This is a genomic window from Rhodococcus qingshengii JCM 15477 (assembly GCF_023221595.1).
In the GTDB taxonomy this organism is placed as follows: domain Bacteria; phylum Actinomycetota; class Actinomycetes; order Mycobacteriales; family Mycobacteriaceae; genus Rhodococcus_F; species Rhodococcus_F qingshengii.
In genome coordinates this window covers 1,005,811-1,063,481 of record NZ_CP096563.1, presented here as the reverse complement: position 1 = coordinate 1,063,481, position 57,671 = coordinate 1,005,811, and the positions used below count along the sequence as shown (strand labels likewise).

Annotated in this window: 41 protein-coding genes, 1 tRNA gene, 1 pseudogene and 1 riboswitch (2 of these 44 only partly in view); of the genes and pseudogenes, 17 read left to right on the top strand and 26 right to left on the bottom strand. The window is 63.0% G+C overall.

Features of this window, described 5'->3' with window-relative positions; all coding sequences use genetic code 11:
- Window positions 1-581: the 5' portion of a bifunctional glycosyltransferase family 2/GtrA family protein gene (locus tag M0639_RS04845; protein WP_007734387.1), read on the bottom strand. Its footprint begins 661 nt before the window's first position; the window shows 581 of its 1,242 coding nt (coding positions 1-581); it begins with the start codon at window positions 579-581; its stop codon lies beyond the left edge, outside the window.
- Between the two features lie 87 nt (window positions 582-668).
- Here M0639_RS04845 and M0639_RS04840 point away from each other — a divergent pair, with 87 nt between their 5' ends.
- The 3 genes from M0639_RS04840 (at window position 669) to M0639_RS04830 (ending at window position 3,024) form a co-directional block, all read left to right on the top strand.
- A complete protein-coding gene (locus M0639_RS04840) occupies window positions 669-1,097 on the top strand; it encodes an HIT family protein (RefSeq protein ID WP_064074148.1) in 429 nt (142 codons plus the stop codon).
- Window positions 1,098-1,335: 238 nt separating this feature from the next.
- Complete coding sequence (locus M0639_RS04835; protein ID WP_064074149.1) at window positions 1,336-1,971, top strand: ScbR family autoregulator-binding transcription factor; 636 nt, start codon at window positions 1,336-1,338, stop codon at window positions 1,969-1,971.
- A 156-nt stretch (window positions 1,972-2,127) separates the two neighbouring features.
- Window positions 2,128-3,024: a serine hydrolase gene (locus M0639_RS04830; protein ID WP_007734380.1), complete on the top strand. Its 897-nt coding sequence runs from the start codon at window positions 2,128-2,130 to the stop codon at window positions 3,022-3,024.
- Window positions 3,025-3,095: 71 nt separating this feature from the next.
- Here the strand turns inward: M0639_RS04830 and M0639_RS04825 are convergent, their stop codons facing one another.
- The 7 genes from M0639_RS04825 to M0639_RS04795 form a co-directional block, all read right to left on the bottom strand.
- Window positions 3,096-4,715, bottom strand: a complete 1,620-nt coding sequence (locus M0639_RS04825) for a PucR family transcriptional regulator (protein ID WP_003945928.1) — start codon at window positions 4,713-4,715, stop codon at window positions 3,096-3,098.
- Window positions 4,716-4,762: 47 nt separating this feature from the next.
- Entirely contained in the window at window positions 4,763-5,842 is a 1,080-nt protein-coding gene (menC, locus tag M0639_RS04820) for an o-succinylbenzoate synthase (protein WP_064074150.1), read from the bottom strand.
- Between the two features lie 16 nt (window positions 5,843-5,858).
- Window positions 5,859-6,812 (bottom strand): GNAT family N-acetyltransferase, encoded by a 954-nt coding sequence (locus M0639_RS04815; RefSeq protein ID WP_231914998.1) that lies wholly within the window; start codon window positions 6,810-6,812, stop codon window positions 5,859-5,861.
- Between the two features lie 2 nt (window positions 6,813-6,814).
- A complete protein-coding gene (locus M0639_RS04810; RefSeq protein WP_003945833.1) occupies window positions 6,815-7,909 on the bottom strand; it encodes a M20 family metallopeptidase in 1,095 nt (364 codons plus the stop codon).
- 143 nt (window positions 7,910-8,052) lie between these two features.
- Window positions 8,053-8,910: a tryptophan 2,3-dioxygenase gene (locus tag M0639_RS04805; RefSeq protein ID WP_003945883.1), complete on the bottom strand. Its 858-nt coding sequence runs from the start codon at window positions 8,908-8,910 to the stop codon at window positions 8,053-8,055.
- Between the two features lie 14 nt (window positions 8,911-8,924).
- Window positions 8,925-10,205, bottom strand: a complete 1,281-nt coding sequence (locus tag M0639_RS04800; protein WP_037132270.1) for an MFS transporter — start codon at window positions 10,203-10,205, stop codon at window positions 8,925-8,927.
- Window positions 10,206-10,413: 208 nt separating this feature from the next.
- The gene (locus M0639_RS04795) at window positions 10,414-11,259 is read right to left on the bottom strand and encodes a M55 family metallopeptidase (protein WP_007734371.1); all 846 of its coding nucleotides are present in this window, start codon (window positions 11,257-11,259) and stop codon (window positions 10,414-10,416) included.
- A 203-nt stretch (window positions 11,260-11,462) separates the two neighbouring features.
- Between M0639_RS04795 and M0639_RS04790 the strand changes: the two genes are divergently transcribed.
- Both M0639_RS04790 and M0639_RS04785 read left to right on the top strand, forming a co-directional pair.
- Window positions 11,463-12,938 carry an amidohydrolase family protein gene (locus M0639_RS04790; RefSeq protein ID WP_064074152.1) on the top strand — a complete coding sequence of 492 codons (1,476 nt, stop codon included), beginning with the start codon at window positions 11,463-11,465 and terminating at the stop codon, window positions 12,936-12,938.
- A 47-nt stretch (window positions 12,939-12,985) separates the two neighbouring features.
- On the top strand, window positions 12,986-14,296 hold the full coding sequence (locus tag M0639_RS04785; protein WP_064074153.1) for an alanine racemase: 1,311 nt from the start codon (window positions 12,986-12,988) through the stop codon (window positions 14,294-14,296).
- 25 nt (window positions 14,297-14,321) lie between these two features.
- On the opposite strand, the gene M0639_RS04780 is transcribed toward M0639_RS04785, so the two are convergent.
- On the bottom strand, window positions 14,322-15,773 hold the full coding sequence (locus M0639_RS04780) for a sensor histidine kinase (protein ID WP_003945873.1): 1,452 nt from the start codon (window positions 15,771-15,773) through the stop codon (window positions 14,322-14,324).
- A complete protein-coding gene (locus M0639_RS04775) occupies window positions 15,770-16,486 on the bottom strand; it encodes a response regulator transcription factor (RefSeq protein WP_007734368.1) in 717 nt (238 codons plus the stop codon). Before M0639_RS04775 ends, M0639_RS04780 begins: the two co-directional genes overlap by 4 nt.
- Window positions 16,487-16,535: 49 nt before the next feature.
- On the opposite strand from M0639_RS04775, the gene M0639_RS04770 reads away from it, so the two are divergent.
- From M0639_RS04770 to M0639_RS04750, 5 genes are all read left to right on the top strand, one after another.
- Window positions 16,536-16,778, top strand: coding sequence for a hypothetical protein (locus M0639_RS04770; RefSeq protein ID WP_230691619.1), 243 nt, complete (start codon window positions 16,536-16,538; stop codon window positions 16,776-16,778).
- Window positions 16,762-18,036, top strand: coding sequence for a hypothetical protein (locus M0639_RS04765; protein ID WP_231914997.1), 1,275 nt, complete (start codon window positions 16,762-16,764; stop codon window positions 18,034-18,036). The genes M0639_RS04770 and M0639_RS04765 overlap by 17 nt, the downstream gene beginning before the upstream one ends.
- 43 nt (window positions 18,037-18,079) lie before the next feature.
- A riboswitch (guanidine-III (ykkC-III) riboswitch) is annotated at window positions 18,080-18,145 on the top strand.
- 14 nt (window positions 18,146-18,159) lie between these two features.
- Entirely contained in the window at window positions 18,160-18,474 is a 315-nt protein-coding gene (locus tag M0639_RS04760) for a DMT family transporter (protein WP_007734365.1), read from the top strand.
- Window positions 18,475-18,521: 47 nt separating this feature from the next.
- Entirely contained in the window at window positions 18,522-19,337 is an 816-nt protein-coding gene (locus M0639_RS04755) for a hypothetical protein (protein ID WP_003945831.1), read from the top strand.
- A gap of 478 nt (window positions 19,338-19,815) precedes the next feature.
- Entirely contained in the window at window positions 19,816-20,613 is a 798-nt protein-coding gene (locus M0639_RS04750; protein WP_003945473.1) for a GAF and ANTAR domain-containing protein, read from the top strand.
- A 70-nt stretch (window positions 20,614-20,683) separates the two neighbouring features.
- Here M0639_RS04750 and M0639_RS04745 read toward each other — a convergent pair.
- Window positions 20,684-20,755: transfer RNA gene (locus M0639_RS04745), tRNA-Thr, on the bottom strand.
- 122 nt (window positions 20,756-20,877) lie between these two features.
- On the opposite strand from M0639_RS04745, the gene M0639_RS04740 reads away from it, so the two are divergent.
- The gene (locus M0639_RS04740) at window positions 20,878-22,305 is read left to right on the top strand and encodes a threonine/serine exporter family protein (RefSeq protein ID WP_007734361.1); all 1,428 of its coding nucleotides are present in this window, start codon (window positions 20,878-20,880) and stop codon (window positions 22,303-22,305) included.
- Between the two features lie 91 nt (window positions 22,306-22,396).
- On the opposite strand, the gene M0639_RS04735 is transcribed toward M0639_RS04740, so the two are convergent.
- The 4 genes from M0639_RS04735 to M0639_RS04720 all read right to left on the bottom strand — a co-directional run bounded on the left by M0639_RS04735 (window position 22,397) and on the right by M0639_RS04720 (window position 41,518).
- Window positions 22,397-22,645, bottom strand: coding sequence for an MbtH family protein (locus M0639_RS04735; RefSeq protein ID WP_003945538.1), 249 nt, complete (start codon window positions 22,643-22,645; stop codon window positions 22,397-22,399).
- Window positions 22,642-23,988 (bottom strand): lysine N(6)-hydroxylase/L-ornithine N(5)-oxygenase family protein, encoded by a 1,347-nt coding sequence (locus M0639_RS04730; protein WP_007734359.1) that lies wholly within the window; start codon window positions 23,986-23,988, stop codon window positions 22,642-22,644. The genes M0639_RS04735 and M0639_RS04730 overlap by 4 nt, the downstream gene beginning before the upstream one ends.
- Before the next feature lie 150 nt (window positions 23,989-24,138).
- A complete protein-coding gene (locus tag M0639_RS04725; RefSeq protein ID WP_064074154.1) occupies window positions 24,139-40,848 on the bottom strand; it encodes a non-ribosomal peptide synthetase in 16,710 nt (5,569 codons plus the stop codon).
- An 85-nt stretch (window positions 40,849-40,933) separates the two neighbouring features.
- Window positions 40,934-41,518 (bottom strand): class I SAM-dependent methyltransferase, encoded by a 585-nt coding sequence (locus M0639_RS04720; protein WP_064074155.1) that lies wholly within the window; start codon window positions 41,516-41,518, stop codon window positions 40,934-40,936.
- 143 nt (window positions 41,519-41,661) lie between these two features.
- Between M0639_RS04720 and M0639_RS04715 the strand changes: the two genes are divergently transcribed.
- From M0639_RS04715 to M0639_RS04705, 3 genes are all read left to right on the top strand, one after another.
- The gene (locus tag M0639_RS04715; protein WP_082893156.1) at window positions 41,662-43,809 is read left to right on the top strand and encodes an MMPL family transporter; all 2,148 of its coding nucleotides are present in this window, start codon (window positions 41,662-41,664) and stop codon (window positions 43,807-43,809) included.
- A 103-nt stretch (window positions 43,810-43,912) separates the two neighbouring features.
- Complete coding sequence (locus M0639_RS04710; RefSeq protein WP_003945447.1) at window positions 43,913-44,323, top strand: DUF302 domain-containing protein; 411 nt, start codon at window positions 43,913-43,915, stop codon at window positions 44,321-44,323.
- Between the two features lie 90 nt (window positions 44,324-44,413).
- Entirely contained in the window at window positions 44,414-44,683 is a 270-nt protein-coding gene (locus M0639_RS04705; RefSeq protein ID WP_007734349.1) for a metal-sensitive transcriptional regulator, read from the top strand.
- Window positions 44,684-44,749: 66 nt separating this feature from the next.
- Here M0639_RS04705 and M0639_RS04700 read toward each other — a convergent pair whose 3' ends face one another.
- The 4 genes and pseudogenes from M0639_RS04700 to M0639_RS04685 form a co-directional block, all read right to left on the bottom strand.
- Window positions 44,750-45,604 carry an IS3 family transposase gene (locus M0639_RS04700; protein ID WP_054802612.1) on the bottom strand — a complete coding sequence of 285 codons (855 nt, stop codon included), beginning with the start codon at window positions 45,602-45,604 and terminating at the stop codon, window positions 44,750-44,752.
- On the bottom strand, window positions 45,601-45,912 hold the full coding sequence (locus M0639_RS04695) for a helix-turn-helix domain-containing protein (RefSeq protein WP_231915251.1): 312 nt from the start codon (window positions 45,910-45,912) through the stop codon (window positions 45,601-45,603). Before M0639_RS04695 ends, M0639_RS04700 begins: the two co-directional genes overlap by 4 nt.
- Window positions 45,913-45,978: 66 nt before the next feature.
- A pseudogene (locus M0639_RS04690) lies at window positions 45,979-46,080 on the bottom strand (hypothetical protein); the annotation flags it as partial.
- A 95-nt stretch (window positions 46,081-46,175) separates the two neighbouring features.
- Window positions 46,176-46,979: an alpha/beta fold hydrolase gene (locus M0639_RS04685; RefSeq protein WP_064073828.1), complete on the bottom strand. Its 804-nt coding sequence runs from the start codon at window positions 46,977-46,979 to the stop codon at window positions 46,176-46,178.
- A gap of 110 nt (window positions 46,980-47,089) precedes the next feature.
- Here M0639_RS04685 and M0639_RS04680 point away from each other — a divergent pair, with 110 nt between their 5' ends.
- Window positions 47,090-48,025: a methionyl-tRNA formyltransferase gene (locus M0639_RS04680; RefSeq protein ID WP_007734348.1), complete on the top strand. Its 936-nt coding sequence runs from the start codon at window positions 47,090-47,092 to the stop codon at window positions 48,023-48,025.
- Between the two features lie 44 nt (window positions 48,026-48,069).
- Here the strand turns inward: M0639_RS04680 and M0639_RS04675 are convergent, their stop codons facing one another.
- Together M0639_RS04675 and M0639_RS04670 are read right to left on the bottom strand one after the other, a co-directional pair.
- Entirely contained in the window at window positions 48,070-49,845 is a 1,776-nt protein-coding gene (locus M0639_RS04675; protein WP_042920544.1) for an ABC transporter ATP-binding protein, read from the bottom strand.
- 23 nt (window positions 49,846-49,868) lie between these two features.
- Window positions 49,869-51,623, bottom strand: coding sequence for an ABC transporter ATP-binding protein (locus M0639_RS04670; protein ID WP_082239007.1), 1,755 nt, complete (start codon window positions 51,621-51,623; stop codon window positions 49,869-49,871).
- 156 nt (window positions 51,624-51,779) lie between these two features.
- Here M0639_RS04670 and M0639_RS04665 point away from each other — a divergent pair, with 156 nt between their 5' ends.
- Together M0639_RS04665 and M0639_RS04660 are read left to right on the top strand one after the other, a co-directional pair.
- Window positions 51,780-51,953: a hypothetical protein gene (locus M0639_RS04665; protein ID WP_164490548.1), complete on the top strand. Its 174-nt coding sequence runs from the start codon at window positions 51,780-51,782 to the stop codon at window positions 51,951-51,953.
- A 103-nt stretch (window positions 51,954-52,056) separates the two neighbouring features.
- Window positions 52,057-53,520 carry an alpha,alpha-trehalose-phosphate synthase (UDP-forming) gene (locus M0639_RS04660; RefSeq protein WP_085989962.1) on the top strand — a complete coding sequence of 488 codons (1,464 nt, stop codon included), beginning with the start codon at window positions 52,057-52,059 and terminating at the stop codon, window positions 53,518-53,520.
- A gap of 88 nt (window positions 53,521-53,608) precedes the next feature.
- On the opposite strand, the gene M0639_RS04655 is transcribed toward M0639_RS04660, so the two are convergent.
- The 5 genes in view from M0639_RS04655 to M0639_RS04635 are tightly spaced (each overlapping or abutting the next) and all read right to left on the bottom strand, a layout consistent with a single transcriptional unit that may run on beyond the window.
- Entirely contained in the window at window positions 53,609-54,157 is a 549-nt protein-coding gene (locus tag M0639_RS04655) for a hypothetical protein (protein WP_007734345.1), read from the bottom strand.
- On the bottom strand, window positions 54,154-54,957 hold the full coding sequence (locus tag M0639_RS04650) for a hypothetical protein (protein ID WP_082893128.1): 804 nt from the start codon (window positions 54,955-54,957) through the stop codon (window positions 54,154-54,156). The genes M0639_RS04655 and M0639_RS04650 overlap by 4 nt, the downstream gene beginning before the upstream one ends.
- On the bottom strand, window positions 54,957-56,351 hold the full coding sequence (locus M0639_RS04645) for an MCE family protein (RefSeq protein WP_064073830.1): 1,395 nt from the start codon (window positions 56,349-56,351) through the stop codon (window positions 54,957-54,959). The genes M0639_RS04650 and M0639_RS04645 overlap by 1 nt, the downstream gene beginning before the upstream one ends.
- Window positions 56,348-57,595, bottom strand: a complete 1,248-nt coding sequence (locus tag M0639_RS04640) for an MCE family protein (RefSeq protein WP_042920418.1) — start codon at window positions 57,593-57,595, stop codon at window positions 56,348-56,350. Before M0639_RS04640 ends, M0639_RS04645 begins: the two co-directional genes overlap by 4 nt.
- A protein-coding gene (locus tag M0639_RS04635; protein ID WP_007734341.1) for an MCE family protein crosses the window boundary here: on the bottom strand, window positions 57,595-57,671 show its final stretch. It continues 1,228 nt past the right edge of the window; only the last 77 of its 1,305 coding nucleotides appear in the window; its start codon lies beyond the right edge, outside the window; it ends in the stop codon at window positions 57,595-57,597. Before M0639_RS04635 ends, M0639_RS04640 begins: the two co-directional genes overlap by 1 nt.

Sequence of the window (57,671 nt, the reverse complement as noted above, 5' to 3'; positions counted from 1 at the left end):
GGAAGTAGTTGCCGTGCAACATCGACGCGCATGGCTTTGAATCCGCACTGGGCGTCGGAGAAGCGAGCATGCAGTGCGCTTCGGAGGATGAGGTTGTAGCTACGTGAGATGAACTCACGCTTGGGGCCGCGCACCACGCGGGACGATCGTGCCAGCCGGGAACCGATGGCGATGTCCGAGTGTCCGGAGAGCAACGGAGCAATCAACGGCATCAGGGCGTTGAGGTCGGTCGAGAGGTCGACGTCCATGTACGCGACCACGTCGGCATCGGAGTCGCTCCATACCTGCCGCAGTGCTCGACCACGACCCTTCGCATCCAGGTGGACGACCCGGACGTCGTCGAATTCTTCGGCGAGGGAACGTGCGAGTGCCAACGTGCCGTCGACACTGGCGTTGTCCGCGATGGTAATTCGTGCAGAGAATGGCACCTGCGTGCGTAAATGCCGGCGCAGGCGCCGCACGCACGTCTCGAGGCCTGCCTCTTCGTTGTATACCGGGACGACCACGTCCAGCACTACAGTCGTCGCGGAGACCTCCTCTGCGTCCGTGCTGCCCGCGGTCTGCATGGCTTCTGTCGTCATGCGTCCTAGATTTGTCGGGCCGGCTCCGACGAACCTGCGTCCAGCCTGGGAGTTTCCTGGCAACCGGACGCGGGCTAATCTCGGGGTATGCCTTCAGTCTTCAGTGCCATCATCAACGGGGATCTACCAGGACGTTTCGTGTGGGAGGACGAGGACGTCGTCGCGTTCTTGACCATCGCGCCGGTAACGCAGGGCCACGTGCTTGTGGTTCCGCGAGCCGAGGTCGATCAGTGGCAGGACGTGGATCCTGAACTCTTTGCCAAGGTCACCGCTGTTGCCCGCAACCTCGGCCAAGCCGTGCGGAAGGCGTTCGACGCGCCTCGGGCGGGTCTCCTCATCGCAGGTCTGGAAGTTCCGCATCTTCACGTTCATGTTTTCCCCGCATACGACATGGGGAACTTCGACATCAGTGGCGCCGACACCTCGCCGTCACCCGAATCTCTCGACGAGGCACAGACCAAACTCAAGTCGGCGCTACGCGACCTCGGCTTCGAGGCAACTGTCTCGACTCGTTGATCGCATACCTTCGACCGAATTTCGCTGGCCGATAACTGGACTCCCCGCCGCAGCCTCCAACGGAGGTTGCGGCGGTCGCATTTGTCGCTCCTACCGACCGTGACCTGCGATTGCACACCGAACAGTCCGTTTCGCGCTGTCGCGCGAGCACGAGATTCGCTGCTACCGTGGGTCGCTGGTCCGGGACCTAGGGCCCTAAAACTGGTTCACGTGTTAACAGTCGGAGGACAAGGGAGCAATGCAGGAACGTGCCAAGATCAGTCGCCGACAGATTCTTCAAGGTGCTGCTGATCGGTTCGAAGTCACGGGGTACGGCAGCACGAGCATGAATGACATCGTGTCCGCGGCGCAGATGACCAAGGGCGCGGTCTATTTTCACTTCTCGTCCAAAGACGAACTGGCTCAGGCGGTGATCGAAGAACAGCACCAGATCTCGATCAGTGCCTTCACCGCAGTTGCAGCCACAGGCGCACCGGCACTGGAACAGCTCGTCATGGTGTGCCACGAGATGGGCCGCCAACTCGTCGCAGAACCTATTGTTCGTGCGGGAATCCGACTTACCCTCGAGTTGGCCTCTGCCGACGGTTCGCAAGGCCCGTACGTCGCGTGGATCCGCGAGCTTCGAAAACTGGCCGAGGCCGCGAAGCTCGAAGGCGACATCCGCGACGATGTGGAGCCGGAATCGGTGGGTCGCGTAGTGATCTCGGCATTCACCGGCGTTCAACTGGTTTCGAACGTGCTCACCAGACGAAGCGATTTGAACGACCGTATCGACGAATTGTTCACCCTCCTGTTGGCAGGCGTGGTCTCCGACAAGCGACGCAGCGACGTCGCCGAACTGGTCGGATGTCGCCTCGAAACTTATGCGTCCTGATCCGGAGAACACCCCGACGCCCGGATGATTCGGCGTATCAGCACCGAACCGTGCGCCAACCTTCGTCGATTCGTACAAGACCCCCCGTCGTCGACTCACTATCGTCAGATCCACGAATAACCCAGATACATGGATACCGACGAAAGGGCTTCTCGAATGACCGAAACCGCCACGTACGTTGAGAGCGCACAGCAGGAGATCGCTGCTGTACTCGCCGAAGCGAAGACCGATGCCTACGTCCACGCACGCGACATCGATTCCGGCGAAGAGTTCGGCTACGGCGCGGACGAAGGTGTCATCCTCGCCTCCGTTTTCAAGATTCCTGTTGTGCTTCAGTACGCCCGTGAAGTAGCGGCAGGCACCCTTGATCCGACCGAGCACGCCACGGTGACCGCCGAGTTCCGCTCCGGCGGCATCGGTATCGGCGGCTGCGCCGACGACGTGACTGCAAGCTGGCGAGACCTCGCTCTGCTCATGATGAGCTTCAGCGACAACGCCGCCACGGATTTCTTGTACGAGCGTCTCGGACTCGACAACATCGTCGCAACGCTGCGCGGGCTCGGTTTGGAGAAGACCAACTTGGTCCGTGACTGCCGAGGCCTCTTCAAGACGGTCTACGACGACCTCGGCGTCGACAAGGGCACCTTGCTGGAAATGCCCCCCATCGAAATTCTTCGGACAATTTCCGTCATGGATCCCGCCCGCTCCAATTCCAGTACTCCTCGTGAGATCACAATGTTGCTGGCTGCAATCTGGAGGGATGAAGCCGGCCCCGCATCGGCTTGTGAAGAGGTCCGAACCATCATGAGCAAGCAGGTCTGGCCGCACCGCCTTTCGTCCGGTTTCCCCGACGAGGTCACTGTCGCCGCCAAGACCGGAACGCTGGGACTGGTACGAAACGAAGCCGGCGTCGTGGCGTACCCGGACGGCAAGCGTTACGCCGTCGGTGTCTTCACCAAGTCCCACGAGCTCACCCACCGCGCCCCGAAGATCGACGCCTCCATCGGAACCGTCGGCCGCATCGCTGTCGAAGCACTTCGCAACAACAGCTGATCCGAACCCACTGACAAAGAATGCGGGTCGCGCTGAGAAATCAGTGCGACCCGCATTTTTCGGCTTTCGAGCTAGCGTGGACCGCGCAGACGAAGATGCACCATCAACCGGAAGCGGACGTTGGGGTCGTCGAGATCCAACGCGGCCATACCCTTCAACTTGCTGAGACGATACCGAAAGGTGTTGGGGTGCACGTGCAATGACGCCGCGGCGTCACCGACATCACCGAACGCGTTGAGCCACGCATCGAGAGTGTCGACGAACGAGGTCGCATGAGCGGCGTCGTGGCTGGCGATCGCCTCGATCGGTCCGAGGTCCGAGAACCCTTCGGCTGCAGCTTCCGACGCGATCTCCAACAGGATGGCATCGACGTGGACGCTACTGAAGGTGGCGACGCTGCCCGACGCTCGTCCCGCCAACAACACTTCGAGGGCATGTTCGGCGTCGCGCTTCGATCGGCTCAGCTGCGCCGGTCTGGTCACGACCCGGCCGATCCCGATGATCGTGTCGCCGGACGCTCCGGTGCGGTCCAGGAAGTCCGAGGCCACACGGAACGCCTGCAACTCGGCTTCGGCCGGGGAATGCCCTCGTACAGACAGCACCGCGTAGCCGGTTCCGTTGACCAAGGCTGCCGCCGACTGCGAGTGGACGGCGCCGAGGTGCATGGCCAGAGCGTCGGTCAGTCGCACCACGTGGGCGGCATCGTCCGGCTTCGACGATCCCTCGAAAGACCTACGACCCAAAGCCATCACGAGTGCGGGGCCGGTCCCGAGACCGAGGCGATTCATCGCGTCGACCGCACCTGACCCACCGTCGAGAAGGGTTGCGATCAGGTCTGCGCGCAGTCGGCGCTCGGCGTCGGCACCGCCGCGCAACCGCAACATCTGCAGCGCGATCAACCCGGCAGAATCGCGCAGAGCACGCATCCGGTCGTCGGACATCGGCTCACCGGTTGCCACCCACATGGAGCCGAGGAACTCGTCGCCGGCTCTGATGGACACGGCGATACGACCCATTTTGGTACCGAGGGTCTCGGCCGAGACCCACACCGGATCGTCGCTGCGATAGAGCCGGTCGAAGACCCCGGCCTCTTCGAGCACTCGAATGTACTGGTCAGGAACTTGCCGCTCCAGAACGGTCGCGATACGTGGACCGTCTCCTTCTTCCTGGCGGCCGGAGAAGGCGATGACCCGTGAGCTGCGGTCCTCGATCGTGATCGGCGCATCGAGAAGTGCGCTGACAGCGTTGGCGAAGGCGAACAGATCGCCGGCCGGGCCGCCTCCGCGTGAGTGGATGTGCCCGACTTCGTTTCGGGCCGAGAGCACCGAATGAAGCAGGCTTGTCAGCTGAACCCACGAGACGCCACGCGCCAAGGCCAACAGCACGACGCCCGAGGCGATGACGGATTCGCGGTCCGCATCGCTGACCTCGGTGGTCACTCGCGCGACCACCACGCGTACTCCGCGCTCGGCCAGGCCGGCCACGGACTCGGCGATACGTTCGCCTCCGGTGACGCCGACGAGCAGCACCATGGAGTCCGGTGTCGAGGGTGAGTCGTCGTCGGGGTCGTGAATGACCACCGAGGCGATCTCCTGGACCGCCTCCGGGTCGCCGACAACCGGATTCAGCACCGTAGTTCCCACGTCTTCGAGAAGCCGCACCAAACTGATGCGAGGTCGTACGGTGCCCACGTCTATCACTCCTTCGTCCGGTGAACGAAGTGTGTCATAGTGATTCGTCAAAGCCGATCCATGCCGATCCATTCGACCGACGTGGTAATTGCTTCGAGCAGGTCGGGGATCGGTTCGACGCCGATACCCGGTCCTTCCGGAACCTTCACGTAACCGTTGTCGAGTACGAACGGCTCGGTGATGTCTTCGGCGAAGTACCGGTCGGAAGCCGATGTATCGCCTGGTAGGACAAATCCGGGGAGCGCGGCAAGCGCGACGTTGGCGGCCCTGCCGATTCCGGTCTCGAGCATTCCGCCGCACCACACGGCAATTCCGTTGGCCTTGCAGACGTCGTGGATACGACGCGATTCCAGATAACCGCCCACACGTCCCGGTTTGATGTTCACCACGCTGCACGCACCGATTGCCAGCGCGTCGGCGGTGACCTTCGCGGAGGTGATCGACTCGTCGAGGCAGACCGGCGTCCGCATCATCTCGGCCAGCCTGGCGTGGCCGCGCAGTTCCTCTTCGGGAAGCGGCTGCTCGATCAGCAGGAGGTCGAAGTCGTCGAGCCGCTGGAGATGGCGGGCGTCAGCCAGGGTGTACGCGGTGTTCGCGTCGACCTGGAGGAGTACGTCGTCGCCGAACCTCTCGCGGACTGCGCGAACCGGCTCGATGTCCCAGCCCGGTTCGATCTTCAGTTTGATGCGCAGGTATCCGGCATCGAGGAACCCGCCTACCTCCTCTAGCAGCTCATCGATCGAATTCTTGATACCCACCGAGACACCCGCGGGTACGCGATCGACCACCGCGCCCAGGTACGAAGACATGCTCGTCCCGGCAGCCCGTAACTCGGCGTCGAGAAATGCGGTTTCCAGTGCCGCTTTGGCCATGGGGTGCCCGGCGAACTGTTCCATCGTCGCGCTCAGTGCGTGCACGTCGGGATCGGTGAGTTGACCCAGAGACGGAATCAGGAACTTACGAAGGACTTCGGCGGCGCCGTCCGTGTATTCGGAGCAGTAGCGAGGCTCGGACATCGCCACGCACTCGCCCCAGCCCTCCGACTCCGAGGTGACTACCTTGACGAACAACACGTCCTTGGTGGTCTCGGTGCCGAACGAGGTACGGAACGGCGCTTTCAACGGCATTGCCGCCCGGCGTAATTCAACTCCGTCGATTTTCCGATGTAACCTCCGCTGTTGTCCTGCCTGCCTGTGTTCCCGGCGCACGGTCCAGCACGTACTTTCCGGTTCTGGTAACTGCGAGAACCACTCCGTTCTCGGCGAGCACACCACCGAGAGTCTCGCGGACTGCCAGGCGCCAGTCGTTCGCCGCCGCCGGGTCCGACTTACGCAGTGTGTACACGTCATTCGGTGTAGCCACCGTGACGAATCGATTCTTGGTCGACTTCAACACGGGCAGGCCGGCTTCGGAGATCGACAACAGTTCGCTCGCCCCCAAGGACTCGGGAGTCGGGACTTCTCCCGAACCGGCGACGACGTCGGCAACCTTGCTACTACCGATTTCCCAGTCGATCAGCAATCGGTCGCTGTCTGCGCCGCCGTTGAGACTGTCGTTCATCGGCGCGTAGAAACGCGGCAGATACTGGATCGGGAACGCACCGAGTTTCGAGACGTTGAAGTAGGCATTGCGTGCGACGAGCGGGTCGAAAGTCCACCGCACGTGGAGAATTCCCCGTTCCAGTGCCCACGCTCGCTGGAACAGTTTCAACGCGAGGCCGATGTGCCCGTTCTGCACGTTCGGGAGGATCCCCGTGATGTGTGAATGCAAAGAACGATGTTGCGGTTCCTCGAAGAATGCAACCGAGCCGCCGATCAAGTCTCCACCACGAAACGCGCCGGCGACGTAGTTACCGGAGTGTGCGAGCGCTTTCATCATGTCCCGATGGACGGGAGGGTTACCGCTCTCCGGCTGCCATACCTTCTCGAACAGACCGAATACCTGTTCCAACTCGGCATGCCCGGTGACGGTTTCGATAGTCACACATGCAAGCAGGGCGGCCTGCTCGGCCTGGCTGATTGCTTGCCGCATCCGTGAAGGCGATACACCTCCGAATGGTTGAACGGTCTTGCGTTGGACATTGTTCGGCGACGTCATCGTCACAGTCCTCCCTCCAGGATTCGAGTCACCAGACCGGCCAACAAGGTGGCGCGCGGGATCATCTGATCTATCTCTACGTGTTCTGTCGCTGCGTGGGCGCCACCGCCGACGGCACCGAGGCCGTCCAACGTGGGAGTTCCTACTGCGGCAGTGAAATTTCCGTCCGATGCACCGCCGACGGCGCAGTCGCGCAGCATCCCCAAACCGCTCTCACTGCTGACCTGGTGAGCGAGAAAGTACAGCTTCTCCGAAGACACTGATTCCAGTGGTCCACGGTTGGGGCCTCCGGACACCGAAATTCGACTTTCGGCCAGCGCCGGTGTCAGTGCACGGATCGAACGGTCGATGCGTTCCTGTTCCTTCGCCGACCACATGCGAACGTCACACCACAGTTGCGCTTGCGCTGCAACAGTATTGGTGGTCGTGCCGCCACTGATCACGGACGGAACCACCGACGTTCCCGCCGCCGGGTCCGCGAGCTCCACCACGGCCTGAATCTGGTGTGCGAGCTCCACTACAGCGTTCACACCTCGTTCCGGTTCCAGTCCGGCGTGTGCAGCGCGTCCCTCGATGTCGACGCAGTACAGCGACATACCCTTGCGCGCGGTCTTCACTGCGCCGTCGGCTGCGGCTTCGAGGACCAGCACCGCGTCGACCTGACGTGCTTGCTCCTCGATCAGTGCGCGCGAGGTCGGGGAGCCGATTTCCTCGTCGGAATTGAGGAGCACGACCACCCCGTCGAGCGACGGAAGCGATGCGAGCGCGTGGAAGAGCTGGACGATGCCGGCCTTCATGTCGAAGACTCCGGGTCCGGTGGCGATGTTGTCGGTGACAGACCAGGGCAACTCCGCGAGCGTTCCGAGCGGCCAGACGGTGTCGAAATGGCCCAGGAGCATCACCTTCGGCTCCGCGCCGAACGACCAACGCAAGTGCTGGCGCCCGTCTATGCGGATACGTTCGGGGGTGCTTCCGAGGTGGCGTTCGCCGATTTCGGCCACCACGTCCGCACATGCATCGACTGCGCCGAGATCGGAACTGGGCGACTCGGCGGTTACCAACGCCGCCAGGTCTGCCACCATTGATTTCTTGTCCACTCCGACGCTCTCCTGTCACCGACTTGCAACTTCGCAGTCAAGCTTGGTCGAAGCGACCCTGTCGGATCTTGTCCAAGACTCCTGTCCTTCGGGCTCGGATTCGTCGTGTGTCACGAACAGCTGGGTGTCATCAAGCAGGTGTGTCAGGTACCGATCTCTGTTCGGGCGGCAAACAGCTCGGGAAAGAAGCTCAACTCCAGCGCACGTTGCAGGAAGCCGGCACCACCACTCGAACCGCCGGTCCCCTTCTTCATGCCGATCACCCGCAGCACGGTCCGAAGGTGCCGGAACCGCCACAGCTGAAAGCTCTCCTCGAGGTCGACCAACTCCTCGAACGCCTCGTACGCCGTCCAGTGCTGTTCGACGTTCTCGTAGATTGCTTTGACCAGCGGAATCAGTTCGTCGTTTCGCACGTAGGGCGCGCTGACGTCTCGTTCGAGAGCCGACGCCGGAACGTCGTACCCCTGCCTGGACAGGTACCGCCAGAACTCGTCGTACAGTGTCGGCTCCCCGAGCAGGGTCTCCAACAATCGATGGGCGGACGGATCCGATTCGAACACCTTCAGCATGCCCGCGTTCTTGTTTCCGAGCACGAATTCCACGGCGCGGTACTGGTACGACTGGAACCCCGATGAGTTGCCGAGAACGCCCCTGAACTCCGCATACTCCGCCGGCGTCAGTGTCGCCAACACCGACCACTGCTCGGTCAAGGTGGCCTGAATGTGTTTGACACGTGCGATCCGCTTGAACGCAACCCGAATGTCGTCGGCAGCGATCGCTGCTCTGGCCGCCCGAATCTCGTGGAGAAACAGCTTGAGCCACAACTCGCTGGTCTGGTGCTGAATGATGAACAAGAGTTCGTCGTGGTGTTCCGGCTCGCTCACCGGGTGCTGCGAATCCAGGAGGGTATCGAGTCCGAGGTAGGCCCCGTAACTCATCTTCCCGGAAAAATCGGTGACGACGTCGTCTTCGATCTTTCGTGTGCCGTCCGTTGCCGACATCTTCGGTCTCCTTGTCAGAATTTCGCCGGGGTCTGAGGAACGATCATGGCCACCAATGCGGCAGCGCTCGTCGCTCCGACCAGGACTCCGAATGCAGCCATGTACGAGAACTGGTCCACCATCCATCCCATCACGAGCGGGGTGATGAAACCGGCGAACTGACCACAACCGTTGATCAAACCCATTCCGGAACCGAGGAATTCGGCCGGAAGTGCCCGCAACGGCATCGCGAAGATCGACATCGAACACAGACCGCTGATGCCTAGAGCCAACGTCTCGTAGAACGTGAACATCGCGACGGTGTCAGCGGTGGTCATCAGGAACAACAGGACTGCCGACGTGGCCATACACGGAACCAGAAGGATCCTGGCCCGGTCGTGGAAGTACTTGTCCACCAACCGCCCGCCCACAATCGTGGCCAGCGCCGTGACGATGAAGGGGATTGCGGCAAAGATTCCCGTGTCGATCAGCGAGAGTCCCTTGTCGTTGAGCAGATAACTCGGCACCCAGGTCATCAGCCCGTACGCGGACATGTTGGCCAGGCAGAACAGAATCGCGAACTTCCACACCGACGCGGACTTGAACACGGCGGCGCGAGAGTGCTCGCTCGCCAGAGGTTGCAAGGCTGCCTCGGGATCTTCCGAGATTTCCGTGTCCAACGGTGCGGGCAGCACCAACCACACCACCGTGCCGATCACTGCGCCGACGATCGCCACCAGCCAGAACGCGTCACGCCACCCCACGGCCATGAGGACCGGCGCGATGATCAGCGGTGCGATGCCGGGGCCGAGGTTGTTGGCGCCGAGCATGAAACCCATCGCGGTCGCCCTGGTTTTCGGACGCGTCCGCTCAGCCAAAGCCTTGAACGACGCCGCTGGAAAGAGCCCCTGGCTGATGCCGAACATCGCACGCATGACCATCAGCGAGACGAGACCCCACGCGAACCCTGTCAACGCTGTGAACACCGACCACAGGATCAAAGCAACGATCAACAGGGGCCTGGGTCCGAAGCGGTCGGCCAACATTCCGCCGGGGACCTGCCCGAGCATGTAGAAGATCGCGAATACCGAGACCACGCCACCCAACTGCGTACTGCTGAGCGAGAATTCGTCGCCGATCATCGGAAGCGCAAGCCCGATCATGACGCGATCCACCATGTCGATCAACCAGATGGTACTGAGCAGCCCCACCGTAACGGTGGTCGTACGACGAATCGACCTGTTGTCCATCATATTTCGAACCGGACCGTCGCTCGCCCGCGACGGTCCTTCCACTGTGACGCGTTCCGCCTTCATCAAGCCTCCCGAATTGTCTTGTGCCGCATGGACTGGAACATTGAAAAGACTGATGAAGTGTGACAGCGAACACGTCTACCGCATTGGTCCGTTTCACCAATAGCCGAAGCAACGTTTGGTCGGTCGGAACATGTTCTGCCCCAAGAGATGACAAATGCCGCCGGCGCACACGGCGTCGGCGGCATTTCGCGATGGAGTCGCTACTTCACTACGTGCGATTGGCGACTGCCACGATCGTCGAGACGCCTGCGGCTGCAAGCCGGGCATTGACAGTGATCAGACCGAGAATGTCGTCGACGCTGCCGAGTGTGTGCGAAATCGTACGATCCGAAATCCGTCGCGAGCCGGGAACAGCCTCGGCGAGTTCAGCTCCTGTGGTGGTGGGGTGAACGATCTCGAGGGTCCATTCGTCACGCAGCTCGACCGGCTTCAGTGTGTCGGCCTTACGCACTGCGCGCTCGGCTCCTGCTCGGATCTGCTCGCACGCCAGCGACGGCGGCAGCGAATTGGTTGCCGACCATCCATGTGCCTTCTTGACCTCGACGGTCTCGGTTGTCGGCGAGGCCGCGTCGACCAAGCCGCAGATGATGTCGTCACCCGTCACCAGGCCGACGGGAACGCCCTGGGTGGCAGCGTAGAGGGTGTTGACGTCGGTCTCCGAGACGGACTTGCCGTCGAGGCGGACGTCGGCGAACAAGCTCGAGAACGTGTGCGCCAGGACGCCGGGCCCACCGGCTGGTGCGTGATAGCCGACAAACAGAGCGACGTCGTGATCGGACGTCAGTCCCTCCGCCATGCACTGCATCTTCGGTGTTCCGAAGATCAGACGCGCCCGTGGATCCAGGTCGGCGTGAAGCAGATTGTCCATCGTTCCGTGGCTGTCGTTGACCAGGACGCTCGTCGCACCGGCGTCGAACGCACCGGCGATCGCGGCATTGGTCTCGGCGGTCATGAGCATCTGCGCACGGTGGTAGCCGCCACCGCCGCGGATCGTCTGATCGAGCGTCGCGATACCCGCGATACCCTCCATGTCCACCGAAATATAGACGTGCATTCCTGTCCTCCATCGATCTCAATCGGCTGAATTGATAACTTCGCTTTCACCTTCACACTCGAGCGCATCCGTTTCTTGTCCGCTCGAACGGTGAGTCGGCCTCCATTTGGGACGTTCACACCAGAATCCGATACCCGAGCCGTGAAACCATCGGGACATTCGCCGGGCCAGGCGGTTCGACCAACGACAGGAGTGCAGCGCTGATGCAGGTCCACGACATCGTGTTCACCGGCGGCCGTGTCGTCGATCCCGCATCGGGGACCGACGAGGTTCGGGGCATCGCGATCACCGACGGCAAGGTCTCGGCGTGGGGTCGCGACGCGATCGAAGCCCGGCAGACGATCGACGTGACCGGTCAGGTCATCTGCCCCGGATTCATCGACCTGCACAGCCACGGACAGGAAATCGCCGAGCAGCGACTTCAGGCATTGGACGGAGTCACGACGGCCCTCGAACTGGAAGCCGGCGTCATTCCTGTTGCAAAGGCATATGCCCGGGCCGGCGCCGAGGGCCGCCCGATCAACTACGGCTACGCGACGTCGTGGGCGCACGCCCGAATGATCGAACTCTCAGGGGCCGATCCCGACGGCGACATCAGAACGCTCCTGCACCATCTCGGTTCCCCGAGCTGGCAGGGCGAGCCCACCGCCTCTCAGCGCGCCCACATTCTCGAAATCCTCGAAAACGATCTGGCCGCAGGCGCTCTCGGCATCGGCGTGGTGGTCGGGTACGCGCCGAAATCCGATCCGGTGGAGTACCTACAGGTGGCGGATCTCGCGGCGCGAGCCGGTGTTCCCACCTATACCCATGCGCGCCCTCTCATCTCGGCCGATCCGTCGAGCCCGGTGGATGGTGCCGTCGAAATCGCCCGTGCAGCAGCCGAAACCGGCGCACACATGCACTACTGCCACGTCAACAGCACCTCGGGAATGCACGTCGACCACGCGCTGTCGGTGGTGGCGCAGGTTCAGGCAGCCGGATCGCGCGTCACGACGGAGGCGTATCCGTACGGTTCCGGGTCGACGGCCGTCGGAGCTGCGTTTCTCGATCCCGACAAGCTGCACCTGATGAATCTGACACCACGGTCGCTGACATTCGTACCCACCGGTGAACGTATCGCGGACCGCAAGCAGCTGGAACATCTTCGGGCCACCGACCCCGGTGGGTTGGTGCTGGTGGAGTTCCTCGACGAGAACGACACCGTGCAGCGCGAATTCCTCGAACGGGCGATGACTTTCGATCGCGCCGCCATCGCGAGCGACGCGATGCCACTGACCTGGCCCGGCCGTTCGCCTGCCGACTCATTGCAGTGGCCACTGCCGAAGAAGGCACTCGGCCACCCCCGCGGCGCCGGCACCTACGCACGTGCGATTCGTACGCTGTACCGCGAGCGTCGGCTGCTGTCGCTGTCGGAGATAATCGCGCGCTGCTCGTTGATCCCTGCGCAGATTCTGGAGGAGTCGGTTCCCTCGATGGCGACGAAAGGTCGGATCAGCCCCGGTAGCGACGCGGACATCCTCGTTTTCGACCCCGAGCGAATCACCGACAACGCCACGTACATCGACGGCACCCGCCCCTCCACCGGTATCAGCCGCGTGCTGGTCGGCGGAGTACCCGTCGTCGAAGACGGTGTCGTGGTCCAGGACGCGTTGCCTGGTCGCCCGGTACGCCGCTCGTAGCCGGATCTCATTCTGACCTGCATAGTTCTGACAGAAAGTCACCACACATGAACACATCGTCTGCAATCAACGGCACAATCGATGCCATGACGGATTTCGCGAACCCCCCGATCGGTTGGCAGCACAAGGCCTTCGGCACCGACCTCGAAGGTCGCGACGGTTCCGACCTCGAGCCGCTGGGGATCTCGGCACTCGACGGCAACCTCCTGCTACCCGTGATGACACTCAACCGTGCAGCGATCGCGCACAATGTCGACCTCATGGCGCAGTTCTGCTCCGACCACGATGTGGATCTGGCGCCTCACGCGAAGACCACGATGAGCCCCGAACTGGTTCGACGGCAACTCGACGCCGGGGCTTGGGCGATGACAGCCGCAACCGTTGCGCAGGCACGCATTCTGCGTGAGTTCGGTGTGGACACCATCATCATCGCCAGCCAGGTTCTCGATCCCGCCGGTATTCGGTGGATCTGCGACGCCCAGGCCACCGACCCCGATTTCTTCGTCACCACCCTCGTGGACTCGGTCGAGAGCGTCCGCCTGATGGAACAGTTGATCGCGAAAGTCTCACCGGCCAGCCGTATCCGGGTTCTCGTCGAACTCGGCTACGACAGCGGACGCGCGGGCGCTCGCACTGTCGAGCAAGCACTCGACGTCGCACGCGCAGCATCGCAGGCACCTTCGCTGATTCTCACCGGAGTCGAGGGGTTCGAGGGCATGATGCCCGGAGCCTCGGTAGCAGCCCGCCGTATCTCCGTCGATTCGTATCTCAAATCCGCGCGGGTTTTCACGGAAATCTGTATTGCCGAGAACCTGTTCGAGAACAACTCCGCGAAGGCTCCCAGGCCACTGGTCACTTTCGGCGGCAGTGCGTTTCACGATCTGGTTGTACGCGAGCTGGCCGGCCGGTGGGCACTCGACAACGGTGTACGCATCGTGCTGCGCAGCGGTTGCTATATCACCCATGATCACGGTCTCTATGCCGAAACTTCGCCGTGGGCTGACGGTCCGCGAACTCTGCAGGGAGCCGCAGAGGTCTGGGGTGTAGTGCTCTCCATACCTGAACCCGGACGGGTGATCCTGGGCTTCGGCCGCCGCGATGTCGGTTCCGACGCAGGCTTTCCCATAGTCCTGTGGCGCCGACGCGACGGATCCAACCGATCAGCGCGAGAGCTGACGATCACCGCACTCAACGACCAGCACGCGTACGTCGACGTTCCGGCTGACTTCGACGTGAAGGTCGGCGATCTGCTCGGTTGCGGAATCTCGCATCCCTGCACCACATTCGACAAGTGGTCACTGATTCCCGAGGTCGATTCGGATTACCGCGTCGTCGGCACGGTGCACACCTACTTCTGAGGGGACCGGTTGCGGCAATCCGGCGTCAGTCGTCCTTCGGGTCACGCGGCAATTCGACGCGGAACGTCGTCCCCTGCCCGAGGGAGGTCTCGACGCTGACGGTTCCGTCGTGCGCTGCAACCAAAGCCGAAACGATGGACAGGCCGAGACCGGCGCCCCCGGTCTCACGGGTGCGAGAGGTGTCGGCGCGGTAGAAACGCTCGAAGATCCGCGCGGCATCCTCGTCACTCAAACCCTGACCGGTATCCGAAACCTCGACCACCGCGGAGTTCTCGGTCGTACCGACACGAACGGTGACCTGCGCATCCGGCGGAGTGTGTTTGATCGCGTTGCCCACCAGATTGGCAACTACCTGACGCAGCCTGGCCTCGTCACCATGCACTTCGGGCAGGCCTGGGCCGCCGGTCATCTGAAGTTCGACAGTTCGATCCGGTGCGATCGCTCGTGCCGCCTGTACCGAATCCGCCGCAACTGCAAGCAGATCCACAGGCTTGTTCTCGAGTGGACGCTGTTCGTCGAGTCGTGCCAGCATGAGCAGATCTTCGACCAGAAGTCCCATCCTCGACGCCTCGCCCTCGATCCGGTTCATCAGCGTTTCCGTATCAGTCATGGCGCCTTGGCGATACAACTCGGCGAACCCACGAATAGTCGTCAAGGGTGTGCGCAACTCGTGGCTCGCGTCGCCGACAAACCTACGCATCTTCTCCTCGGAACGCCGGGCCGATTCCTCCGAAGCCTCGGTCGCGGCAAATGCGTGCTGAATCTGCGCGAGCATTCCGTTGAGCGCCACGGACAGTCGACCGACCTCGGTGCGGTCATCGCGCTCCGGAACACGTCGATGAAGGTCGCCGGCGGCAATGGCAGCGGCAGTTTCCTCCACCTCGACAAGCGGACGGAGGCTCCGACGAACCACGAAATACGCTGCGCCGCCGAGGATCAGCAGGACAACCAGGCCGATGCCGAGTTGCAGGCCGACCAAGTCGTCGACGGTCTGCTCGTTATCCGTCAGTCGCACACCGATAGTCGTGGTCGTGCCGTCGCGGACCGTCGTGAGAACCCGCCAGTTCACGTCCGAACCGTCGCTCGATCCGACGGTGATCGGGCCGTTGGTGGAATCTTTCGACAGGTCGGGTTCGGTCGTCGTCGACTTGTCGTTCAGGATGATCACCCGTCCGTCCGGTGTCACGGTCCGAACGAAGAAGGGGCTGGGTGGGCGGGTGCCCGGGCCGACGTCACTGGGCGGCTGCAGATCTCTGCTGTGCGGCTTTGCCCAACCGTCGACCGCTTCGTACAGCGTTTTGTCGGTTCGCTGGGTCAGTGAGTTCTCGAGAGCAGAAGTGACCGCTACACCCGACGCCAACAGACCCAGCGCGGCCAACACCAGCAAGGCCGCAACCAGGGTGAAGCGCAGCGGCAGTGAATGGAGACGGAAACGACCCCGCTTCGGAAGCTGATCGTTTTCCGCGGCGGCGATCATTGCCGCGGTTCACGCATCACGTAGCCGACCCCACGCAATGTGTGAATCAGCGGTGTCTCCCCCGTGTCCACCTTGCGCCGCAGGTAGGAAACGTAGGACTCGACAACTCCGACCTCCCCACCGAAGTCGTAATTCCAGACGTGGTCGAGAATCCGCGGTTTGCTGAGAACCGTCCCGGCGTTGACCATGAAGTATCGGAGCAGTGTGAACTCGGTGGGCGAGAGTGCAACCAACTCGCCCTTCTTCCAGACCTCGCGGGTGTCGTCGTCGAGTTCGATGTCGGCGAACTTCACCCGCGGCGACTGCTCCGGCGCGACACCGCGACCGGCGCGGCGCAGGATGACCCGCAACCGCGTCACGACTTCTTCGAGGCTGAACGGCTTGGTCACGTAGTCGTCCGCGCCGAGGGTCAGGCCGCTGATCTTGTCGTCGAGCGAATCCTTCGCCGTCAGAAACAGGACCGGCGCGTCCACACCGTCGGCGCGCAGGCGTCGAAGCAGACCGAAGCCGTCCATCCCGGGCATCATGACGTCGAGAACGATCGCGTCGGGACGGAATGTCCGTGCGACGTCCAGGCCTTGGGCGCCGCTCGAAGCAGTTGCCACCTCGAAACCCTGGAATCGGAGGCTCACGGAGAGCAACTCCACGATGGTGGGTTCGTCGTCGACAACGAGGATGCGGGCTTCGGGGGTCTTGTCGGTCACGAGAACCATCTTCTCCCCTGCCACTGGATTCCCGCTGTATGTTCCCTGGGAGCTTCCTGTGAACGGCTGGGTGCAGGTGCAAAGCTGGGCGCATGCCCACGAACCGGAAAGATGCGGCATGTCACTATCTCCACTGTGGAACGTGGAATGCTTAACCTGGCGTATTCCTCTGTTCACCAACAACTCCGATCTCGGCGAGGATCCCGGCTTCGCGCCACCGGAGATGGATCCGCACGGCGACGTGACGGTCAGGGGCATCGGAGAGTTATGCGAAAATGCGACGAATGATGCAGCAACGTAGCCGGGATCAATGGGTGCGGTTTTACGGCCCCGTGGCGTCTGCGCTGGTCGGCGGTGCGGTGGCTGCGTATGCGGTGGCCGAGTCCCGAGTTGACGACTTCTCCTTCTCCGACGCCGGCGTTATCTCGGTGGTGATCACGCCGCAGTGGGCGGGAGCAACTGCCGCGGTGGTTGCGGCCGTCGGCGTAGCGCTACTGCATCGCTGGGGACGTGGCGGTCTCGCGAGTGTCTTCGCTGTAGTCGGCGCCCTCGCCATCGCGCTACCTGCATTCGTCCCCGTCTCCGCCCAGATTTCGGTGACTCTGAACGCAGTCGGAGCAGGCGCTTTCCTCGCGGCAGCGGCATTTCCGACGAAGGGTCACCGCGGAGCACAAACCGCTCTCGGACTCGGCGTAACCACGACGACCCTGTACTTCGGCGCAGCGGACTTGTGGCGCGATCGCGTCCCCAGGTGGTCGCTCACACTTCCGGGCGATTCCTACCCCGTGCCGTCCACGGTTCCCGTCTGGATTCTGCTCGCCGCAACTCTTCTCGTGGGTGGAGTCGCCGCACTCGCACGACCGAATCAGGAGCCGGGCGACATCGACGCACGCCTGGTGAAGCTGGGAGTTGTTCTGCCCCTGGTATTCACGGCCCTCTATGTGTGGTTGGGCTCGACGACATCACCTGGGTCATGGGTGATCGCGGTGCTATTGGCGGTTGCCGTTACCGTCGCACTGGCTTGGCGGTTGCCGCCACACGACGGTCGTTTCGTACTCGTCGGACTGGCAGTCAGTGCGGTTTCGGTCAGCTCGATTTCCTTTCCATCCGACTGGACCTGGGCGATGCCCGCGGGAGCTGCTGCCCTGGCGTTGGGCGTCGTCGTCGGCTGGAGAAGACCGATGCCGCAACTCGGGCTGGGACTCCTTGCCGTGACTGCACTCTCGGGATTGCTGGATGCCGCCCCGACCACGGTTGCCTACGTCCTCGTCCTCCCGCTTGCGCTGGGACTGGCCGTCACGTCATGCATGCCTGTTGCCGTCGAAGCAGTCTCGAGCGGGGCGATGCTGCCCGTCGCTTTCACGTTGTTCTCGGTTTCACCGACCTTATTGGACCCGGGCTCGCGGGAATTCGGGTGGTCTACCGGTCCGCTCGTCGAACACGGACCGGCCGCCGTGAACACGCCGATTCCTCTGGCTGTTCTCGCTGCGACGGCGACGATCGTGGTGGCCGTGACGAGCATCCATCTGAAGCGGGTTCGACCGGCGGTGGTGACCTAAATCGCCAGCTGATCGGGTCGGAACGCAGAATTCTGTTGCTATGGTTGGGTGGTCAACGACGACATCCGGACGAGCGCACCGTACCCGGCCAGCGAAAAGACGGTGCCTTGGGAGTTGTTCACCATGGCATGGATCGTGCTCGTCATTTCCGGACTTTTCGAAGCTGTCTGGGCTACCGCACTCGGTAAGTCCGACGGATTCAGCAAGATGTCGCCCACCATCGTCTTCGTCCTCGGCCTGATCGTCAGTATGGCCGGCCTCGCGTATGCAATGCGTACCCTTCCCATCGGGACTTCCTACGCGATCTGGGTCGGCATCGGCGCCGCCCTGACTGTGGGATATGCGATGATCACCGGCGCGGAGTCCACGTCGATCGTCAAGATACTGCTGATCCTGGGCATCGTCGGCTGTGTCGTCGGTCTGAAGGTCCTTCACTGACCGGCGATCCTGGTGAGTGTTTGTGTGTTACCGGTTACAGTTAACGCATGAAACTGCTGGAGATGCTCACGCTTCCCCTACGCGCGGGCATTGCAGCCGCAGAGATCAGTTTGGGAATCGCCGAGCTGACGGTCACGACAGTTCGTATCGCCGTCGGCAATACCGGCGCCGTGACGGCGGGTGCTGCCGGCTTGGCAAGCCCCCGCGGACCCATGCAGATGATCCAGCAGTTGTCATCGCTCACCGCTGACGATCGGCCCATCGGGCAGGCCTTGGCCCCCGGTGGGCCACTCGATCGACTTCTCTCTCCCGGCGGCCCGGTCGACAAACTGACTGCACCCGACGGCACTCTCGAACGACTACTCGCTCCCGGCGGACCACTCGAAAGACTTCTTGCCCCCGGCGGACCGCTGGATAGGGTGCTCGCCGAGAACGGCGCATTGGAACGCTTGCTCGCGCCGGACGGTCTCCTCGACCGAATGATGGCGGAGGACGGTCCGCTTGAACGCCTGACAGCGCAAGACGGTGCCGTCGAACGCCTGACTGCCAAGGACGGTGTCATCGATCGCGCACTGGCCGAGAACGGCATCCTCGAAACACTCCTGGCAGAGAACGGCGCCTTCGAACGGCTCATCGCCGAAGGCGGCCCGCTTGACCAGATCGTTGCACTGTCCGACACCTTGACTTCCCTCGCCCCCAACCTCGAGCGGATGAGCGCGAGCATCGAGGTCCTTCAGGAAACCGTCGGAATCCTCAGCGCTGCAGTCGGTCCACTCGGAGAACTTGCCGGCAAACTTCCCAATCGGTGGCTCAAGAGCAAGAGCGACCGCCCAGGACCGGACCTTCCGATCGAATCGGCATAACAAACGGTTACTCGCCGATTACGCGGTCAGTTGTTGATCACGATGTTGAGGTTGATGATGATTCCGCCGAAAGTCAGGATCGTGTTGGCCAAGCCAACGGTCATTCCACTGTTCAGAGCCGCGATCAGTCCGTTCATCGTCGTATCCCCTTCACTGTCTACGGGTTACGCGTACAAGATTGTGCGCTGGCGCTGACAATAGGCCAAGTTCGTGACCTGCGCGCCATTGCGGAGAAAACTTGTACCCCGGTCGCAGTTTCCACGTTAACTGTTGCAGGACAACATAATTCCAAGATCGGCGCACTACCCGCTAACGGCCGAATCAAACATCACGATTGGGCATACGCAGACCACTTCACATAACCGTCCGCCCCATCAGACACTTGTCCACCGAAACAGAGTGCACAACAGTTAGTCCGGTGCAACAATGAGACGAATCGGACATGCCTGCGACGTGATGGGGAAGGGTGGTTGAGACAATGACGGCGCCGCGCATCGCCAGAGGACACCGCGGCCCCACCGGGGGCCGAAATTCCGCGTCGCAGGACAGCCTGGACGCCGCCTCGGACGCCCTGCAATCGCTGTACGCGCACCTCGATCCACATGCCCAGGCCGAGCAATTTCTCGAACAAGTCTGCAGGCATGCCGTCGATCTCATCGCCGACGCCGACATGGCCGGAATTACCATCGGCGGTTCGGACACGACATTCCGAACCGTCGCCGCCACCCACCAACTTGTTCGCACCGTCGACTCGATCCAATTCCGACTGGACTACGGACCGAGTGTGACGTCGTCACGCACGGGAACCGTTGTCCGCGCACATGCCAGCGAAGCCCACAGCCGGTGGCCTCAATTCGCAAGCGCGGCAAAGGCAGTCGGCGCCGTCAGCTTCTTGTCCATGCCACTGCCTGGCCGGGAACGCCCGCTCGGAACCCTCAATCTCTACAGCCACGACCTCCGAGGTTTCACCGGCGCCGACGTGGCATTGCTCCAACTGTTCGCCGTGACCTCGGCCTACGCGCTGCACAGCTCGCAGCGCCTCGACATCGCCAGAAAGCACGCAATGGACCTCGAGCGAGCACTCGAATCGCGAGGCGTCATCGAACAGGCCAAGGGCATCATCATGGGCACCCACCACGTCGACGCCGACCGAGCCTTCCGCATTCTCATCCAGGACTCGCAGCGCAGCAACGTCAAACTGCGAGTGATCGCCCAGCAGTACATCGACGGCGCGATCGACCCGCGCCAGGCTACGAACAAGCCCGAGACCAACTGAACCGGGCGCCTATCGGCACCTCAGCAAATACAGAGGCACCCACCACATTGGTGAGTGCCTCCTCTTTCGGAGCCTCCTGTCGGGATTGAACCGACGACCTTTCGCTTACAAGGCGAGTGCTCTACCACTGAGCTAAGGAGGCGAAGACCGACGCGTTGCCGCGACTGACTTTGCGGAGCCATCATATCCAAGCCGTCACGGTGGCCGCGCGCGGGTCACGTTAGATAGCGTGGGCCCCATGCGCAACTCCCACTCCGCCCCCTGATGGCGAAATTCACCGAAGTACTCACACGCCTGACGGGAAACCGGCAAGCCACCGTCGACACGGTCACGTCGGCTCCCGCACCGCTTCAACCGATCGACCTGACAGACGACGCCGTCGTCGCAGAGGTCCTGGACCTCGCGGTTCGGGTGGGCGAAGTCCTCCTCGCATCCGGAACCGCGGCCATGGACACCGCTGAGCAGGTGCAGTTCATCGCCGCCACGTACGGCCTTGCCCAGTGTGACGTCGACGTCACTTACAACTCGATTGTGCTCTCTGCCTATCGCGGCCCGACGCGACCGCCGGCGAGCACGATGCGCATCGTCCACTACCGCTCGATGGACTTCACGCGGCTGGCGGCCGTCGACCGTCTGACACGTCGTATCCGCCGTGAGGCGATCACACCGGACCAAGCGCACGACGCGCTCACAGCCATCACGACGGCGCCGCACCCGTACAACCGATGGACCGCGACCATGGCCTGGGCGGCGATGGCGGCTTCGGTCTCCGTCCTGCTCGGCGGCGGGTTCCTCGTTGCCACAGTCGCGTTTCTGACGACAATGGTCATCGATCGAGTCAACCGCGTACTGAACCGGTTCGGATTACCGTTCTTCTTCCAGCAGGTTGTCGGTGGTCTCATCGCGGCTGCGCCCGCCGCCACGCTCTATACATTTCAGGACCAGCTGGGGATCAGTATCCGGCCGTCGTTGGTCATCGCGGCCGGAGTGGTCGTTCTACTGTCCGGGCTGTCGTTGGTGGGCTCGGTCCAGGACGCGATCATGGGTGCACCCATTACAGCTGTCGCGCGATTCTTCGAAGTGGTGATGATGACGGGCGGCATCATCGCGGGCGTCGCAATCTCGTTGAGAATGACCGGGATGTTGGGTTCGACGCTTCCACCGATCAATGTGGAAGTCTCCACCATCACGCAGTTGCCGATCCTCATGCTCTCCGGCGCGTGTGCGTCGGTGTTCTACGCGCTCGCCTGCTACGCCGAGAGGCGTGCACTCACCGCGGCGTTCCTGGGCGGTGCGGCAGGCAGTGGTGTGTCGATCTTCGTGCAGACACTCGACGTCGGTCCCGTGATCGCCGCCGCAATCGCCGCAACCGTGGTCGGTCTTGCCGGTGGTCTGATGGCTCGCCGCGCACTGACGCCTCCGCTGGTTGTCGCGGTCGCAGGCATCACTCCGCTGCTCCCCGGTCTGTCGCTGTACCGAGGCCTGTACGCGCTGCTCAACGACCAGGTACTGATCGGATTGACTGCCTTGCTGTCGGCCTTCGGCATCGGCTGCGCCCTGGCCGCGGGCGTCACGCTCGGCGAATGGGGAGCGCGCACGCTGCGTCGTCCACGGATTCTGATGCGCGTGGACTCGCTACGTCGCCCGATGGTCCGCAAGCGCAGGCGTCGAGTTCCCGTCACCGAGAAGTAGGCGTCGTTCAAGCAGAAAGAGCTGGGCACCCGACGGTGCCCAGCTCTTTTCTGTTCACTCGGGGTCTCGGGGGTTCCGAGCGGTGAGAGAATCAGCTCTCGACTGCGTGCTTTCCACCGGCAGCCTGATCGGCTTCCATGGCCTCACGCAGGCTCTTCGGACGCATGTCGGTCCAGTTGGCCTCGACGTATTCGAGGCACGCCTTGCGGCTGTCTTCACCGAACACCACTCGCCAGCCGGCGGGGACCTCGGAAAACGTGGGCCACAGCGAGTGCTGGTCCTCGTCGTTCACCAGCACGTAGAAGCGGCCGTCTTCGTCATCGAAAGGGTTAGTGCTCATCTCGCCTCACTCGTTACGTACGTGTCTTGTGCGCCCAGACTAGCAAGCGCACCAGTTCGGTTCTGGTGGCTCAGCACCGACGCGAGAATCTCCCCCGCCCGCACTGCCACGTTCGACAGCAGCGACGACGTCAATCCGTGAGTCTGTTCTGTCCCACCCTGCAGATAGATACCGCCTGTCACGTCCTCCGTTACAGCCAGTCGATAATCCCGACTGACGTTACGCGGAACGGACGAATCCGGCACGAGTTCACCCAACAAATCGTCCAGAGGTGCCGGGGTGAAACCCGTGGCCAGAATGAGTGCGTCGCACGCCAGCGTGTCGGTCAAGCCGTCGAGATTGCTACGGACAGCCAGTTCGATACCGGATTCGGTCTCCACGGCACTCGTGATCTCCGAGGCCCGACGCATGAACAGTCGCCGCGGCCCACGAACCATCTCCTGATACTCGGTGGCATACAGCTTGTTGATCAGTTCGATGTCGACGACCGAGTAATTGGTACTGCGGTGCAAATCGAGAAGTCGGCGTCGTTCCGCGGCGTCTGCACCGTGCAGCTGATCGACGGCTTCGGGATCGAAGATGCGGTTCGCGTACGGGCTGTCGTCTGCCGGGCTGTAGCCGTAGCGGGCAAAAACACTGTGAACTTCGGCGTTCGGGTAGTTCGCGTGCAGGTAGTCCACGATCTCCGCGGCACTCTGGCCGGCGCCGAGAACGACGAACCGGTTGTGTACGGGCTCCGGCATTGCTTCGAGATGGAAGAGGAACTGGTGATTGTGGAAGCACCGCGACGAAGGCGTCGCCCACTCCGGGATCCGCTCTTTCAGTCCGGCTCCGACAACGATGTTGCGCGCGATCACCGTTTCACCGTCGGCGGTGCGAACCGCAAAGCGATCGACAACGCCGTCGGAGTTCTTGATGCCCTCGACCCCGTCGACGGTTGTACCGAACTGCACGTCCGCGTCGACTCGTCGAGCTGCCCAGCACAGGTAGTCGTTGAATTCGTGGCGTGTGGGGAAGAAGGTCTGGTGGTTGACGAAGTCGACCAGTCGACCCTGCTCGAACAGATACGAGAAGAAGCTGTATCCGCTCTGTGGATTCCGGAACGTCACCAGGTCCTTCGGAAACGCGATCTGCATGGTGGCACCGTCGAGCAGCATCCCGGGATGCCACGCGAACTGAGACTGCTTTTCGAAGAACCGCGCGTTCACCCGATCAACGGCCGCACAATTTGCATTGTGTTCTTCGACAGCAATGGCCAACGCGAGGTTGGCCGGACCGAACCCGACGCCGACGATGTCGACAATGGCAGGTTCGGCGCTGGAGTCTCTTGGTGATTCACTCATTACAGGTAGTCCATCCCCGACGGAACGACCTGGTACGGCCGCCAATCGATGTCCCGAAGTAAGTAGCAAAGGCTACCCTTAATGAGGTGAGGGTATCAACACTGTGAGCCCCCGTATAGCGGTCGACCCCACGGAGCGATGCGACGTATGTCATAGTTTCGCCCCCTCGCTCGCGTCATCCCCTTCGGCGGCAACTGCAGCCTCGATCACGTCGACCAACTGACCTGCCCATACGCGGACTGCACCCGCATCGACGCGGTCGGCACGGAACCCGAGAGTTGCAAAGACAGGCCCATCGCCCACCGGCTCGTAAAAACTCAACGTCACATCCGCATCGGGCACTCCCACCGGAATCGGTACGAGAGAACCGAAGTCGCCGAGCCCGTCCAAATCGGCCTGTTGATGATGGATCACCATCACCTGAGGCCTCATGGACGCCGGATTACCCAGTGCCTGCTCGACATACACATATGAGACGTCCTGATTGCTCAGCGCTTCCAGATTGTTTTCCCGGATGCGAGCCAGCAATTCTGCAAACGTCGGACTACCGGACGTATCCGTGCGCAGGAGAACAACATTGAAGAACGATCCGATCATCGGTTCGAGACGGGGATCCGACCTGCCCGCAACCAGTGAACCGATGGGAAGATCGGTACCCGCGCCGGCCTTCGTGAGAACGCTGGCCAGTGCGGCCTGCAGGACCATGAACATACTCGTGCCCGTGCGCGCAGCCAGGGCGTCGATTCCGGCGTGCAGACCCGCGTCGATGTCGACGGCGATCACGTCACCTCGAGGCTCCGAGTCACCTTCCGGCAACGGAAGATTCACACTGGTCGGTATTCCGTCGAGCGCATCCCGCCAATATGCAAGTTGCTTCGACGCTCGGCTGTCGACGTCTCGGGGGTCTCCCAACAGCTCCTCCGACCACACGGTGTAATCGGCGTACGTCAATGCAAGCTCGTCCCAAACCGGTTGATCTCCCTGCGACCGGGCTGCATAAGCAGAGACCAGATCTCCCAACAGCGGCACTACTGACCACTCGTCGACGGCGATGTAGTGCATGACGAGAAGCAGTGTCCTAGAGCCGTCTTCACCGAGCACCAGATGAACCCGCAACGGTGATTGCTCACGCAGATCCATCGGAAGTTGAGCCAGTTCGAACACCACTCGACCCACATCGCCGGCGCCGACATCGACCACATCGACAGTCGGACGCACCGATTCTCTTGCCACGACGATGCCGTCGACCTCGACGAAGGTGGTCCGCAGGGGTTCGTGCCGCGAAGTCACATCGTCCAAGGCGTGCCCGAGAATCTCCGGATCGATCTTCGATTTCAGGGTCAGCGCCAGAGCGTGGCTTGCTTGCGGTTGCGCGCCGGACGCGCGGAACAACTCCCACTGACGACGTTGCGGCGCAGACAGACCCATCGTCTCGGGACGTTTCACCGCCGGCGTCAGGATCGGACGCCCACCTTCCGAACGCGCGACGACGGCCGCCAACTCCGCAACACTCGGCGCGTCGAATACGTCTCGAATACTGACGTCCACGCCGAACGCTTCCCGAATGCGACCGACCAGTTTCATCGAAGCCATCGAATGGCCGCCGAGTTCGAAGAAACTGTCGTGGACTCCGACACTCGGAAGTTGCAGGATTTCCGCGAATGCAGCCGCAACCGTGGACTCCACTGCCGTGCGAGGAGCAACATCACCCGCCAGCTCCGACCAGTCCGGAGTGGGCAACGACTTGCGGTCGAGCTTTCCGTTGGGCGTCAACGGCAGCGGACCGTCAAGGGCGACAACCATGGTCGGAACCATGTAGTCGGGCAACGACACTGCCGCGAGGTTCCGCACTGCCGTCGTGTCGACGACGACACCGGGTTCCGGTGACACGTAACCGACCAGGCGCGTGATTTCGCCCTGCCGATCCGCGACGACCGTTGCCTGCTTCACCGAAGGATGGGCACTGAGAGCTCCGATGATTTCGCCCAACTCGATTCGGAAACCGCGGATCTTGACCTGATCGTCGACGCGGCCGAGGAAGTCGATGTTCCCGTCAGTGCGCCACCGCGCGCGGTCCCCGGTGCGATACATGCGATCGCCCGCGGTGAAGGGATCGGCGATGAATCTCTGTGCCGTCAGATCGAATCGGCCCAGATAGCCTCTCGCCAGGCCGCGTCCCGCGATGTACAGCTCGCCGGATACTCCCGGCGGAACCGGACGGAGTCGATCGTCGAGCACGTACGCCTGTTCGTTGGGGTCAGGGATTCCGATGGGCACGGGACCGTTCCAACCGGGTTCCGCCTGCCACAGTGTGTTGTTCACCGTGGCTTCGGTGAGTCCGTACGCGGCAAGCAAATTCAGCCGCTCCGCCCATCGCCCGATCAGCTCCGGTGGCACCGTCTCGGTTCCGACCAACACGGTGCAGCCCTGCGGCACTTCACATCCTGCCGGCAGAGCGGCCAGCAACGAGGGAGGGATGATCGCGTGGGTGACACGATTGCTCGTCATGAAATCGGTCAGCGCCGGACCGGCAACTCGTGCATTCTGCGGCACGATCACCAGGGTACTGCTCGTGCACAGTGCCATCGCCAGCTCGAATACCGCGACGTCGAAGCCGACCGAAGCGAACTGCATCACCACCGAACCCGGTACCAGTCGCATCCGAACCTCGGCTGTGGCAACAAGACTCGGAATACCGTCATGGGAGAGGACGGCTCCCTTCGGCTTGCCGGTCGATCCCGAGGTGTAGATGACATAGGCAGCGTGGCTGACGCCAACTGGTGGCCGGGGAGTTTCGACGATCACTGCCTCGTCCAGTTCCGCACGGATCAGCGGATCGTCCAGGAGGATTCGCTCGACGCCGACCACATCCTCGATCCGCGAGCTTTCCTCCGCAGTGGACAGAAGTACCGAGGCGCGGGAATCGGTGAGCATGTATGTGATGCGCTCGCTCGGGTGACTCAAATCCAGGGGTAGATACGCGGCCCCCAGCTTGAGCACGGCGAGGACCGACGCGACCATTTCCACCGAGCGCGGGACAGCAAGCCCCACCACGTCTTCGACCGACACTCCGCGGCGATACAGCACGCCGGCGATCCGATCACACTGCTCGGAGAGTTCGCGGTACGTGGCCTGCCCCGCCTCGTCGCGCACCGCAACAGCCTCGGGCGTAGCAACGACTCCACGCGCGAAAGCGTCGTAGAACGTCTCTTCCGGCACGTCGACGGCGGTGTCGTTGAACGAGGTGACAACTTGCTCGAGTTCGCCTGGCAAGAAGATGTCGATGTCGCCGATCTCGATGTCGGCCGATTCCACGACTGCCGCGATCACCGATTCCAATCGGTTCGAAATTCGCTGTGCTGTTTCGCGATCGAAGAGGTCGCTGCCGTATTCGAGTCGGACGTCGATGCAGCCTTCGTCGCCGAGGTACTCGGTGAAGTTGAACACCAGATCGAACTTGGCTGTGTACTCCTCGAGTTCGAACGGATCCCCTCCCATCTCCTCCCGGCTGTGATAGCCGACCATGACCTGGAACAGCGGATTACGTGCCAAAGTACGCGACGGATTGAGGCGCTCCACCACCGTTTCGAAGGGAACGTCGGCGTTGGCGAAGGCCTCGAGATCTCCCTCGCGAACGCGATCCACCAACTCCCGGAACGTCGGATTACCTGACGTATCCGTGCGCAGCACAATCGTATTGACGAAGAAGCCGACCAGTTCGTCGAGTCCCTGCTCACTACGTCCGGCGACGGGAGCGCCGAGGGGAAGGTCCTCACCCGCTCCGAGCGCAGTCAGCAACGCCGCCGACGCCGCGTGCAGAACCATGAACATCGAGCTCCGGCTCTCGCGCGCCAGATCTCGCAGTGCAGCAGTTGTCTCCACGCCCAACCGTGTCACCACTGCACCACCGGAGAAACTCGGTCTGGCCGGTCGACTCCGGTCGGCGGGAAGCAGCAGTTCTTCGGGGGCTCCGTCCAAACTCTTCGCCCAGAAGTCCAACTGCGTGCTCAGGATGCTCGACGGATCGTCGGCGCTGCCGAGTAATTCCCGTTGCCACAGGGTGTAGTCCGCGTACTGAACCGGAAGCGGTTCGAAAATTGGATCTTCGCCCTGGATCCGAGAGGAGTAGGCCGACATCAGATCGCGCAGGAATGGCCGATCGGACCATTCGTCCGTCGTGATGTGATGCAGGACGATCACGACGATTACGGCACCGTCCACCTCGGCACCGTCTACTCGGATCAGACGGGCGCGAATCGGAATCTCGTCAGACAGGTCGAACGGACGACCCACTGCCACGGCAATTTCACCGGCGACACCGGATTCGTCTCGATGAACTGTCTCGACCGGAATCGTCGCCGATTCGAGAATTATCTGCTCCGGCGATCCGTCCACCAACCGGAACACCGTACGCAGGGATTCGTGTCGTTCCACGACGTCGCCGAGCGCCGCGGCGAAGACGTCCGCGTCCAGTGCGCCGTCCAAACGGAGCACGATCGGGAAATTGTAGGCCGCGGAGTTCTCCTCCATCTGTCCGATCAGCCACAATCGCTGTTGAGCGGCAGAAAGAGGAAGGTGGTCCGGCCGCGGCTTCGCTACCAGTACCGGTCGCGTCGATCCCTGCTCGGCCACAATACGTTCCGCAAGTTCCGCCACCGTCGGCGCTTCGAAGAGATCACGCATGGTCAGACTGTTCGGAATGGCGATCCGAGCTCGACTGATCAGCTTGGTGGCCAGAAGCGAGTGCCCACCGAGGTCGAAGAAGTTGTCGTCGACCCCGATATCGCCCACATCGAGTACGTCGGAGAAGAGGTCGCAGAGGACCTCTTCCGTGTGGTTACGCGGTGCGATCGACTCCCCACTCCGCTCCCCCAGCACCGAATCAGCGGTGGGCAGTGCCTTGACGTCGAGCTTGCCGTTGACGGTCATCGGTAGCGTCTCCACCTCGATCACCACGGCCGGAACCATGTAGTCGGGTAGGAGAACTCGCGCCTGCGCGCGGTAGTCGTGCCCGGCGCCGAGTCGCACGGGCGTCACGTAGCCGACGAGCCTCTTGACTCCACCTGCCCCGACGTCGACCACCACTGCCGCTTGCCGCACATGTTCGTCGGATTCGAGAACGGAGACGATTTCGCTCGGCTCGATGCGGTGACCTCTGATCTTCACCTGATCGTCGGTGCGGCCGAGGAAGTCCAGGTTGCCGTCACCGCGTCGCCGCACGAGATCCCCGGTGCGGTACATACGTCCTCCGGTCCCAGCCGGATCTGCGACGAAGCGCTCGGACGTGAGCGCGAAGCGTCCGAGGTAGCCGCGAGCCAAACCGGCTCCGGCAATGTACAGTTCGCCGGCAACTCCATCGGGGACCGGACGCAGCCAGCCGTCGAGAATATGCGCGGCGGTGTTCCAGATCGGTTTGCCGACGGTCGGGGTGTCACTGTCGAACGTTCCGCCACCGAGCGTGTTGATCGTGTATTCCGTCGGACCGTAGAGGTTGTAGCCCACGGTTCCCTCGGTGTCGCGCAGCCTGTTCCACACCGAATCCGGAACGGCTTCACCGCCGAGCAGGACCAACGGCGGGCGGTGGTGTCCCACACCGACGTCGAGAAGCCCGCTGTCGATCAGGTGCGTCGCGTAGGTCGGTGTCACGTTGACGACGTCGATGTCCAGTGCGTCGCAGTATGCAACGAGTGCCTCGGCATCACGACGCAAATCCTCGTCACAAATGTGCACCTCGTGGCCTTCCACGAGCCACAGAAGTTCCTCCCACGACATGTCGAAGGCGAAGGACACGGTGTGCGCGATCCGCAGGCGCCGGCCCGCCGCGGCGATCACGGGTTCGAAAATCGCCTCGCGGTGGTTGAACTGCATGTTCGTCAAGCCGCGGTAACCGGTGACCACGCCCTTGGGCTTGCCGGTCGAACCGGAGGTGTAGATGACGTACGCGGGGTGGTCGAGTCGATGCGGTGCCCCCGGGGCGAATGCTCCGAGTTCCGACGCGGAGAGTGCCCGCGCCGAAATCGTCAGTCTCCTTGCTGCTGTATCGGGTTCGTCGATCACGATAGTGCGGACGTCCGCACCTTCGAACCTCGGTGAGGCCGAAACGGTTGTCAGCAACACGACAGGATCCGCGTCGTCGATCATCACGGCCAACCGTTCGGCCGGATGGTCGAGTTCGAGGGGTAGGTAGGCAGCACCCGTGCGCAATACCGCGAAGAGCGCGACGACCATGTCCACCGAACGTGGTAGGCCAAGAGCGACAATCTTTTCCGGGCCGGCGCCGTAATTGATCAGCAACCGCGCCATCCGGTTGATCTCGCCGTCGAGATCGGCGTAGGTCATCCGGCGCTTCCCGAACACGAGTGCCGTGTCGTTCGGTTGCGCCGACGCGACTTCTTCGAACAGGTCGGCAATGGTGCGCTCCGGCAACTCCCGGATCTGCGTCTGCTGCGCTACTGCGGGAACCGGAGACGCAACAACCGATCCCGCCATGTCCTGCGACCAACTCTGCAGCAGGTCGACGAAGTGACGCAGTAGGTCCTCGGCCCGGCGCGCGGTCACCAGATGCGGATGGAACTCGAACTTGACGTTGACGGTGGCACCCGGTGTGACCACGACGGTCAGCGGATAGTGCGTGTGATCGATACTGTCGCTTCCACTCACGTCGTGAGCGGCGTTGAGCGCGTGGACTTGCCTCTCGTCCACGAAGTTCTGCAGGACCATCAGCACGTCGAAGAGTTGACGATGCTCGGAAACACGCTGGATCGATGCCAAACCGAGGTAGTCGAAAGGCATCAGCGAAAGTCGATCCGCCTGTGTCCGACGAAGAAGTTCCTCGACGCTCTCGTTCGGATCCAGTTGCAGCCGAACGGGAACGGTGTTGAGGAACATTCCCACCACGGTGTCGATTCCCGGTACCTCCGGTGGCCGTCCGGCAACCGTGGAGCCGAAGACGACGTCCTGTCGACCGGTGGCCGACGCCAGCACGAGGGCCAGCGCTGCATTCAGTACCGTGTTGAACGTGACGCCGGACGCGGCAGCGCGCTCACGCAACGCACGCGAAAGCGTTTCCGACAGAACCGCATCGCGGCGATCCGGAAGCTGAACTTCGACGCCGGGCATCGACTCGGCAACAAGCGTCGGCTCCTCGAGTCCTGCGAGCGCTCCGCGCCACCCCTCGTCGGCGGCTGCACCGTCGCGATCGGCCAACCAGGCGAGGTATGTCTCGAACGACCCCTCGGGTTCGCCGAATGCGCTGTCGTCGCCGCCGGTATCGTAAAGCGCCAGAAGCTGACTGACGACAAGGCCGTTGGACCAGCCGTCCCACAGCAGGAACTGCCTGTTGATCACCAGACGATCCTGGCCGCCGGGCAGATGCAGCACACTCATACGCCACAGCGGCGGCGCGGTCAGGTCGAATGGCGTCACTCGGTCTTGGGCGGCGACGGCCTCGGCACGCTCACGAGCAACCGAGTCGTCGAGTTCACGGAGATCGTGGACGATGACCGGAACATCGAGTCCAGCGCTGAAGAACTGCACCGGCTCGTTCAGCCCTTCGCTCACGAAACCCGCTCGCAACGTGGGATTTCGTCGTTGAAGTGTCCGGGCGGCCGCAGCCAACCTGTCGACATCGAGGGTGTGCCCGAAGTCCATCGAGAACTGTGCCGTGTAGATGTCCCCACCACTGCTGCTGTCGCTGCTGCCCGCGTAGCCGGCTTGGAAGTACAGGCCTTCCTGCAACGGTGAGAGTGGGAGGATGCTGCTGACACCTGCCGGACTCGCATCGGCTATCGCGTCGATCTCGGCCTGACTCAGGTCGAGCAACGTCACATCGTACGGGGTCAGAATGGGAGGCCCGGCGTGACGCGCGGCCGCAGCCGCCAGATCGCCGAGGGCCGAAACCCAGCCGTCGGAGAGTGACTGCGCGTCCTCCTCGGACAAATCTTCACTTGCCCAGGCAAACTCGGCGCGGAGCCCCGAATCCACGCTGACGACATTCACGATCAGTCGGTACGGGCCTCCCATGTCTGCGTCGGGATCGGTGGACAAGGCTTCGGATTCCGCTGCCAAGGACCATGCTGTCGATCCAGCTGTCGTCGTACGTCCGAGATAGTTGAACAGGATCTGAGATTCGGAGCGCCCCGCCAATGTCGATGCCGTGCGGGCATTCACGTATCGCAGCATCCCGTAGCCGATACCGCCGTCCGGAGCCGCCCGCAGGCTCTCCTTCACCTCGCGTAGCGTGTCCACCGGGTCGATTCCGCCGTGCAGCCGCATCGGGGCAATCGTGGTGAACCAGCCGACTGTTCGCGACAGATCGATGCCCGCCACCAACTCCTCGCGGCCGTGCCGTTCGAGATCGACCAGCAATTCGTGCTCACTGCGGCCGGTGGAGCGGCGCCAGCGATCGACGGACATCGTCAGCGCTGCCAACAGAACATCCGTTCCCTCGGCACCCACCATTGCCGCAACCGATCCAAGTGCTGCCTCGGAGATTGCTCCGTCCACCGTGACCGTGCGCCTCGAGCCTCCGGATACGACGGCATAGCCCGCGGCGTCGGGGATCAACTGCGCGCCCGGAGCGGTCACGGTCAGCCAGTGATCGAGTTCGGCGAATCGATGAGCACTGTATGCGTGTTCGGCCACCGTACGGGAGAAGGTACGCAGCGAAGTTCCGACGGCATCCAGTGCGGCGGGCTCTCCGGCTTCGACTGCCACCCAGGCCATCGCGAGATCCTCGAGCACGGTTCCCCAGGAAACCCCGTCCACGACCAGGTGGTGCGCGACTATCGCGAGTCTGCCCAGACTCTCAGCGCCGCAATCGAACCAGACCACCGAGACCATCCGCCCTGCAGACGGATCCAATCGACTGGTCGCAGTTTCAGAGTGCTCAGTGACGAGTCTTCGCAACTCGGAGTCATCCAGTCCCCGAGCATCAACGCGTTCGACCAGGTTCGCTGCCCGGACACTACCGGGTTCCTCGATCCGCGCCGACCACATCCCGCGGTCATGTCGGATCAAGGTTTGGCGAAGTCCGTCGTGGTGATCGAGCACGGCCTGCAATGCGCCGGTGATCGAACCGAGAGATGTTGCCGGAGAGTGGATCAGAACTGCCTGGTTGAAGCGGTCGGTACCACCCGTCCATTCGGACAAGCGGTGAACCACCGGCAGCGGAACCAGCTCACCCACGCCGATGTCGGCCGTGACGGTGGCATCCGAGGTGGCGACATCACCCACCGCTGCAGCGATCGCAGCGGGAGTGCGCAATTCGAAGATCTGACGCGGGGTCAGCACTACCGAATCACGACGAGCCAGGTTGACCAGTCGGATCGCCAGGATACTGTCGCCGCCGAGAGTGAAGAAATCGTCGCGCACCCCGACACGGGGCAGTCCGAGAACCGTCGCGAAATGCCCGGCGAGGAGGTCTGCAACGCCCGAGGAAACCACTCCCGTCAAGTCGCCCACCTGTGCCGCAAAATCCGGTGCAGGTAGTGCTTTTCGGTCGAGCTTGCCACTCGGGCTCAGCGGCAGCGACTCGAGCCGCACGAAGGCACTTGGCACCATGAACTCCGGTAGCACTGACAACAACTGAGCTCGAACCGCAACATCATCAGCATCTCCGACCAGGTAGGCGACCACCTGTGCGCGGTTGCTCGGACCGTCGGTTCGGACGATCACGGCACTTGCCGTGACTCCGGGGCACAGCGCCAATTGCGCGTCGATTTCGCCGAGTTCGATTCGGAATCCACGAACCTTCACCTGCTCGTCGGCACGGCCGAGGTACTCGAGAACGCCGTCGGCATTCCACCGCACGATGTCACCGGTCCGGTACATCCGCGAGCCGCCGTCGCTGTACGGATTCGCCACGAATCGTTCGGAGGTCAATCCCCCACGTCCGTGGTAACCACGCGCCAGTTGTGGCCCTGCCAGATAGAGCTCACCGGTGGCACCGGCCGGGACGTTCTGCAGGTAGGGATCGAGAACCAACAGGCCGGTGTTGGCGGCAGGTGCGCCGATCGGGACGCTGACGGCGTCTGCCGGAGTTTCCTGCACCGACGGTTGCCAACTGACGTCGACGGCGGCCTCGGTGGGGCCGTAGAGGTTGTCCACCAGAGTATTCGGCAGGATCTCGGCGACCTTGCGTGCAACGTGAACGGGCAGTGCCTCACCGCTGCAGTTGACGATCTCGAGCGAAGAGCACAGTGCTGCTTTCGGCTCCGCGAGAAACACGTCGAGCATCGACGGAACAAAATGCACTCGGGTCACGGAATGTTCGACGATGACGTCGGCCAGATAGCCAGGGTCCTTGTGCCCGTCCGGCTCGGCCATCACGAGAGTTGCCCCCACCAGGAACGGCCAGAAGAATTCGGGAACGGAGACGTCGAAGCTCGACGGGGTCTTCTGCAGCATCCGGTCGGAGACGTCCATCGGACGTATCTGCTGTGCCCAGAGCAATCGGTTGACCACACCCTCGTGGTTGACCACAACGCCTTTGGGGCGACCGGTCGAACCCGAAGTGTAGATCATGTACGCGGCATCCGCGGGCGATCCTGGGACACTCAGCGGATCGGCGGGGAACTGCGCCGACTCCGATACCGTCACCCGCGGAACCGAACCCGAATCGAGTGAAGAATCTTCCGACACCACGACGCACACAGGATCGGCGTCACCCAGCATGTACGTCAGCCGCTCCGCCGGGTAGCCGGTGTCGAGGGGAACGTATGCTCCCCCGGCCTTCCCGATGCCGAGTATCGCGACCATCAGATCAAGAGAGCGAGGCAAGGCCACCGCTACCAACGATTCGCGTCCGACGCCACGTTCGCGCAGCAGATGCGCAAAACGATCAGCGCGAGAGTGAAGTTCGGCGTAGGTCAACGACTCTTCACGGAAGATCACTGCGGTGGCTTCGGGCGTACGCCCGGCTTGATCCTTCAGCAGCTCGGTCAGCGTTGCGCGCGGCCGATCCAAGGCCGTGCCGACGCTCCCCGGCTGTGCGGGTGCCAGCGCGATCCGGCCGATGACCTGATCGAGATCGCGCGAGAGCTCGGTGAGTACGACTGCGAGAGTTTCGGCCAGCGACGCAGCGGCGTCGCCGTCCACCTGAGCAGCGTCGTACTTGAGCTCCAACGCCAATCGATCGCCGGGGACGACGATCAGGGTCAACGGGTAGGCCGGTCGCTCGTCGAATCGAATTCCCGTCAGTCGCACCGAGTTCGTCGGATCAGCGATTGCCGTGTCACCGAGTGGATAGTTCTCGAACACGACGAGTGATTCGAAGTCCTGCTCCAGTCCGCCGGTCCGTCGCAGTTCGGGTAACCCCAGGTACTGATGGTCGAGTAGTTCCGATTGTTCCCTCTGCCAACGGGAAAGCGCTTGCGCGGCTGTCTCTGCCGGATCGAACCGCAACCGAGCCGGCACGGTGTTGATGAACAAGCCCACCATGGACTCGATCCCGGGCAGGTCTCCACCGCGTCCCGATACGGTCGATCCGAACAGCACGTCTGTTCGGCCGGTCATTCGGCCGAGCACCAGCCCCCAGGCGCCGTGCACGAGCGTACTCAGCGTCAGGCCATGGGAGCGTCCGTTGATCGCCAGTGCGCGAGTATCACTGTCGGACAGCTCGACTCGGGTGGCACAGACGCCGCTGCTGCCCGCGCTCGGCGCGGGAAGTTCGACCGCGGGCCCGGGAGAGTTCAGCGCTTCTCTCCACACCGCTGCCGAGGCCTCGTGATCGTGGCCGGCCAACCATTCGAGATAGCTGCGGTACGGCGCCGGAGTCGGGAGCACCACGCCGGAGTCGCCAACGCTGTACGACGCCATCAGCTCCCGCAGCATCACCGGAACCGACCATCCGTCTGCGACCGCATGGTGAATCGACTGCAGCAGAAGGTACTTCTCCGAAGAGGCACGGACAAGCGTGTAACGGACGAGCGGCGGTTGCGCCAGGTCGAACCCGCGCGCGCGGTCGGCGGAAAGCAGTTCATCGACATCGGCGCCGGCCACCTCGACTACCGCCATCTCCACGACAGCGCTCGGGTGCACCACCTGCACGACCCGGCCGTCACCCAGGACCGAGAATCCGGTGCGCAGCGCCTCATGCCGATCGACGACGGATTGCAGCGCGCGGCGCAACGCCGCACTGTCCACGGCGCCGGTCAGTTCCACAACCTGTTGCACGACATACTGATCGGCCCCCGGATCGGCAAACGCCGAATGGAAGTAGATCCCTTCCTGCAGCGGAGTGAGTGGGAGAATCTCTTCAGCCTTCGGTAACCCGTCCACGTCTGCCTGAGCGAGCGCCACCAGAGGGTAGTCCGAGGGTGTGGCTCCGCCGAAGGCTGCGAGCCCGGACACGGCCTCGAGCGAGTCCAGCCACAACCGCGCAAACCTGTCGATGTCGCTACGCAGGAAGATGTTCGACGCCCAGGTCAGGGTGGCTCGCAGTCGTGGTCCACCGGCGGCGTCCTCGGCTACGACGTCGACAGACAACGCGTGTCCCAGCGGCATGGACGGATCGGCAGCACCGTCCATCGACACCGGGAACCAGTCCCCCTCCGCTGCAGCAGTACGTCCCAGGTAGTTGAGCACCACCTCCGGCGCTGCGACGCTACCCAACTGATCCGAGCTGCCCAGGTATCGCAATGCTCCGTACCCGAAGCCGGCGTTGGGGACGCGTCGAAGTTGCTCCTTGACGCTCTTGAGAACCCCCGCCAACTCGCCGCTCGCTTCGAGATCCGGAGCGGCTGTACCGATCTCGAGCGCCACCGGGAACACTGTGGTGAACCATCCGACGGTACGAGTCAGGTCGACGTGCGCAGCGCCGTCACCGCGAACGATGTCCTCGTCGCGTCCGTGCCCCTCCAGGTCGATCGTCACCGATCCGGCACCGCTCCAACGGGTCAGCGCCACGGCAAGTGCGGTGACCAGCACTTCGCTCACATCGGCTCCGAACGCCCGTGGGACACTGCCCAACAGCTGATCTGCAAGTTCTGGAGGTAGGGTGATCGACCGCGCTGCAGCGGTGCGCGCGAGGTCAACTGCCGGGTCGAGTGCCCGACGGCCGAGAGATGCCCGTTGTGCGGACGTCACCGAGTCCCAGAACTCGATTTCCGAGTCCAGTCGCCCGGCTCCGACCGCCTCCGAGACGAGTTCGGCGTACCTTCGCACCGACGTGCCGACCGGAGCGAGTGCGGGTTCGTCGCCATTCATCGCTGCGATGCCGGCGCGCGCGAGGTCCTCGAGGATGATGCGCCACGAGACGCCGTCGACCACCGCGTGGTGGATGACCAGCAACAGCCGTCCGGGACCGGTCACAGGGCGGAACAGAACAGCGCTGACCATCGTGCCGTCGGCTGGATTCAGACGGCCGACAGCTCGCTCGGTCTCGGCGACGATCAACGGTCCGCATTCTTCGAGCGGTGCCGGTAGTGCACGGGTCTCGAAGACCACAGCCGCTTCGTTTGTCTCCGGAACAAGCAGCGTTCCTTCGGAAGTCAACGTCCCACGAAGTGCATCGTGGCGCGCCACCAGGGCGTCGAGCGCCGACTCGGCGTGCTCGGAGGTCAAAGCTGACGGGGTCTGAATCAGCGCTCGCTGGTGGAAGGTTCGTACTGCGTCCGACACTCCGAGAACCTTGGCGGCAATCGGCGTCGTGGCTACGTGGCCGATCGGTTGGTCCGCGTGGTCGACGATCTCAGCCACTCGGGAGGACTGGGCACGCGCCATAGCCTCGGCGGTGCGCAGTTGGAACACCTCGCGAGGACTGATCGACAAACCGGCAGCACGAGCCGCGGTCACGAGTGAGATCGCGACGATGCTGTCGCCGCCCAGTGCAAAGAAGTCGTCGGTAACGCCGACCGAATCGAGGCCGACTGCCGACGCAATCAACGTGCAGAACTGTTGTTCGACTTCGTTTCTCGCAGCGACATGTGCACTCAGTTCGGCGAGATCGGGCTCGGGTAGCGCGCGACGGTCGAGTTTGCCGTTTGCCGTGAGCGGAAACTTGTCGAGGACGGTGACGGTGGTCGGGACCATGTAGTCGGGCAGCTTGCTCGCAGCCCACTCGCGAAGCTCACGTGAGTCGATCGCGAGGTTTGTCCCCGACGCTGCGCTCACGTAGGCGGCGAGATACTTTGCACCTGTTGGTGCTTGGCGCACCAGAACTGCCACGTGACGCACTGCGGGGTGCGAAATCACGGCGGCTTCGACATCCTCGAGTTCCAGGCGCATGCCGCGGATCTTCACCTGATTGTCCGTGCGTCCGAGGAAGTCGAGGGTGCCGTCGGCGGTCCATCTGGCCAAGTCACCGGTGCGATACATGCGGGATCCGGCCAGATCACCTGAGACGAAGGGATCCGCGACAAAACGAGATGCGGTCAGTGCCGAAGCACCCACGTATCCGCGTCCCAGCAGGAAGCCCGCGGCGTAGAGTTCGCCGCCGGTGCCGATCGGAACCGGCTGCAAGTCGCCGTCCAACACGTACAGACGAGTGTTGGGGTTCGGGCGACCGATGGATGTGGCGATTCGTTCCGCCTCCTCGCGGTAGATCACATGGGAGACACCGATGGTCGCTTCGGCCGGGCCGTAGCCGTGATACAGCGTCGTGGACAGTTGATCGCGGAACCGATCGAAGAGTTCAGGCGTGAGAACCTCACCGCCGCACCACACGTGCTTCAACGAATCGAGCTGATCGGTCCCGTTCGCCAGATCCAGAAGGATGTCGAGCATCGACGAGACCAGGTAGACGAAAGTGACCGATTCTCCGGCGATCAGGTCGAGCAGGTATTGCGGGTCGCGTTCCCCCTCGGGCTTCGCGATCACCAATCGACCGCCGGAGACGAGCGGGAGCAGGATCTCGTTGATCGAGATATCGAACGAGAGTGGGGCTTTGAACAAGGAGGCATCGCCGGACCCGAACCCGAGAATCCGCTCCCGCTGCCACAGCAACCTTGCGCAGATTGCCTCGTGGCGGATCATGGCGCCCTTCGGACGTCCGGTCGAACCGGACGTGAAGATGACGTATGCGAGTTGGGCACCGTGAATACGAATGTCGGAGGTCATCGTCTCGGACAGGTCCGAGGGCCCGTCCTCGTACGCCCACGCGGAGAGATCGACCGGAACGGAGTCGTCTACACCGTCCGAGGTGAGCACCAGTGTGGCGCCCGCGTCGGCAAGTACCGATTCGCGGCGTTCGGCAGGCCATGACGGATCCAGTGGCACGAAGGCACCACCGGCACACATGACGGCCAACAACCCCACCACCATCTCGGCGGATCTCGGAAGCCCGATCGCCACAACGGTTTCGGTCGCGACACCGCGAGAGATCAAGTGCGCGGCGAGCTGTGATACCCGACTTTCGAGTTCGCCGTACGTCAGCCGGACGTCCCCGTCGACCACGGCGACAACGCTCCGATCGACAGAGAAGCTGCTGCGCAACAAATCCGGCACCGTCGTGACGGGCTGCGGCTCTGCGGTGTCGTTCCACCCGTGGAGCACGAGTTCTCTCTCCGCGAGCGACATGGGGTCGAGTGCCGAGATCGGAAGCTGCGGCTCTGCTACGAATCGATCGAGGAACTGTTCGATTCTGGCGGTGTGATCGGCCAACTCCCTGTCGAATCCGGCCGGGGCGCGGACGTCGATCTCGATCGGCTCCCCGTCCTGACCACCGCGCACACTCAGATCCAGGTCACTGACTCGACCGGTTACCGAATTACGCACGCGCACCGGGCATCCGCCGAAGGTGAGTGTGTGTTCGAACATCATCGAGTTGATGCCGGGACCGAAGACCTGACGGTCGGGATCGATCGCCCGAATGTCGCGAGCGAGATCCTCACCTCGGTAGCGCCCGTGCTTGAGAATCGAGACCAGGGCGGTGTCGAGACGAGTTGCCAACTGGCCGATGGTTTCCGAGCGTTCTACCCGAATACTCAGCGGCAAAATCGTCGACGCCATCGAAGGAGTGCGACGCATGTTGCGCCCCACCCGAGCGGCCATCGGTACCGAGACGACAACGTCGTGCTTTCCGGTGGTTCGTGCGATGTACGCGATCAGCGCCGCCATGGGCAGGCGAGTTCGTCGAATCCCGGCGTCGGCCGCATAGCGGTAGAGCTGTGCCGCGCGATCAGCGTCGAGCGTGAGTATCGCCGAGATCGGCGGCAGCGAATCATCCACCTGCCCATGCAGAATCCGCGTCGCTTCCGGTCCCGATTCAACGCGTTCGACCCAGTACTGACGGTCGGTCTGGAATCGCGGAGAGTTCCGGTAATCCAGATCGGCTGCAACCACGGCGTCGAGTGACCACTGCGGCGCGGCAGTCCCGAGATTCGGATCGTCGTATCGCTCGGCGACGTCGGCGACGATGAGCGAGATGCCGTACCCGTCGACCACGCTGTGGTGATAGCGCTGATACCAGATGACTCGGTCGTCAGCGGTCAGCAGAAGCACCTGGCGGAACAGCAGATCGTCCGGACCGAAGACCCGAGCCATGTCGGTGTCCATCCACGACTGCGCAGTCGAATCGGGATCCGCCTCGGCCCGAAGGTCGAGAATTTCCACGTCCCAGCGCGCATCCGGAATCGGCACCTGGATCAGCTGGTTGTCGGCATCGACCTCGAAGTGCACGAACAGCGCTTCGACGCGTCCGACGCTGGCCTCGATCGCCGCTGCCGCGCGCTCGATGTCGATCGTGCCGTCGACCTCGACGACAAGTCCGATGTTGTAGACCGGACTGCTCGGATCGACGTTCTGAGCAACCCACACCTCACGCTGAGCGGCCGTCGCCGGGAGCGCTGCGTCCAGATCGGCACCGCCCGATACCGCCGGGTGAGCTACCTGAGAGTGGTCAGACATCAAGAATCCGATCATCGTCGTTCATGCTCATCGAACGACGAACACCCTCGCAAGTTTAGGGTAGGCTACCCAGGAACGTGAAGGTGCGCTCCCGCCCTGGTCAGACCTGTTCCCACGGACCGAATTCGAGCAAAACGTCAATTGCTGTCTTACCGTCTTGCGGCCGAACGACATGTTCGAGGGCATAGACCCTCGATCCCTCCGCAGCGCGAGTGAGATCGGAAATACCGGGCAGAATGGTCGGTTCGGGTGGACCGCCCACACCACGATGGAAGTTCTCGATGGAATGCCCCAAATAGAGGACCCGTCCGCCGGGCGTCAGCCACTCCCCGACGCGCTTCAAGGTTGCGGCCAGATGGTCGACCTCGAGGTGAAGAAAGCTGACCAACACCAGGTCGACCAGCCCTTCCGGCTGCCACTCGGTCGCGTCGCCGACTTGCCAGTCGACAGCCTTGTCCCCGTCACTCGCCCGTGCCAGATCGATCGCCACCGACGAGTAGTCGACCGCAGTCACCGACCAACCTTGCCCAGCCATCCACCGCGCGTGACGGCCGTCGCCGCAGGCCAGATCGATCGCGGTGCCCGGTCTCAGATCGGAAATTCTTGTTGCGACGGTTCCCGCCGGGTCGACTCCCCATGGCTCCGTCACCGCTCGGTATCGCTCGTCCCAGTCGCGTGCGTCCATGATTGCTCTCCCATATCCGTTTCACCGTTTCAGATCGGACGGTGCCCCCAGCAGCATAGAGAACCCTCGAATGTGACAGATCGATACCCCTAGGGGTATACAGGTGACGGACAGGAATACCCCCACCCGTATCAGGAGTGAAGATGTCAGCGACCAGAACAGTCACCGCGGACCCACCCACCCGAGCCGACGGCATACTTGCGCGTCTCGGTCGATCGATGGCGACTCACACCCGCCTCGTCGTCGGCGTCTGGTTGATCGCGTTGATCGCACTCGGCGCCGCAGCACCCAGCGTCTTCACCTCCCTGGCCGGCGCGGGTTGGCAGGCAAACGGATCCGAATCCGTGCAAATTCGCGAGTTGGCCGAGCAGCATTTCGGTGGAAATTCCTCCGCCGCAGTACAAGTGGTCGTTCACTCGGATTCTCTACCCATCACGGATCCGTCGATGCAGCAAACCCTGGCCGCGGCAACGGAAATCTTTTCCGCGGACCCTCGCTTCGGCGAAGTGATCGCCCCGCAGCCCGGTATGACCATCAGCCCGGACGGACATACCGGCATCATGGTCGCGGGCGCCAACGCGAGTACCGACGAGATGGTCAGCGCGGTAGACGAACTCGGCAAGAAGCTCACGGGCTTGTCCACCGACACGATCGAGGTGTACCCGACGGGTGCGTCGGCGTTGTGGAGCGATTTCAACAAGGCCAATCACGAAGCCATGATCAAAGCCGAAATGATGTCGTGGCCCGTCACTCTCGCGATCATGGTGTTGGCCTTCGGCTCCCTGGTTGCCGCGGGTCTACCACTACTGCTGACGCTTGCGGGCCTGGTCGCTTCGGCGGGCGGGCTTGTAATCCTCAACGAGATCACGCCGATTTCCGTGTGGGCCATGAACTTCGCGATGATGTTCGCTCTCGCGCTGGGCATCGACTACGCACTCTTCCTCGTCGCCAGGTTCCGGGATGCATTGCGAGCCGATCCGGATCCAAGGGCCGCCGTGGCTCAAACCATGGACACCGCCGGCAAGGCTGTGGTCCTTTCCGGCCTCACAGTTCTGGTCAGTTTGTCTGCGGTTCTCATCGTTCCAGCCCCGGCCGTACGCACGATGGCTGTCGGAATCATGCTCGCTGTGATCTTCGTTCTCGCCGCAACACTCACCCTGTTGCCTGCCGTGCTCGGCAGGATCGGCGCGAAGGTCAACGGCGGTTCTCTACCGTATGCAAAGCGCCAGCAGCACCGCTCCCCGATGTTCGCAGGTTGGGCATCATTGCTGCACAAGCACCCGTGGCCATTCGGCTTCGGCGCCTTACTCATCCTGATCGCACTCGTTGTTCCGGTCTTCGGACTGAAGGTGGCAATGCCCTCCATCGCCGTGGTTCCCGAGGACGCCCCGGTTCGCCAGGGCTATGAACTGGTGCAGCAGCAATTCGGGGACGGCGCCCCGGGGATGTTGCAGATCGTCACGTCCGCCGACGATGCAGCCGACACCTCACGAATTGCCATGAGCGTTGACGGCGTGGCCATGGTCACCCCAGCGCAACAAGCTGCCGACGGGTCCGATCTTGTTATGCTGCAAGCAGTTCCCACCGTCGACCCGTCAGATCCTGCGATGGAAACCATCCTTGCCGACCTTCGGTCGCAACTGCCGGAATCGGCGCTCGTCGGCGGCGCTCCGGCCGAAAATCTCGACCTTCAGCAGGCACTCGACGACTACCTTCCCATCGTCGTGGTCGTGATTCTGACGCTCGGATTCCTGTTGCTGCTGATCGCCCTCCAGGCGCCTTTGATCGCCTTGATCGGCACGCTGGTCAGCCTGCTGTCCACTGGGGCCGCATTCGGAATCGCGAAGCTGATCTTCCAGGACGGTCACGGAGCAGGCCTACTCGGCTTCACCCCCCAGGGTTTCCTCAACGGGTGGGGTCCGGTCTTCTTCTTCGCCATGATCTTTGCGATCGCGATGGACTACACCGTATTCCTGCTTTCGAGTGCCAAGGAGCACTACGAACGCACAGGCGACCCCGCGATCGCACACATCGACGGCCTCGCGCATTCGGGTCGGGTCATTGCGGCGGCAGCAGCGGTGATGGTTGCGGTCTTCTTCACTTTTGCGCTCGCAGATCCCTTGCCACCCAAGGAAATGGGCATCATTCTCGGCGTAGCTGTCCTCCTGGACGCAGTGCTCGTCCGCTTGGTGCTGCTGCCCGTTCTCCTACGCCTCACCGGCCGGGCAGCCTGGTGGGCGCCGGCATGGCTGCGTCGCGTCCTGCCGAACATCAGCTTCTCGCATGGCTGATCGTGTACCCGACATCACTGTCCTACTGATACCCCCAGGGGTATGATGGGGACAAGAGAAATCAAAGCCGGCGACAGTGACAGCCCACGACGAGGAGTGCGCAATGACAACACCCACAGAACCGATAGCGATCGCAACCAAGGTCACCGGAACCTTCGACGACGTCGTCACCCGCACACGTGGCGCTCTCGCCGAGCAGGGCTTCGGCATCCTGACCGAGATCGACATGCAGGCAACACTCAAGGCGAAGCTGGACGAGGACATGGAAAAGTACCTGATCCTGGGTGCCTGTAACCCGCCGTTGGCCCATCGGGCAGTTTCGGTGGATCGTCAGATCGGCCTCCTGCTGCCGTGCAACGTCGTCGTCCGCGAAGATACGACTACCGAGAATTCGTTCTTCGTCGAAGCGATGAACCCTGCTCTCATGGTTCAGGTTTCCGGCGAACCCGGCCTCGAGTCCGTGGCAGCCGACGCAGCCGTCAAGTTGCGCGCGGCCGTCGACTCGCTGATCTGACACCGCAGTCGGATCAAACACTGAATCAAGCAGTGACATGCCCCCAGGGGTACCCTTGACCGCAGCACGAACACGCGAGAAGGGGCCACCATGACCGGCGACGAAGAGAGCATTGCGCTCGTATTGAACAGACTGCGTCGTGCCCACGGCCAACTTGCCGGGGTCATCTCGATGATCGAGAACGGCCGCGACTGCAAGGACGTCGTCACGCAACTCGCCGCCGTGTCCAAGGCGCTGGACCGAGCAGGGTTCAAGATCGTCGCTTCCGGGCTGCGTGAATGCCTGAGCGGTGACAGCGCGGAAGGTCAGGAACCGATGACCGAGGCCGAACTCGAGAAGCTGTTCCTGGCACTGGCCTGAAACATGAGAAGGGCCTGACCTGCAGTTTGAACTGGTCCCCGATTGTTGGACTGGCCAAACAAGAGTCTAGGCGGCGAGGGTCTGGGTTCGGTATTGCACCGGACTCAGGCCCTCGAGCCTTGTGGAGACACGTTCGGTGTTGTACCAGGGGATGTACTCCTCCAGTGCCCTAACCAGCGCATCTATGTTGAAGTATCGAACGTGGTGAAAGACTTCCTCTTTGAGATGGCCGAAGAAATTCTCGATCACGGCGTTGTCGAAGCAGTTGCCCTTCCTCGACATCGACTGGGTCGCACCGGAATCGGCGAGCAGACGCCGCCAGGACATGTGCTGGTATTGAAACCCTTGATCCGAGTGCACCATTGGCGCTTGCCCGTCTTCGAGGGACTCAATCGCCGCACGCAGGGAACTGTTAGTCAGCTGCAGGTTCGGTGACGTACCGACCGAGTAGGAAATGATTTGTCGGTCGAAAAGGTCCATCACCGGCGAGAGATACAACTTCTGTTCACCGACACGGAATTCGGTGACGTCGGTGACCCACTTCTGATTAGGCGCGCTGGCGAAGAAGTCGCGATCGAGCACATTCGGTGCAATCTTGCCGACCTCGCTCCGATAGGAGTTGTACTTCTTCTTCCGCCGCACCTGGCAACGCAGCCCGAGTTCCCGCATCAGCTTGAGCACGGTCTTCTTCGCCACCTGCCATCCGGACCGGGTCAGCACACAGTGGATGCGGCGATGCCCGTACCGGCCGTGGGCCCTGTCGAATTCCTCCGTGATCGCGGTCTTCAACTCGGCGCGGCGGTCCGGATCGCGCAGTCGCGCCTGATGGTAAAAGAACGTGGACCGGGCGAGCCCGGACACGGCGAGAAGCACCTCGAGGTGGTACTGCGCCTTGAGGGAGACGACGGCACGGACCTTCACCGTCGTTCCTGCGCCCTCAAGGCGCGCAATTTTCCCAGATACGCGACCTCCGCCCGCAATCGCTCATTCTCAGCCCGCAACCGCGCCACCTCGCTCGGTACCGATCGAGCAGATCCCGGCGGGCGTCCTACACGTTTCGACCGCAACCCGTCTTCGCCCTCGTTGCGGTACTTCCGCGCCCATGTTTCGATCAACTTCGGAGAGGACAAGCCGAACTCGCGGGCGAGCGCAACCTTCGTCTCGCCGGCCAGGAAACGCTGCACCACCTCGACCTTGAACTCGAAGGAGAACGCCCGCTTATTAGGCATGGTCACCAACGCTCCTATGCCTCGAACACACCACCGGTCGTGCAAACGGCTCACTGCAGACAGGCTCACTCCCAACTGTGCAGCGACCGCCTGCCTGCCTAATCTTGCCTCGAACAACGCTACCGCTTCGCCGCGCTGAACCTCAGTCAACGAACTTCGTGCACGCATAAAACTGCTCCCCAAGCGTCGGAACTGAATTTCTCAGTCCAACTCCTGGGGAGCAGTTCAGTTAGCAGGTCAGGCCCTTTCTCGCGTGCGGAAAACTACTTCGCCAGGAAGTCGATCAGCACCTTGTTCACGGCCTCCGGACGCTCGAGGTAGCCGTAGTGCCCGGCGTCGGGAATCTCTTCGTACAACGCCGTCGCGATGCAGTCCGCCACCTCGCGGGAGAGGTAGGGCGGGATCATGCGGTCGTCGGCGAAAGCGACGGACAGGCACGGGCGCATGATCGACTTGTACGCACCCCGTCGATCGAAGGCGCGGTCCATACCGAGCTGTGCGCGAACACCCGGTGACGTTGCGCCGCCGGTGAACTCGAAGATATCCATCCAGTCGCGCGCCGAGTGATCGTCTGCCAGCGTGGCCGGCGAAAGGTTCATCACCGCGGTCACTGCGGCACGGTACTTGGCCGGCAGAGCGACGCCACTGTCGAACAACTGGCGCTCGCCCTCGGTCAGGACCTGCTGGAAATGATCCATCCGGGCGTGGCCGGCGAGGAACACTGCTTTGCGAACCAGATCGGGCCTGGCGAGCGTCAGTTCCTGCGCCACCCGGGCGCCCATCGAGGTGCCGATGACATGGGCCGGACCGCCACCGAGGTGCTCGATCAGTCCGGCGGTGTCTGCGACCATGTCGGGCATCGTGATGCCGCCGAGGCTCTCGCCGGACGGTGCGATTCCGCGGTTGTCGAAGGTGCAGACTCGGTAGCCGGCGGCCACCAGCGCCGGGGTCTGGTGCAGATCCCAGACGCGGCCGGGGCTGCCGGTCCCCATGATGAGCACCACCAGATCTCCATCACCCTTGACCTGGTAATTGATGGGGATTCCGTTGATTGTGGCGACCGTCATGTCAGCCTTCCTCCTCGTACGTGTGATCAACAATTTTGGTTGGATAGCCTAAGCTGATGGGCGGTCGTGTGACCGCAACCCCAGCCCATGCTCGTCCAGGAGGACCCCCGTTGAGAGTCGCTACGCTCGGATACCAAACCTGGGGCCACCGTACCCTGCAGGCCTTGATCGACTCCGATCACGAGGTCGTGCTGGCAATCACACACCCGAAGAGCGAACACGTCTACGAACAGATGTGGGCGGACTCGGTTGCAGATCTGGCGGCCGAGAACGGTGTACCCGTTCACGTGGCGAACAAGCCTGACGACGCATTCAAAGCCGCGCTGGCCGAAGCAGCTCCCGACATCATCGTCGCCAACAACTGGCGTACCTGGTTGCCTGCGGAGGTCTTCGACGCACCGAAGTACGGCACCCTCAACATCCACGATTCGCTGCTGCCCAAGTACACGGGCTTCTCCCCGCTCATCTGGGCTCTGATCAACGGCGAAGAAGAAGTCGGGCTCACGGCGCACCTGATGGACGAGGAACTCGATGCGGGCGACATCGTGCTGCAGCGATCGACGACGGTCGGCCCGACCGACACCGTCACCGATCTGTTCCACCGCACGATCGACATGATCGGCCCCATCACACTCGACGCCCTGGATCTGATCGCGTCCGGCCGTACCGACTGGACGCCGCAGGACCGATCGCAGGCCACGTTCTTCCACAAGCGCGCACCGCAGGACAGCCACGTCGACTGGTCCTGGCCCGCCGAGGTCATCGAGCGTTTCGTCCGGGCACAGTCCGATCCGTACCCCAACGCTTTCGCCGAGTTCAAGGGCCAGCGCATCCGCATCCTGAAGGCGTCCGTCTCACGCGGGCACTACGGCGGAACCCCCGGCCGAGTGTTCATCCAGGAAGACGACGGCATGGTGATCGTCGCGGGCCCCGACGCGTGGTCGGGCAAGAACAAGGGACTGCGGATCGAGCGCGTCCGACTCGACGACGGCAGCGAGTACACCGCCGCCGAGTTCTTCCCCCACGGCGGCGGGTACCTCACCTGATCGCCGGATCAGACCCCCTCAGTACAAAATCCAGTACAAACCCCTCAGTCGCGACCTTCCCAGGCCGCCCACAGTTGTGCGTAACGCCCGCCCGCGGACACCAGTTCGCGGTGCGGGCCTTCTTCTACGATCTGTCCGTGTTCGAGCACGATCACTCGGTCGGCGCCCGCAGCCTGCGTAAGCCGGTGTGCGACAACCAGAGTGGTGCGGCCCTCCGTAGCGGCGTCGGCAGTCGCTTCCAGTTCCCGCGCTCCGGCGCTGCCCGCCTCCGCTGTTGCCTCGTCCAGTACGGCGACGGCGGGATCGGCCAACACCAGTCTCGCCAAAGCCAACTGCTGCGCCTGCGCCGCTGTCATCTCGTGCCCGCCTTCGCCGACGACGGTCAGCATTCCCTCGTCGAGAGCCTCCACCCACTCGTACGCGCCGACCGTCCGCAGTGCCGCGGCAACGTCCTCGTCCGAGGATTCGGGAGCCGCCAATCTCAGATCCTCGATCAGAGGTCCGGCAAAGACATGGACCTCCTGACTCACGATCGCGATGTGGCGTCGTAGGTCGTCGAGGTCGGCAAGCGGGACACCGCCGATCGACACCCGGCCCGACGTCGGAGTGATCGAACCGGCAGCGATCGCCGCGAGCGTCGTCTTTCCGGCTCCGGTCGAACCGACGAGCGCCACGCGTTCCCCCGCTCGCAGTGTGAGGCTCACTCCGTGGAGAACCTCATGACCACCGTCGTAGCTGTGCCGAATGTCATCCAGACGCAGCGAACCGTCGGCCGGAACGGAACCTGCATCCGTCGAAGGCTCCGTTTCCTCGATCTCGACGACGCCGACCAGTCGCGCGAGGCTGGCGCCGGCCGACTGCACTTCGTCGAAGGTGTAGAGCAGTGAGCCGATCGGGTTGAACAGGCGGTGGAACAGCAGGGCAGCAGTCGTCGTCTGGCCGACTGTCACGACGTCCTCACGGACCAGCAGGAATCCGACGACGAGAATCATGGACAGGCCCACGAATTCGGCGCGGTTACCTCGACCGGCGAACCTCGTGAACAGGCCGAACACTCCGACTGCCAGATCGCGCGCTTTTGCCGACGCCGCATCGATCTGCCCGAGGTGTTCCTTCTCGAGGCTGTACGCGCGGACCGTCTTCGCACCCTGGAGACTGCTGATCAGCGCTTGTGAACGAGCGCCCATCGCTACCCGCTCGGCTGCGTAAACAGGAGCCGAGCGTGGCAGGTACCACTTGAGCGCCAGCGCGTACATCGGCAGCGCGACCATTCCGGCCAGACCGAGTCGCCAGTCGAGTCCGAGCATGGTCACCATGCTCAGAGCCACGAGCAGAACCGCCGCGATCATGCCGGGAACCACGTCGGACACGGCCTTGGCGATCACCGACACGTCGTCACCAACTCGTGAGAGCAGATCGCCCTTGCCGACCTTCTCGACGGTCTGGATCGGCAGGCGCAGTGCCCGGTCCACGGTCCGCTCTCGCAGATCCGCCAGGATCGTCTCACCGAGCCGCTTGATCAGATAGGCAGCCACACCGGTGAACACACCGCCCACGATTGCGGCAGCGGCGATGATCACGACCACCCCGACGATCGTCGACGTGGGCGCGTTGTCCCGGACCCGGTCGACCAGGACGCCGAAGACGTAAATCGGCACCAAGGCCATCGCCGACGCCGAAGCCGCGACGATCAGGACCAGCAGGCTCTGCATCCGGTGTTCGGTCAGCGCCGCCCGCAACCACTTCCAGGTCTGGCGACCACTCGCGATCGGCAACAACTCGCGCTCTGTCACCTTCTCTGCGTTCTCCCCGGCCGGCATTTCGGTTGTCGTGTCCGTGGCCGTCACCGCAGCACCGCTCCTCGGTAGTTCGCGTCGCCGCGAGAGAGTTCGGAATGTGTGCCCGTCGAGGCGATCACTCCGTCGTTCAACACGATCACCCGATCCGTCACGGCCAGCAAGGCGGGGCTGCTGGTGATCAATACCGTCGTGTGGATGCCACCGGCACCCTCGTGCCGCAGTTGTGCGATTCCTTCGGCGATCGATGCCTCGGTAACCGCGTCCACCGCCGTCGTCGGATCGTGCAGGACCATCACGGGTGCCTGTGCCACCAAGGCGCGCGCGAGGGCGACGCGTTGCCGCTGGCCTCCCGACAAACTGGCGCCCCGATCGGTCACTTCGAGGTCGAGACCGTCCGGATGTGCGTCGACGACATCCGCCGCTGCCGACGCCACCAGAGCACTCTGGATGTCGAGAGCAGCGGCATCACCGGCGCCCGCGGTGACGTTCGACGCAAGCGACCCGGAGAACAGATCGGTGATGTGCGGCTCCACCAACACCGTCCGACGTGCCAATCGCAAGTCCATGTCGGACAGGCTGATTCCGCCAACCCTCACCACTCCGCGATACGCGTCCTGCGCCAGCTGACCGGACAGGACCGCGACAAGAGCGTCGGCGTCCTGCGGCTGGTAAGCCACGACGCCCAGCAGTTCTCCGGCAGGCAGATGCAGGTCGATGCCCTTGAGCGATTTGTACTCGACTCTGTCGAGAGTCAGGTCGGTGCCTTCGAGTTCGGTCTGCGAACCCGCGCCACGCAGTGGCTCCGCGTCCAAGACCAGTGCCAGTCGATCCGACGACGCTCGCGCCACCGCGAAGTATCCGGGAATGGACGCAAGCAAGCCGAGCGGTTCGATGATGAACTGCGCAAGCCCCACCACGGTGATCAGTTCACCGACCGTGATCCGGCCCTGCAACGCGAAGTATCCCGCGAAGCCCGCAACACCGACCGCGAGCAACGCACTGATGGTCGCGGCAACGCCGGTGTAGATACCGGTCGCCTTGGCCGTGCCGATCGTCGATGCGAGCGCTTGACGGCTGACCGTGCGGTAGCGCGCCGACGCGGTCTTCTCGCCGCCGATACCGCGCAGCGGACGCAATCCGCTGACCAGATCCGTAGCCATCGCCGACGCCCGAGCGATCGACGCCTGCTGGCCGGTGGCCCTCGACGTGATGAGAGGCGCCGCCAATTGCAGCAGACCGAGAATGACCGGCGTTCCGATCAGAACGGCCAGCCCCAGCCAGAGGTCGATCCACACCAACGCCACCGCCGACGCCACCGCAGCTGTCAGGGCCGCAGCGGCGCGCGGGACGATGTCCGCGATCCACGAAGTCTGCTCGGCATCGGATGTCGAGACTGTCAGCAATTCACCCGAACGCAGATCGGTGCGCACCCCACGCGGATCGAGGACGCGGTGCGCCACCTCGAGCCGGAGGCGATGAGCCTCCTGCTGCATCGCGGTGACGATGAAGCGTGCGCCGAAGCGCCAGGCGGCCGTCAGAACGAGAAAGAGAGCCGCGAGACCGACGATGGAGACGATCAGGGCCGTGGTGTCCGAAGTCTCCACCGCACGGTCGATGATCACACCGATGGAGATCGGCACCGCCGTCTCGGTCAGTTGGTGCAGACAGACCAGAACCGTGCCGATGGCGAGCGGGCCACGGTTACGGACGAGGACACGTCGCAAAATCGCAGCACCGCTGTGATTGCCACTATCCGGCTCGTCCGAGTCGACGGTCACACTCGAGGGGGTCGAACTCATGGAACTCCAAGCATCGATGGAAGCGATAAAGTTGAGTACAGAGATAAGTAAGTCGACCCTAATACATGAGCAACTAGCGTCGACACGCCCAGTTCTCATAGAGTCGCGAGTAAGAACCATTGCTTGCGCCGTGCAGGCAAGCACGAGAGGAACATGATGGCTGAGAACACGACCGTCGAAACCGAGATCGCGGACGAGGACCTCGAGCCCGTAGCGGACGAAACTGCTCGTCAGGCACAGCGCGTCGTCGCTGCCTACGCGGAAGATGCCGACGAGTGCAGGATGCTGCTCTCGATGCTCGGTATCTCCCCCGCCGCCAAGCTCGACTGAATCTTTCCCTCACCGACCGAGAAGGAACCACGTGCCTGTCAGTCCGGATTCGACCAGTTCAACCCTTTCTGACAGCGCACCTGCTTCTTCGACCGGTGAAGCCGTGTCCGGGCAGGCTGAGTTCGTTGTCGTAGCGAACCGCCTGCCCGTCGACTTGGAACGGCTTCCCGACGGCACCACCCGCTGGAAGCGAAGCCCCGGCGGACTGGTCACCGCTCTCGAGCCGATCCTGCGCAGCAATCAAGGCGCGTGGGTGGGCTGGGCGGGGGTGGCGGACGCCGAGCTCGACCCCATCGTCGAAGACGGGCTCGAGCTCTACCCCGTGCCGCTGAGCGCCGAGGAGATCAACGAGTACTACGAGGGATTCTCCAACGCCACCCTCTGGCCGCTCTATCACGACGTCATCGTCAAACCCGAGTACCACCGCGAATGGTGGAACGCCTACGTCGAGGTGAACCGGCGATTCGCCGAAGCCACCTCCAAGGCAGCGGCACAGGGCGCGACAGTCTGGATCCAGGACTACCAGCTGCAGTTGGTACCGAAGATGCTGCGGATGCTGCGCCCCGACCTGACCATCGGCTTCTTCCTGCACATTCCGTTTCCCCCGGTCGAGCTGTTCATGCAGATGCCGTGGCGCACCGAGATCGTCGAAGGCCTCCTCGGCGCCGACCTCATCGGCTTCCACCTTCCGGGTGGCGCACAGAACTTCCTGTACCTGGCCAGACGCCTTGCCGGGCAACAGACTTCACGTGGAACCGTCGGCGTCCGCTCCAAACTCGGTGTGGTGCAAGTAGGTTTCCGTAGCGTCCGCGTCGGCGCCTTCCCTATCTCCATCGACTCCGGCAAGCTCGACGAGCTCTCGCGCACCAAGGCAATTCGAGACCGCGCCAAGCAGATTCGCAAAGAACTCGGAAACCCCAAGCACATCATGCTGGGCGTCGACCGCCTCGACTACACCAAAGGCATCGACGTCAGGCTCGCTGCGCTCCACGAACTTCTCATGGAGAAGCGCATCGATCCCGCCGACACCGTCATGGTGCAGCTGGCGACCCCGAGCCGCGAACGCGTCGAAAGCTACGTACAGATGCGCGGAGACATCGAGCAGAAGGTCTCCCGGATCAACGGCGAGTTCAGCGAAGTCGGCCGCCCCGTCGTCCATTACATCCATCGGCCGATCCCACGCGACGAACTGGTCGCGTTCTTCGTCGCCGCCGATCTCATGCTCGTCACGCCGCTGCGTGACGGCATGAACCTCGTCGCGAAGGAATACGTCGCCTGCCGCAGTGATCTGGGTGGTGCATTGCTGCTCAGCGAATTCACCGGTGCCGCAGCAGAACTCCGCCAGGCATTCCTGTGCAATCCTCACGACCTCGACGACGTCAAGGATTCGATGGAGAAGGCCCTCAATCAACCGCGCGAGGACGGCCGGCGCCACATGCGTGCGCTACGTCGTCAGGTCCTGACGCACGACGTCGACCGCTGGGCGCGCTCGTTCCTCGACGCGCTCGCACACGGCGGTGCCGCAGGCCCGGCGCTGATCGCCCCGGCCGAAGCCCAAGACCACTGAGGACAGTGCACAAAGGCTGAGGCCGCGGAGAGTGAATATCCGCGGCCCCAGCCTCTTTCGTACCCGACTCCAGCCTTCGTGTGTTTGATCAGAAGGGTTGGACGTTGTTCACGAGCCAACGCCCGTCCTGCTTCTCCAGACTCATCTTCACGCGACTGCCACTGGCAACGGCTTCGGGCGATTCCGAAGACGTCGTGATCTGATTGAGGAACAGCATCGTCGTCGCGCTGTCTGCCTCGGCGTCGAGAACCGCGGCGCCCTGGACGACGACCTGAACGGTCAGCGACTTTTCCTTGGCTCCCGGAATGATCACCGACTCGATCAGGTTGGTGAACGTGCCTTGAAAATCGCCCGTCAAACCGTCTGTGGCTGCATGCAACTGCTGGTCGACGTTGTTGTAGTCGTACTGGAACATCGCTACCGCCTGATCGGAAGAGGCCTGTGCCACTTCGTCTCTGGTCTGATCGATCGCTGCGGTGTCACGCGTTCCGTCCGGACCGAAGTAGAGATACGCCGACACTGCCGCCAACGCGATGGCCACTGCACTGATGACGCACAGGATGATGGCGAGCGGTGAGGCGCGCTTCGGCTTCGGCGAAACTTGCTTGGACGTCTCGGGGTTCACTTCTGGGGTCATGGCACAAACTCCGCATTCGAGGCACGCAATTGCCCGTCGACGTCGCACATGGTGATTCGGAGTCGGTAGTTGCGTTCAGCGGGCGCTTCGTCGCCGTTCTTCTGCATCGCACGCACCGCGACCAATGAAGTCCCGCAATCGCCGTCGGATTTCTCGAACCCGGCTTCGAGCACCTCGCCGTCGGTCTGAACTCCGGCCTGCCCGAGGACGTTGACAAACGAATCCTTGCGTCCGTCGAACTGCGACTTGAACTCGTCGGTGGTGCCGGCGAGGAACTTGTCGAGGTCGGCAGCCGCTGTATCCGCGTGCAGTGTCGTCAGATTCAGTGCGGTGGTCCGGGCACCGGCCACGTAGCGGGCTCGGTCCTCGTCGGCATTGGACGCCTTGTTCCGGTCGACGAGAAGAAACACCGTCAGGGCCGCAAGAGCAACAGCGATCACCGAAGCAATGGCGATCCCGACTACCAACCCGGCCTTGGGCTTCGAACGAACAGGGGTGTCCACAGCAGTTTCTGCGGGGGTTTCGGCGGTACCGGTCGGCTCAGCCTCGGTCGTGACCTGATCACCGCTGACGACCTTCTCAGGTGGAGTATCGGGCTTGCCCAAAGCAACTGGCGCCGCCGCCTTCTGCTCAGCCACCTTCTGCTCAGCCGCCTTCTGCTCGGCTGGCTTCTGTTCGGCCGACTTCTTTTCGGTGGGCACTACTACCGCGGCAGCGTCTGCATCCGCACCCGTGGGTCCGGCGCTGCGGGACGCGCGACGGCGCACCCGCTGCCCGGCCTGTGGATCTTCGTCTGTCATCAACCCTGCTGACCCTTCATGAACTGTTCGAGACTGACGTCGCCGCCACCGAGGTTCGGTTGCGAGTACGTCCTTCCGTCCGGCCCGATGTACGTGCCTGTAATCGGATCGTACCGACGAGCCGAGACCGAAGGCGTCGACGTGTACGAGCTCGGGGTCGCGGTAATCGGTTCCGGAGGCCCGGATTGCGGGTTCGTGCCCATCGGTACGTAGCCGGAACGGCACTGTTCGACCGTCGGCGCACGACGTCCCGGATACTCCTCGCAGGGAAGGTTTCTCGCGCCGCGCACGGCGATCGGCGAATCCTGGGCAACCTGGCAGAAGAGATCCGACGGCGTCTCGATCGGTGATTCGTCCTTCGGACTGCGCCACTGCTCTGCGGGCAGGAATCCTGTAGTGCACGGCGGCGGGTCGTTGACCTCCATGTGGAAGTCCACCAGTGCACCATCCGCAGCCGGGCCGGAGCCTGCCACCGTGACCAGCGCCGCGGCCAGCGGCGGGTAGATGACCAGAATCTGCTCGATCGCGTTGTTGTAGATCACGCCGACCTGTCCGACGGACACGAGGTTCGCCAGAAGAATCGGCGATGTCGGCTGCATGTCTTGCAGAAGAGCATTCGCCTCCGCCGCTGCCGCCGGCCCCTTCTGGATGACGGCACGCAGATCAGGGTCGCTGGCTCGGAGCTGATCGGTGAACGTCACCAGATTGCTTGTCCAGGAACGGATGGCGTCGCTGCTGACCACCTGGGTGTCCAGGAGTGGACCGGCCTGCTCGATCAGGGTCTTGGTCGCGTCGGAGTTGTTGTTCGCCTCTTCGACGAACAGCCGAGCCGAGTCGATCAGCTTCTGCAGATCCGGGCCGGCACCGTTGAACGCCTTGAAGGATTCGTCGATGACGGTCTTGAGCTTGGTGTCGGAAATGCTCTGCAGCAACAGATCTGCCTGATCGAGCATCGCGCCGACATCCTGCGGAATGCTGGTTCGGTCTTCGGGAATCACCGATCCGTTTTCCAGATGCCCGTCGACCACGATCGCTCCGGAGCTGTCGGTGTGCGGAATCAGATCGACGAACTGCTCGCCGATCGCCGACACACTCTTGACCGCAGCGTCGACGTCCGAGGGCACCTTGACGCCGCTCTCGAGAGACAGACGCGCATTCACGCCCGTTTCCGACAACTCCACCGCGTTCACGACGCCGATGGTCTGACCGCGGTAGGTGACGTTCGAGTTCTTGTACAGCCCACCGGTGGCGGGCAATTCGACGGTGACGTCGTATCGGCCGATACCGACCATAGCGGGAACACGCACGTACTGAGTGGCCATCACTATCAAACCGACGACCGTCAAGACGGCGAAGATGATGAGCTGGATGCGGACGAACTTTGTGAGCATCATGGTGCCGGTGCCCCCTGAGGAAGTCCTGGAATGTTGATCGGCGGAAGTCCCGGAATCTGAATGGTATTCGGATCCGCTGCCGGAGCCTGTCCTGCGGGAGCCTGTCCGGCAGGGGCCTGTGCGGGCGGTGCGGCAGGCTTGAGCGGATCGCTCAACGGGTTGCCTGTCTGTCCGGCCAGCCCGGCCTGCTTACCCAACACGCCTTCCGGTCCGGAGAGCGTTCCGGCCAACGGAGTTCCGGTGAGGAAGTTCGCGTCCAGTCGGGGCAGCGAGATGTCGATGGTCATGGCCAGGTTGGCGTAGTCACCGCGAATGACGTTGTCGATTCCGTTCTGTGGGAACGGGAACGTCAAGAGGACTCCGAGAACCTGCGTGAGAGCGTTGCCCGAATCCGCCAACGCTTTCAGAGTCGGCGACAGCGCGCGAACGTTGGTCGCGAAATCGTCACCGCTCTCCTGGATGACGCGACTGGCCACCTCGCTGAGACCACCGAGGGAGGTCAAGGCGTTGGTGATGTCCTGACGCTGAGCGACAAGAACCTCGAGTGCCGGCGGAATACCTTCGAGTGCTTTGTTCAGGGTGTCGTGCTGGGCCTGGACCGTCGAGGACAGTCGATCGAGTCCCTCCATCGCCGAAACGATGTCGCCCCGTTGCTTGTCCAGACTGCCGACCAGCTGATCGAGCTGAGGCAGGAGGTCGCGAACCGAATCTTCACGCCCACCGAGAGCGGCGTTGAGTTCCTTCGTGATGTCCTGAACCTGAGCGAGACCGCCGCCGTTCAGTACCACCGACAGCGACGACAGCGTCTGTTCCGTCGTCGGGTAAGCGCCCGCCCGCTCGATCGGAATCAGGTCACCGGCTTCGAGTCGGCCCTCGGGCTCCTCCCCTACCGGCGGCGCCAACTCGATGTGCTGAGAGCCGAGCAAGCTGGTCTGACCGATTTTTGCCGTCGCGTTGGCCGGCAACTGAACCTCGGGATTCAGCGACACCGTCACCAGAGCGTGCCAGCCTTGAACCTCGATGTTCGAAACGCTTCCCACTGCCACGTCATCCACCCGGACGGGCGAATTCTGCGACAGCGTAGTCACGTTCGGCATCTCGATCTGAACCTCGTATGCGCCTTCGCCCCGGCCTTGAGTGCCTGGCATCGGCACCGAGTTGAGACCGTTCCATTCACAACCGCTGGCGCCGAGAGCCACTGCCGTGGCCAACACCGCAACCGTGGTCTTGCGAGCTACCCGCATCAGTTCCCTCCGCCCATGTTGAAGAGTTCGGCGAGATCCTTGGGAACACTCGTCATGGGAGCACCCGACATCGGTC

What these genes read in the sequence shown, in the direction of transcription:
- M0639_RS04795 (WP_007734371.1), bottom strand. Translation starts at nt 11,259, where the DNA reads ATGCACGTCTATATTTCGGTGGACATGGAGGGTATCGCGGGTATCGCG.
- M0639_RS04775 (WP_007734368.1), bottom strand. Translation starts at nt 16,486, where the DNA reads ATGGTTCTCGTGACCGACAAGACCCCCGAAGCCCGCATCCTCGTTGTC.
- M0639_RS04755 (WP_003945831.1), top strand. Translation starts at nt 18,522, where the DNA reads ATGAAACTGCTGGAGATGCTCACGCTTCCCCTACGCGCGGGCATTGCA.
- M0639_RS04675 (WP_042920544.1), bottom strand. Translation starts at nt 49,845, where the DNA reads ATGCCGGCCGGGGAGAACGCAGAGAAGGTGACAGAGCGCGAGTTGTTG.
- M0639_RS04790 (WP_064074152.1), top strand. Translation starts at nt 11,463, where the DNA reads ATGCAGGTCCACGACATCGTGTTCACCGGCGGCCGTGTCGTCGATCCC.
- M0639_RS04715 (WP_082893156.1), top strand. Translation starts at nt 41,662, where the DNA reads ATGTCAGCGACCAGAACAGTCACCGCGGACCCACCCACCCGAGCCGAC.
- M0639_RS04655 (WP_007734345.1), bottom strand. Translation starts at nt 54,157, where the DNA reads ATGACCCCAGAAGTGAACCCCGAGACGTCCAAGCAAGTTTCGCCGAAG.
- M0639_RS04665 (WP_164490548.1), top strand. Translation starts at nt 51,780, where the DNA reads ATGGCTGAGAACACGACCGTCGAAACCGAGATCGCGGACGAGGACCTC.
- M0639_RS04830 (WP_007734380.1), top strand. Translation starts at nt 2,128, where the DNA reads ATGACCGAAACCGCCACGTACGTTGAGAGCGCACAGCAGGAGATCGCT.
- M0639_RS04705 (WP_007734349.1), top strand. Translation starts at nt 44,414, where the DNA reads ATGACCGGCGACGAAGAGAGCATTGCGCTCGTATTGAACAGACTGCGT.
- menC (WP_064074150.1), bottom strand. Translation starts at nt 5,842, where the DNA reads ATGCCGTTGAAAGCGCCGTTCCGTACCTCGTTCGGCACCGAGACCACC.
- M0639_RS04725 (WP_064074154.1), bottom strand. Translation starts at nt 40,848, where the DNA reads ATGATCGGATTCTTGATGTCTGACCACTCTCAGGTAGCTCACCCGGCG.
- M0639_RS04640 (WP_042920418.1), bottom strand. Translation starts at nt 57,595, where the DNA reads ATGCGGGTAGCTCGCAAGACCACGGTTGCGGTGTTGGCCACGGCAGTG.
- M0639_RS04760 (WP_007734365.1), top strand. Translation starts at nt 18,160, where the DNA reads ATGGCATGGATCGTGCTCGTCATTTCCGGACTTTTCGAAGCTGTCTGG.
- M0639_RS04835 (WP_064074149.1), top strand. Translation starts at nt 1,336, where the DNA reads ATGCAGGAACGTGCCAAGATCAGTCGCCGACAGATTCTTCAAGGTGCT.
- M0639_RS04710 (WP_003945447.1), top strand. Translation starts at nt 43,913, where the DNA reads ATGACAACACCCACAGAACCGATAGCGATCGCAACCAAGGTCACCGGA.
- M0639_RS04645 (WP_064073830.1), bottom strand. Translation starts at nt 56,351, where the DNA reads ATGATGCTCACAAAGTTCGTCCGCATCCAGCTCATCATCTTCGCCGTC.
- M0639_RS04735 (WP_003945538.1), bottom strand. Translation starts at nt 22,645, where the DNA reads ATGAGCACTAACCCTTTCGATGACGAAGACGGCCGCTTCTACGTGCTG.
- M0639_RS04815 (WP_231914998.1), bottom strand. Translation starts at nt 6,812, where the DNA reads ATGACGTCGCCGAACAATGTCCAACGCAAGACCGTTCAACCATTCGGA.
- M0639_RS04780 (WP_003945873.1), bottom strand. Translation starts at nt 15,773, where the DNA reads ATGATCGCCGCCGCGGAAAACGATCAGCTTCCGAAGCGGGGTCGTTTC.
- M0639_RS04740 (WP_007734361.1), top strand. Translation starts at nt 20,878, where the DNA reads ATGGCGAAATTCACCGAAGTACTCACACGCCTGACGGGAAACCGGCAA.
- M0639_RS04730 (WP_007734359.1), bottom strand. Translation starts at nt 23,988, where the DNA reads ATGAGTGAATCACCAAGAGACTCCAGCGCCGAACCTGCCATTGTCGAC.
- M0639_RS04840 (WP_064074148.1), top strand. Translation starts at nt 669, where the DNA reads ATGCCTTCAGTCTTCAGTGCCATCATCAACGGGGATCTACCAGGACGT.
- M0639_RS04765 (WP_231914997.1), top strand. Translation starts at nt 16,762, where the DNA reads ATGATGCAGCAACGTAGCCGGGATCAATGGGTGCGGTTTTACGGCCCC.
- M0639_RS04785 (WP_064074153.1), top strand. Translation starts at nt 12,986, where the DNA reads ATGAACACATCGTCTGCAATCAACGGCACAATCGATGCCATGACGGAT.
- M0639_RS04805 (WP_003945883.1), bottom strand. Translation starts at nt 8,910, where the DNA reads ATGTCGGCAACGGACGGCACACGAAAGATCGAAGACGACGTCGTCACC.
- M0639_RS04800 (WP_037132270.1), bottom strand. Translation starts at nt 10,205, where the DNA reads ATGAAGGCGGAACGCGTCACAGTGGAAGGACCGTCGCGGGCGAGCGAC.
- M0639_RS04750 (WP_003945473.1), top strand. Translation starts at nt 19,816, where the DNA reads ATGACGGCGCCGCGCATCGCCAGAGGACACCGCGGCCCCACCGGGGGC.
- M0639_RS04670 (WP_082239007.1), bottom strand. Translation starts at nt 51,623, where the DNA reads ATGAGTTCGACCCCCTCGAGTGTGACCGTCGACTCGGACGAGCCGGAT.
- M0639_RS04720 (WP_064074155.1), bottom strand. Translation starts at nt 41,518, where the DNA reads ATGGACGCACGCGACTGGGACGAGCGATACCGAGCGGTGACGGAGCCA.
- M0639_RS04685 (WP_064073828.1), bottom strand. Translation starts at nt 46,979, where the DNA reads ATGACGGTCGCCACAATCAACGGAATCCCCATCAATTACCAGGTCAAG.
- M0639_RS04695 (WP_231915251.1), bottom strand. Translation starts at nt 45,912, where the DNA reads ATGCCTAATAAGCGGGCGTTCTCCTTCGAGTTCAAGGTCGAGGTGGTG.
- M0639_RS04650 (WP_082893128.1), bottom strand. Translation starts at nt 54,957, where the DNA reads ATGACAGACGAAGATCCACAGGCCGGGCAGCGGGTGCGCCGTCGCGCG.